This window comes from Trueperella bernardiae (assembly GCF_001469025.1).
Classification (GTDB): domain Bacteria; phylum Actinomycetota; class Actinomycetes; order Actinomycetales; family Actinomycetaceae; genus Trueperella; species Trueperella bernardiae.
In genome coordinates this window covers 227693-284878 of record NZ_LNIZ01000001.1, presented here as the reverse complement: position 1 = coordinate 284878, position 57186 = coordinate 227693, and the positions used below count along the sequence as shown (strand labels likewise).

The window sequence follows — 57186 nt, the reverse complement described above, 5'->3', positions numbered from 1 at the left end:
CTTGCCGTCCGAGACCAGCGAATCGTAGCGGCCACCCGAGCATACCGAGCCCAGGTCCTCGTGCCCCTCGAGCACCGATTCGTAGACCGAGCCCGTGTAGTAGTCCAGGCCGCGGGCGATCTTCAGGTCCGCGCTCACCGAGCCCGGGATCAGGTCATTCGCTCCCTCGAGCAAGGCCACCAGCTCTTCGAGACCCTCGTCCAGTAGCTCGGATCGGCAGCCGAGGGCGAGGACGCGATCGGCCACGCCGGCGTCGTCGCCACGAATGCCCGCGAGTTCGAGCGCCAGGCGCGCCTGGTCCTCGCTCGCGCCAATCTCGCCCAGCATCTCAGCCACGACCTTCGGCCCCACCTTGTCGAGTTTGTCAAGGATGCGCAGGGTCTCCTCCACGTCTTCCAGCCCGATCGCCTGGTAGAAGCCCTGGGCGACCTTGCGGTTCGAGGCGAGGATCTTCACCCGCGGGATCGGGAGCTTGGACAGGGCGTCTACCATGACGAGCGGCAGCTCGATTTCGTGGTGGAAGGCCAGCGTGTCCTGCCCAACCACGTCGACGTCGGCCTGTAAAAACTCGCGGAAACGCCCGTCCTGGGGGCGCTCGCCACGCCAGACCTTCTGGATCTGGTAGCGGCGGAAGGGGAAGTCAAGGTGCCCGGCGTTTTCCAGCACGTAGCGCGACAGCGGGACCGTGAGGTCAAAGTGCAACCCGAGCTCGGAGTCCGCGCCCTGATCCTGCAGGCGGCGCAGGAGGTAGATCTCCTTCGACGTCTCGCCCTTCGACAGCAGGCGCTCCACCGGCTCCACCGCGCGGGTCTCGATGCCGGAGAACCCGTGCAGCTCAAACGTGGAGCGCAGGACGTCGATCATGTGCTGTTCGACGATGCGACCGGAGGGGAGCCATTCGGGAAAACCAGACAGAGGTGCAATTTTAGCCATGGGCCTATTCTTCCATCTTTCGGCCCCGAACTAAGAATCAGCCGCGCCCCAACACCGAATCAGCGCTAATTTAGCTCATCGCCGCGTGCAGGTAGGGGTTGTGGCGCACCTCGTGGAACATCGTGGTGGACGGGCCGTGGCCGGGGAAGACGGCGGTCTCGGGCTTGATCACCTGGACCAGCAGGCGCAGGCTGGCGGCCATCTTCTGCTCGTCACCGCCCGGCAGGTCCGTGCGACCCACTCCCCCGTTGAACAGCACGTCACCGGCCAGCATGATCGGCTCGACCTGGCCGGTGGACATCATCGCGCCCTCGCGGTCCGGGGCGGGATTGCCTTCGAGGAGGAAGACCGTGGAGCCCTCGGAGTGGCCGGGCGCCGGCAGCGCGCGGATCGAGATTCCCGGCACGATCTCGAAGGGCCCCGAAAACGCCTCGGCCGGTAGCTCACGCAGGCCCTCGGGCTTGACCCAGGGCTGGGCGCCCATGCGCGAAAGGGCCAGGGCGCGGGACGGATCGACCGGCAGGTAGGCGGCCGGGTCGTCCATCCGGTACATGTCCGGGCCCGGGATGTAGACCGGAGCCGATCCCGCGACCGTCGCCACGTCCCACACGTGATCCGGGTGGCCGTGAGTGAGCAGAACGGCACCCAGGCTCAGCCCGCGCTTCTCGAGCGCGCCGGGCACCCAGGCGTGCGAGCCGGCGCCCGGGTCGACCACGAGCGCGGAGGACTGCGCGGCGAGGATGTAGGTGTTGGCCTGAAGGAACGTGTCACTGTTACGAAGGAAGTACATGTCTTCACGCTACCGTTAAGCCAACTTTGAGCGCATCTAAGATAACCAGAATGCGAAAAATGGACTATAAACCGCGTAGACTGTTCCACGACATACGCGAACGGTGTGGCACCGCCAACCCCGTCTACTGAGGAGAATCTCATGACCGAGTCCACGAACGAGTCCATGAACACAACCGAGGCACCGCAGGAAACGCCGATCCCGGCGCCCCGCCCGAAGCCGCAGGTGGCAGCCCCGGTTCCCGAGGTCGACGACGCGGCGGCAGCGGCGGCCGCCAAGTGGGGCCGCGTGGATGACGAAGGCAACGTGTGGCTGCGCTCCTCCGGTAACGACGCCGAACGCATCGTCGGCCAGTACACGATCGATGGCTCCGATAAGGACGCCCTCGGCCTGTACGTGCGCCGCTACCTCGACCTGGAAAACGAGGTAAGCCTGCTCGAGGCCCGCCTGGCCAACATTTCCCCCGAGGAAATTTCAGCTTCCATCAAGGCGCTGACCGAGCAGCTGCGCGAGCCCGCCGTCGTCGGCGACGTCGAAGCGCTGCGCAAGCGTGTGGAAAGCCTTGAGGGCGCCGCCGAAGAGCGCCGCGCCCAGGTCAAGGCCGAGCGCGAAGAGGCGAAGAAGGCCTCCGTTGCCGAGCGCACCGCGATCGTCGAGGCGGCCGAGGCGGTCGCCGCGCAGGACCCGGCGAACACGCACTGGAAGAATTCGCGCGCGGAGCTGACCAACCTGCTCGAGCAGTGGAAGTACGCCCAGCGCCACTCCCCGCGCATTGACCGCACCACGGAAGAAGAGCTGTGGAAGCGCTTCTCCTCGGCACGCACCACCTTTGACCGCCACCGCCGCCAGTTCTTCTCGCAACGCGATTCGGAGCGTAAGGAGATCACCGCGCGCAAGGAGGCCCTCATCGCACGCGCCGAGGCGATCGCGGACTCCACCGATTGGGGCCCTACCTCGGGCCAGTTCCGCGAGCTCATGAACGAGTGGAAGCGCGCAGGCCGCATGAACAAGCGTGAAGACGACGCGCTGTGGGAGCGCTTCAGCGCCGCCCAGAACCGCTTCTACGAGGCCCGCAACGCCTACAACGCCGAGATCGACGAGGAGTTCGCCGCCAACCGCGACCGCAAGCTCGAGCTACTGGCCGAGGCCGAGAAGCTCCTGCCGGTGACCGACATCGACTACGCCAAGGCGCAGATCCGCGCGATCGGCGAGCGCTGGGACGCCATCGGCCGCGTGCCGCGTGCTGACATGCAGCGCACTGAGGGCCGCATGCGTGACATCGAGACCCAGATCCGCGACGCCGAATCCGAGCAGTGGAAGAACTCCGACCCGGAGAAGGACGAGCGCTCCGCCGGCATGGCTGAACAGCTCCAGCACCTCATCGACGAGCTCGAGACCCAGATCGCCCAGGCCCGCGAGGCAGGGGATGAGAAGAAGGTCAAGGAGTACGAGGACGCCCTCGCCGCCCGCAAGGCATGGCTGAGCGCGGTCCAAGGCGACTAGGCCGAATGACGTGGAAGGCGCCGCCGGTTTTTCCGGCGGCGTTTTCTTTGTCCACAGGTGTGGGAAGACGCGCAGCGTCCCTCGCGCGACGTGATGGAATCACCCCATGACGCTCCACATCTATCAACCTCAGTCACTCGCCGAGCACCACGAGGCGCGCACCCTCGCCGGCGCCGGCCTCATGATCGACATCGGCGACATCGGCTACGTCGGGGTCGACCTGTGCAAGACGCCCGAATCACGCGCCCAGCTCCTTGCCATGCGCAAGCCGGGCAAGGCCTTCGTGCGCGAATCAGCCCTCTTCATCCACACCGGCTGGCACACGCCCCAGCTCCAAGAGCAGGTGGACGCCGTGCCGGCGTCGTCGATCCCGGGCACGGACCTGACCGAAGTGGGCGGCAAGTTCGTCACCACACTCGAGCGCACCGCGATCGACCTCATGGCCAACCGCGAAGACTCCGTCGAACTCCTGTGCCTGCTCGTGCGCGCCGGCACCAGTGTGGCGGCCATCGAACAGCGGGCCTACCAGCTCTCCACTCACGGCATCACGCGCGTGCGCGAGATCCTTACTCAGCTCCCCCGTGAGCTCGGACAGCCTCTCTCGCCGAGCCCGTAAGCCGGTAGGCGGCGTGCACGCCCTCGATCTTGCGTAGCTCGGTCAGCACCTGCTGCAGGTGGCGCGGGTCCGCCATCTCGAAGGTGAAGTTGAGCCGGGCCACTCGCTCGTTGGAGGTGTTCATCGAGCCGGTGAGCATGTTGATGTCGTGCTCTGATAGCGCACGCGTGACGTCCGCCAGCAGGCCCTTGCGGTCGAGCGCCTCGATCTGGACCTGGACGAGGAAGACGTTCGAGTCGGCGTCGTCGGCCCACGCGATGTCAATGAAACGCTCCGGCTCACGCTTGAGCGAACGCATGTTCGTGCAGTCCTTGCGATGCACCGAGATGCCACTGCCGCGCGTGATGAAGCCGACGATCTCGTCCGGCGGTACCGGCATACAACACTTGGCGAGCTTGACCAGCACCTCCGTGTCCTCGATATCTGAGACGATGACCGCCGACGACGCCGACCCAATCTGCTGGTGCTGGATGCGCGTGGGAGTGACCGCCTCGGCCATCGTCTCCTCCACGCCGGCGGTGCCACCCTGGGAAGAAATGAGGCGACGCACCACGGTCTCCGGAGAGATCGTGCCCTCCCCGATGCTGGCATACAGCTCGGTGACGTCTCGCTTGGACAGGTCCTGCGCCACGGCCTTGAGCGTCTCGTGTGACATGAGGCGCTGGACCGGCTCGTTCTTGCGGCGGATCGCGCGGGCCAGCTTGTCCTTGCCCTGCTCCACGGTCTCCTCGCGGCGCGACTTCGTAAACCACGCCTTGATCTTCGACCGCGCCCGCGGGGTGGCCACGAACTCCTGCCAGTCCTGGGACGGCCCGTAGTCCTCTGAGCGAGAGGTAATGATCTCTACCGTGTCGCCAGATTCGAGCCGGTGATCGAGGGTGACCAGCTTGTCATTAACCTTCGCCCCCACCGTGCGGTGACCGACCTCGGTGTGGACGGCGTAGGCAAAGTCTACCGGAGTCGAACCCGTGGGCAACTCCATGACCTCGCCCATCGGGGTGAAGACGTAGACCTGGCTGCCCGACATCTCGAAGCGCAGCGAGTCGAGGAACTCCTTCGGGTCCGCCGTCTCGCGCTGCCAATCCACCAGCTGGCGCAGCCACTCCAGCTGCGTGTCCGCCTGCGCGCTCGTATCCGCCTTCTCCGCGTTCGGGTTCTCCTTGTAACGCCAATGAGCGGCGACACCGAACTCGGCGCGCTTGTGCATCTCATACGTGCGGATCTGGATCTCCACCGTCTTGCCGCCCGGCCCGATCACGGTGGTGTGGATCGACTGGTAGAGGTTGAACTTCGGGGAAGCGATGTAGTCCTTGATGCGCCCCTGGACGGGGACGTAGAGCGAGTTGGCGATGCCGAGGGCCGTGTAGCAGTCCTGGATCTCCTCCACCAGCACGCGCACGCCGATGAGGTCGTAGATGTCCTCGAAATCGCGCCCGCGCAGGATCATCTTCTGATAGATCGAGTAGTAGTGCTTGGGCCGGCCCGAGATCGTGCAGCGGAGCTTGGCCTTGCCCAGCTCCCGCTCCAACTCGGCCTTCATTTGCGAGATGTAGCGTTCGCGCTCCGGCGCCCGGTCCTGGACCATTCGCTCGATCTCGGAGTAGACAGCCGGGTAGAGCTCCTTAAACGAGCGGTCCTCCAGCTCCCACTTGATCGAGTTCATACCCAGACGGTGGGCAAGCGGGGCGTAGATCTCCAAGGTCTCACGCGCCTTCTTCTGCGCCGAGCCCGGGCTCACATACTTCCACGTGCGCGCGTTGTGGAGCCGATCGCCCAGCTTGATAAGCAGCACGCGGATGTCCTTCGCCATCGCGATGACCATCTTGCGCACGGTCTCCGCCTGGGCGGCTTCGCCGTATTCGACCTTGTCGAGTTTCGTGACCCCGTCCACCAGCAACGCCACCGTGCAGCCGAAGTCGCGCGTGAGCTGCTTGAGCGAGTAGCTCGTGTCCTCCACCGTGTCATGCAGGAGCGCGGCCACCAGCGTGTCCTCATCCATCCCTAGCTCGGCCAAGATCGTGGACACTGCCACCGGGTGGGTGATGTAAGGTTCACCCGACTTTCGCATCTGGCCAGCGTGAGCGCGCTCGGCGGTTTCAAAGGCACGAATAATGCGCGCCTTATCCAGCTTGCGGTTGCCGATAGCGCGCATGAGTGGCTCGAGCAGGGTGGGCGTATCGCTCTTGCGCCCGAGCCAGGAAAGCCGCGAGCGTACCCGCGGTTCCTCTTCGTTGACCTTTGCATCCATGTGGGGATTATACGTCACCGTGATCAGCAATGACGAAGCCCCACATGGGCGCAGGCCTAGTAGCTGATGACCGACTCCACCGGGTAGTCGTAGCGCTCGGCCAGGTACTCACGCCCGCCGAGGTCAGCCAGCTCGAGCAGCACGCACAGGCCAGCAGGCTTGCCGCCCGCCTTCTCGATGAGGTGGAAGGCCGCGCCCGCCGTGCCACCGGTGGCGAGCACGTCGTCGATAACGAGCACGCGCATGCCGTCCTTCACCGTGAAGGGCTGCAGTTCCATGCGAGCCGACCCATACTCCAGGTCGTAATTCACGCCGACGACGGGGCCCGGCAGACGCCCGGCCTTACGCACGGTCAGCATGCCGATCCCGAGCTCGTGAGCGAGCGGGGCGCCGAGGATGAAGCCACGCGATTCGAGGCCCGCCACCGCGTCGCACTTGCCGCGGTAACGATCGGCCAGGATCTTGATGAGGGAGGCGAACGCTTCGCCGTCGGCAATCAGGGGCGTGATGTCACGGAAGAGGACACCACGCGCCGGGAAGTCCTCCACCTCGCGCACGTGGGACTTGACAAGTGCTACGGAGTCTTGAGGGAAGATAGCCTCAGTGCTCATCGCTTATTCCTTTTCTTTCGCTTCGGCTGGGACCGCTGGCCCTTATGGCCGCCGGAAACACGCTCGGTTACCACGGTACCCGCACTTTCCTTCTCATTGTCAGTTCTCTCGACGCCAATCTCCTCGCGCCGCGCAGTGACGCGGGCGGTGTGTGCCTTGATCTTCGGATCACGCTCAGCCAGCCACACCGCCAGCGGAGCCGCCAGGAACACCGAGGACAGGGCCGAGAGCACCATGCCCACGAACATGACCAGCGCCAGGTCGCGCAGCGTCTCCGCGCCCAGCCACCACACACCGACGATCAGCACCGAGATGACAGGCAGCCAGCCGGTGACCGAGGTGTTGAGCGAACGGATGAGGGTCTGGTTGATCGCCAGATTCGCTTCCTCCGCGTACGTCATCTGCGTCTGGTGCTCGAGCTCGGCCGTGTTCTCACGCACCTTGTCGAACACCACCACGGTATCGTAGAGCGAGTAGCCCATGATCGTCAGCAAGCCGATGATCGTGGCGGGCGCGATTTCGAAGCCTAAGATCCAGTAGATCCCGAGCGTGACTACGAAGTCGTGCAAGAGCGCGCCGATCGCGCCGACCGCGATGGTCCAAGACTTGAAGTAGATGATGAGGACCACCGAGATCAGCACCATGAAGATCACCATGGCTCGGATCGCCTGGGCCAGGATGTCCTGGCCCCACGAAGGGCCGATGTACGTAGACGTCACGTCCGCTTCCGGCACGTCGTAGGCTTCGGCCAGGCCGGCGCGCACCTCCTGGGTTTTCGTGTCGTCCAGCGACTCAGTCTGGACACGGATGGCCTCCTGGCCAACATCGGACACGCGCGGCACCGACGTCGACACCTTGCCGACGACGTCGTACGCCGGCTGGTGATCGAGGGTGGCCGTGCCCGAGACCGTGAACTGGGAGCCCCCGCGGAACTCGATACCGAGGTTCGGCTCGCGGATCGCAAACGACGCCAGCGAGAGAAGGACGGCGACGATAGCGATGCTAAACCACAGCTTGCGCTGCCCCACGATGTTGTAGGAACGCTTGCCCGTGTACAGGCCGTTACCAAAGGAGTACATCGACATTACTGGTCTCCTTCCTTCCGGCGCGCCTCTCGCCTCTGGCGAGCACGCTGCTGGGCAAGCGATTCGCCGGTGAAACGGGCGTCGGGCATCTCGTAGTCGTGGATGACGGCGCCGTCGGCGGCCACCATCGCATCCTTGGGCTTGTTCTGCTTGCGCTCGGGCACCGTGCGCCCACGGTAGCGCGGAGTTGACTCAAGCTTCTTCGTGTCCATGCCCGAGCCGCGCTTGCCTTTCCCGAAGAACGCGGTGCGCGAAATCAGGGTCATGATCGGGTAGGTGAACATCATGACCACCACGAGGTCAAGCACCGTGGTCACGCCGAGTGTGAAGGCGAAGCCGCGCACCGAACCAACCGTGAGAAGGAAGAGCACCACCGAAGCGGTGAGGTTGACCAGGTCAGAGATGATGATCGTACGCTGGGCACGGTTCCAGCCGTGCTGAACCGCGCTGGCCACGGATCGGCCGTCACGGATCTCGTCACGGATGCGCTCGAAATAGACGATGAACGAATCCGCCGTCACGCCGATCGAAATGATGATACCGAGCACTCCCGCCATCGACAGGCGATAACCCATCGTCCACGACAGCAGGCTGATGATGAGGTAGGACAGGCCCGTGGAGGTGAGGATCGAGCCAATCGCCACCACGCCCAGGGCATGGTACTGCCAGATCATGTAGATGACGATGAGGACCAGGCCCACCAGGCCGGCGATGAGGCCCGAGCTCAGCTGCTCGGCGCCAAGGGTCGCGGAGATCTGTTCCTCGGACTGGACGTTGAACTGCAACGGCAGCGAGCCGAACTTCAGCTGGTTCGCCAGCGCCCCGGCCTCGTCCGCCGTGAAGCGGCCGGTAATCTGCGCCTGGCCGCCCGTGATCGGGTAGGACACGCGGGCCGAGGAAATGACGCGGCCATCGAGTACGGACGCGAACGAATTGCGCGGCTCCTTGAGCTCAGACAGGCGCGTGGTGACATCGCCAAAGATCTTCCCGCCCTCGGAATTGAAGGACATGTTGACTGCCCAGCCGCCCGTGGGCTGGCCCTGCTGGTTCGTGGCCGGCGACGACGACGCGCTGTCAAGCTGCGTGCCGTCCAGCTCCGAGGGGCCAAGGATGTACTTGGTGGTCGTATCCGGCTCGCAGGCAACGATCGCGGTGTCCGGGCTATCCGTCTTTTCCGCCGGGCGCGAATCGGGAACCGTGCAATCGAGCGTGTACGCGTCGTACATCACCTGCTCGGTGATCCAGTTCGTATCCGAGGCGTTTTCCGGCGTCTGCGCCGGCTCGGCCGACAGCTCCCCATCGCCGTCGACGTCAGCGAGCTTTCGGATCGCCTCATCGACCGCGGCCGCGTCCATCGTGGCCGGGTCAAGATCGCCCGCATTCTCCCCCAGCGCGGCGACGACCGACTGGGCATCCATCGGCGCGGGGTTCAGGATCGACAGCACCGGGCGCATGCGCAGCACGGCCGACGTGCGCACCAGGTCGAGCGTCTCCTTCGACGGCGTGCCCGGCAGAGCGACGATGATGTTCGAACCGCCCTGGGCCGTGATCTCGGCTTCAGCCACGCCCGTGGCGTCCACACGCTGGCGGATGACGTTGATTGCCTCGCGGATATCGGAGGCAGTCACCTCCGAGCCGTCGGTTGTGACCGGGGTAAGGATAATCTGGGTACCGCCCTCGAGGTCGAGTGCGAGATCCGGGGTGAATCTGGTCTTGTCGCCACTCAGGCTCCCTGCGATGAGGGAGCCCACGAGTGCGAGAACAAGGATAAAGAGGACGGTCAAGCGGCGCCACGGCTTCGGCGTCGGATCCTCCAGGTGGCTTGACGACACGTTAGTTCCTTTGAGCCTCGTCTTTACTTATCGGTGTTGGAATCGTCGGAAAGGTCCGGGTCGGCCTCCTGGGAGTCGAGGAATGCCTCGACGTCCTCCGTCTCATCCTCTTCACTGTTGCCGAGTGGGATGTCCATCTGGGCCACGATCGCCGTGCGCAGCCACACCGTCTCATCTCCCGAGGGGGATTCGAGGGTTACAGCGTCACCATCAATGTCAACGATACGGCCGAAAAAGCCGGCCTGCGTCATGACGTTATTGCCCACCACGAGGGCTTCTTCGCGCTTGGCGAGTTGAGCCTTCTGCGCCTTCTTCGCGCCACGGTTCATCAGCCAGAAAAAACCGAGCATGACGACCGTGAGGATCACCAACTCAACGGGAATACCGGGCATCTTTTCTCCAATCGACCAAAGCGTTTGTTGCTTTGTGACAACCGTACAAGTCTACCCGCATTCACCCAGACGGTCGATGTTCTCCCGCCGTGGAGCGAGTCACGAAAACAGCGTCTCCTCCGGCGCCGCAAGGCCCAGGTGCTGGAAAGCGAGCGAGGTGGCCTGCCGCCCGCGCGGGGTGCGGATCATGAAACCCTGGCGCACCAGGTAGGGTTCGGCCACGGTCTCCACGGTCTCTGGCTCCTCGCCCACCGACACGGCGAGCGTGGACAGGCCCACGGGCTGGCCGCGGAAGCGAATGCACAGTACGTCGAGCACGGCGCGGTCCAGCCGGTCGAGTCCTTTCTTGTCCACCTCGAACACCTCGAGGGCGGCGCGCGCCGCGTCGAGATCCAGCACCCCGCTGCCGCGCACCTGCGCCCAATCCTGCACCCGGCGCAGCAGCCGATTGGCGATGCGGGGCGTGCCGCGCGAGCGCGAGGCGATCTCATGGGCCGCGTCCACAGTGAGCTCGACGGCGAGCTTGCGCGCGTTGCGCTCCACGATGAGGGCGAGCTCGGGCACCGAGTAAAAATCGAGGTGCGCGGTGAACCCGAAGCGGTCACGTAGCGGGGCCGGCAACAGGCCCGATCGGGTGGTGGCTCCGACCACCGTGAACGGCGGCAGCGGCAACGGGATCGACGTGGCGCCCGGCCCCTTGCCAATCATCACGTCTACACGGAAATCCTCCATCGCCAGGTACAGCATCTCCTCGGCCGTGCGGGCAAGGCGGTGGATTTCGTCAATAAAGAGCACGTCCCCCTCGTTGAGGGAGGACAGGACGGCGGCGAGGTCACCTGCGTGCTGGATTGCCGGCCCGGAGGTCAACCGCAACGCGCCGTTGACCTCCGCGGCAATGATCATCGCCAGCGTGGTCTTGCCCAGGCCCGGCGGCCCGGCGAGCAACACGTGGTCGGCCGACTTGTTGCGCTGCACGGCCGCCTCGAGCACGAGCGAGAGCTGGTCACGCACGACCTCCTGGCCCACGAACTCCTCGAGGACCTTCGGGCGTAGTGCCGCCTCTTGGGCACGTTCGATATCGGTGGCGTCCGGATCCGTGTACTCGTTCACCGCTACCTCCGCTGCCCGAGGACCTGCAGGGACGCGCGCAGCAGCTGGGCGAGCGTGCCCGTGGGCGTGACCTTCAGCGCCTCGGCCAGTGCCGCCGCCGCGTCGCGCTCCTTCCAGCCCATGCCCACGAGCGCCGCGATCACGTCTTCCTCATGCGACGATGCCGACTCCGCCGGCTCCGCCCCGACGGCCGGGCCAAGCTTTCCAGCCAGCTCCAGCACCATCCGCTGGGCTGACTTCTTCCCCACCCCCGGAATGCGCACGAGGCTCGCCTCGTCCTTGCTTTCGATCGCGCGGAGAAGCTCATCGGGCGGCAACGTGGCCAGGATCGTCAGCGCCGACCGGGGGCCGATCCCCGTGACGGACCGCAGCACGTCGAACGTGACCCGCGCGTCGTCGTCGTGAAAACCGAAAAGGGACGACTCCCCCTCGCGCGAGGTGACCATCGCGATATGGACGAAGGCCTCCTCTCCCACGCGTAGCTGGGCGAGCGTGTCGGGGGTGGCAGAAAAAACGTAACCGACGCCGCTTGCCTCGATGACAGCCTCCGTGGCCGACGCGCGCAGGACCGGACCGCGCAAGGAAACAATCATGTACCCTCCGATTCGAACATATGTTTGATTATAGCCGTTCGTGATTGGCCGTGTCGACAGGGGCGCCGTGGCAGGTCAGCTACTTGGGCTCGACGGCGCCGTGCCTACGCGATAGTCGTTCGGCGTTGGCCCACATCCGCTGAGCCGGGGTGAGGTCGTTGCCCTCGACGCGCGGCAACATGCCGGCGCCGCCGTGCTGGGAGCGGTCCGGGTGGGTGGCTCCTCCACGCCAGGCATGACAAATCGCCACGGCGAGCGCATCCGCGGCGTCCTTCGGGCGCGGCGGGGCATCGAGGCGCAGGATCCGCTGGACCATGAGCTGGACCTGGGCCTTCTCGGCCCGGCCGTTGCCCGTCACGGCGGCCTTAACCTCCGACGGGGTGTGCATTCCGAGCGGCAACGATGCCTTCGCCGCCGCTAGCATCGCGATCCCTGCCACCTGGGCCGTGCCGGTCACGGAGCGCACGTTCTCCTGGGCGAAGACCCGCTCGATCGCCACCACCTCCGGCCGGTAGAGCCGGATTGCCTCCTCGATAGCATTCGAGATCATGAGCAGGCGCTGGTGGGGCGCTATTTCGGGCTTGGTGTGGGCGACGTCGACAGCGACGATTGTCACCTGCCTCCCCCGCGCATCGACCACGCCGATCCCGCAGCGCGTCATGCCGGGATCAACGCCCAGGACACGCACTCTTAGTCCTCTTCCTCCAGCTGCGCCGCGATCTCGGGCGAGATGTCGACGTTGGAGTAGACGTTCTGGATGTCGTCGAGGTCATCGATCGCGTCAATGAGCTTCATGACCTTGCGCGCCGTGTCCAGGTCCACGCCCACCTTCATCGAGGGCACGAACTGCACTTCGGCCGAGTTGTAGTCCACGCCCGCGCCCTGCAGGGCCTTGCGCACCTCAACCACGTCGTTCGGTTCGGACAGGATCTCGAAGGTTTCCCCGTAGTTGGTGATTTCCTCGGCGCCCGCGTCGAGAACGGCCATGAGCAGCTCGTCCTCGTCGTTGCCCTCGGCCGGCACCTCAACAACACCCTTGCGGGAGAACATGTAGGCAACCGAGCCCGGGTCGGCCAGCGTGCCGCCGTTGCGGGTCAGCGCCACGCGCACGTCGGACGCCGCACGGTTGCGGTTATCTGTGAGGCACTCAAGCAGGATCGCCACACCGCCGGGGCCGTAGCCTTCGTACATGATCGACTCGTAGTTGACGGCGTCCCCGCCCTCGCCCGAGCCGCGCTTGACGGCGCGGTTGATGTTATCGGCCGGCACGGAGTTCTTCTTGGCCTTTTGAATGGCGTCGTACAGGGTGGGGTTACCATCGGGGTCGCCGCCGCCCGAGCGCGCCGCGACTTCGATGTTCTTCACGAGGCGTGCGAACAGCTTGCCGCGTTTAGCATCGATCGCGGCCTTCTTGTGCTTCGTGGTTGCCCACTTGGAATGTCCTGACACGTATTCTTCCTTTCGACTCACGTACGCAGGTCATTGTACAACGCCCGCGCGTCTATTCTTCAACGGCGTGGATGAGCTCGCCGTCCCAGCCCGAGCGCCACCGTCGGGCCATCTGGACGAGCCCGACGGGGAAAACAAGCTCCCCGAACTCCTCCGCCGCGGCGAGCTCATCGAGGTCCCACCAGCGCATGTCGTCCAATAGTTCCAACTCCTGCTCGGTCAGGCGCGCGCCGGCCCGAGAGTCGATCCGCGCCTCCTCGGCTTCGTTCACGTGCAGGAGGAAAAAGAGCTCGTCCTGTTTGCGCGTGACGTAGTAGAAGCGGAAGGTCGAACGACGGTCGAGCACGGGCCCTTCCAGCCGCCCCGGCTCCACGCTCAGCCCGGTTTCCTCCGTGAGCTCGCGCGCCGCGCCCTCAGCCGGCGACTCACCTTCCATCAGCCCACCCCCGGGCGTGAACCACCAGCGGTAGTCGGGCCGGTCGATGTCGTGGCCGAGGATCATGAGGATCTGGCCGCGCGTGTTGAACACGACGCAGCGGCCCGCGCTGCGGTGCGGGAAGCCGTCGGCGTCGAGTGGCCACTCGCTCACGGTCTCACTCACGGTCGAGCCGGTCGTCAAGGTTGACCATCTGCGGCTCGGGCGCCCGGCCGTGCAGGTGGAGCAGGCGCACGAAGGCGTTACGCCGCACCCGGCGCGCCTGGGCAACGTGGTTGTTGTGGAAGCGGCGCGTCATCTGCACCGCGATCCGGGCGCGCTCCAGGCCCTCCAGCTCCGGCGGGGCGGAATCCAACTGGTCCACCGAGTGGCGCAGTGCACGGCTGAGCTCCGATTCGAGGCTGAGGCGGTCCGGCGCCTCGCCCGCGCGCCCGGTGAGCGCGCGCCCCTCGTCGCCGATGTCGATGGCGTCCAGGCCGTCGTCGACAATCGGGTAGGCGGCGGCCTCGATCGCCTCGGTGGCGAGGTCGGCCAGTACGATCGAGCTTGCCACGTCGAGTACGCCCGAGCGCGCCACGCGAAGGGCGGCCTGGGCCCGGTCGGCCAACGCGCGCTCGAGGGCCACGCGCGACTTCATGACGTTCTTGTGGACGCGGTCGAGCGAGCGGGCATAGAGGGTCGCCGCGATGACGGAGAGGATAAGGAGGCCAAGGATCACGAGGAGGACGGTCTTCCAGATCACGGCTCCACCTCGATCCTTGCCGTGCGGATCGCTGTCTCGTAGACGGACAGAATGTGGGAGGCCACGGTCCCCCAGTCGTAGCGCCAGGCGGCCTCGGAGGCGAGCGTGGCCACCCGCTCGCGCATCGGCCGATCGGCGAGTGCCTCGTTGACCACGCGTGCCAGGTCGCCCGGATCCTCGTTGCGGAAGTGCACGCCAAACTCCCCATCCGATAACACCGCGCGGAAGGCCGGGATGTCGGAGGCGACGACGAATGCGCCCGCGCTCATCGCCTCCACTAGGATGATGCCGAACGACTCCCCGCCCGTGTTGGGCGCAAGATAGGCATCCGCGCTGCCGAGCAAGAGCGCCTTGTCCTCATCGGAGACCGGGCCCAAGAATTCCACGGCCTGCGCGTCGGCGCCGAACATGCGCCGGGCCTCATCCTCATCGCCCTTGCCCGCCACGAGCATCCGCACGCCGGGATGCGCCGCGCGGATCTGGTCAAAGGCCTCGGCGACCACGGGCAGGCCCTTGCGCGGCTCGTCCAGCCGGCCAAGGAAGGCCAGCGTGGGCGCCTCGGGCGTGCCGGTGAAGCGCGGGTCAGGACCGTCGATCTGCAGGTCGGAGACGAACACGCCGTTGGGGATCACCCAGGCGTCCCCGCCCAGATGCTGGACGGCCGTGCGCCGGGCCTCCTCTGACACCGCGATGCGCGCCTGGATCTTATCCAGGATTGGCACGAGGAACGGGGAAGCGAGCGTCAGCATGCGCGAGTGGTCCATCGCCGTGTGGAAGGTGGAGACCACCGGACACTCGGCGCTCATGAGCGCCAGCATCGATACCGACGGGGTGAAGGGCTCGTGCACGTGGAGCACGTCGAAGTCGCCCTGCTTGAGCCACTTACGCACCTCGCGGTTCACCCGCGGCCCGAAGCTGAGGCGGGCCACCGAGCCGTTGTAGCGGACCGGGATCGCCGCGCCGACGGGGCACACGAACTCCTCCGCAGGCGTGTTTTCCGCCGGTGCAATGACCGACACCTCGTGTCCGCGCACGATGAGCTCCTTGGCAAGATCGCGGATGTGATATTGCACGCCCCCGTGCACGTCCCACGAATACCCGCAGGCAATTCCTATCTTCATGTGGTTTCCTTCGCCCTGGCCAGCCGCTCGGGGTCCAGGTCCTCGACGAATACCTTTTGAAGCATATGCCAATCCGTCACGTGCGTGGCAAGCAACGGCCCCACCTGGTCCAGCCACTCCTGGTTCATCCGCAAGATGTCGGCCTCGCGCTCCTCCGCGCTCGCCTCCGGGCCGACGCCGGCGCTGATCGGCTCGCCGAAGATGATCTTGATACCGTAGCGGCTCCCGGAGCGGCGCACCCGTTCGGCGTCGTGGCCGAAATCGTCGGTGACGATGGTGATCGGCCACATGGGCTCTCCCGTGCGCTGGGCAAGCAGGGCCGAGCCGACCGCCACGCGCACCGGCTTGCCCGTCAGATTCACCTGAACACCGGAGGCCGACAGGTCGCGGTCGCACAGGAGCGTGACGATCACCGACTCCTCGCGCATCGAGCGCTCGAGGCTCGCAATCGCCCCGCCGCCGGTCTGGTAGATGGTCAACCCGATCGAGCGGCGGAAATCGAGGAACTGGTCCGCGAGTTCGGGCGGATTGAGCTTCTCTGCAATCGAGTGCACCGGCGCGAGGTGCTTCGTGGCCCAGGCCCCTGCCAGGTCCCAGTTGCCGATGTGCAACAGCGCCGCCGACGCGGACCTCCCCGCCGCCAGGTGCTCCCGGAACGCCTCGACGTTCTCACAGCTCACGCGTGCGTCGATCTGGTCGGGGGTGAGCGAGCTCAGCCGGAACATCTCATAGTAGTAGTCCATGTACGAGCGCATGGCCTTCGCGCTGCGCCGCCGCGCCCGCCACGAGCCGGCCGCGGGCACAATCCGTTCAAGGTTCGCCCGCAGCTGGACGGCCCCGCGCATGTTCGACGCGCCCGTGACCGTACCAACGGCCCGGAAGATCGCCCGGCCCACCGGCTCAGGCAGCGTCTTCACCAGCCACGAGGCGGCCGCAAATACGCGCAGGATATTCACGCGTCACCAGCCTGTGCCATCTGCTTGTAGACGTAGACGATCCGCTGCCCCACCGTGAACAGGGCAAGCACCGCGAGCACCCACAGACCGATCGCCATCACCCAGTGCGTGGCTCCAAACCCGGTGGCGAGCACGAGGATGAGGGCGAACACCAGGCGGTCGGCCCGCTCGGCCAGCCCCACCGACGCCGAATATTCCACGCCCTCGGCGCGCGCCCGGGCATACGGAACGATTCCGCCGACGACGGCGGCCGCGATCGCTCCCGACACCACCCAGGCCTTCGTCGGCTCGTCGGCTTGGAGGTAGCCCCACATGGCGAGCGCGGCGAAGATCGCCCCGTCCGCGAAGCGGTCCATGGTCGAATCGAGGAAGGCCCCGAACTTCGTACTCTTGCTCGTCATGCGCGCCATCTGACCATCGAGGTTGTCGAAGATGACGAGAATGGTCACCACAAGCGCACCCACCAGCAGGTAGCCGAGCGGGAAGAGGACCAGCGCGGCGGCCGAGGAGGCCACCCCGCCCACAATCGTGACGGCGTTGGGGGTGACCCCCATCCGGACCAGGGCCTTGGCGATAGGGCCGAACATGACCTTGGCCAGCGGCCGGCCGCTGCGAGACAGCATGGCTACTCCCTACTGGTTCTCATGGTTGTCGATGGCCGCGCAGATGCGCTCGATCGCCTCGTCCACGGCAATGCCGTTGTCCTGCGAGCCGTCGCGCATGCGGAAGGAGACCGCGCCGGCCGCCGCGTCGTCGCCACCAGCGATAAGCGTGAAGGGGATCTTGTCCTTCGAGGCGTTGCGGATCTTCTTGCCGAAGCGGTCATCGGAGGTGTCGACCTCCACGCGCACGCCCCGCGCCCGCAGCTTGTCCGCCACCTCGAACAGGTAGTTGTCGAAGGCCTCGGCCACCGGCACGCAGCGCACCTGCACCGGCGCGAGCCACGCCGGGAAGGCCCCCGCGTAGTGCTCAGTCAGCACGCCGAAGAAGCGCTCGATCGAGCCGAAGAGCGCGCGGTGGATCATCACCGGGCGCTGGCGCGAGCCGTCGGGTGCGGTGTATTCGAGCTCGAAGCGCTCGGGCAGGTTGAAGTCGAGCTGGATGGTGGACATCTGCCAGGTGCGCCCGAGTGCGTCCTTGGCCTGAACCGAGATCTTCGGCCCGTAGAAGGCGGCGCCCTCCGGATCCGGCACCAGCTCCAGGCCGGAGGCGGTGGCCACCTCCTCGAGCACGCGCGTGGATTCCTCCCACACCTCGTCATCACCTACGTACTTCTTCGGATCCTTGGTAGACAGCTCGAGGTAGAAGTCGTCCAGGCCGTAGTCCTTGAGTAGCGACAGCACGAAGTCGAGCAGCGCGGTCAGCTCCTCCTTCATCTGCTCCCGGGTGCAGTAGATGTGGGCATCGTCCTGGGTGAAGCCGCGAGCGCGGGTCAGGCCGTGGATGACGCCGGAGGCCTCGTTACGGTAGACCGTGCCGAACTCGAACAGGCGCAGCGGCAGCTCGCGGTAGGAGCGCCCGCGGGAGCGGAAGATCAAGTTGTGCATCGGGCAGTTCATCGGCTTGAGGTAGTAGTCCTGGCCTTCCTTGACCACATTGCCCTCGGCGTCGACCACCTCGTCCATGTGCATGGGCGGGTACATGCCGTCGCGGTAGAAATCCAGGTGGCCCGAGATCTGGAAGAGGTTGCCCTTGGTGATGTGCGGGGTGTTAACGAAGGAGTAGCCGGCCTCCAGGTGGCGCTTGCGGGAGTATTCCTCCATCACCATGCGGATGATGCCGCCCTTGGGGTGGAAGACTGCCAGGCCGGAGCCGATCTCGTCAGGGAAAGAGAAGAGGTCGAGCTCGTTGCCGAGCTTGCGGTGGTCGCGTTTTTGCGCCTCCTCGATCCGTGTCTTGTAGGCGAGCAGCTCGTCCTTGCTCGGCCACGCGGTACCGTAGATGCGCTGGAGGGAGTCTTTGGCCTGGTCCCCGCGCCAGTAGGCGGCCGAGGAGCGGGTGAGGGAAAACCCGTTGCCGATGAGCTTCGTGTTCGGCAGGTGCGGGCCGCGGCACAGGTCGGTCCAGACGGTCTCCCCACGGCGGTTGACGTTGTCGTACATCGTCAGCTCTCCCCCGCCGACCTCCACCGAGGCCCCCTCGGCCGCCTGGTCGTTATCGGCGTCGGAGCCGCCCTTGAGGGAGATGAGCTCGAGCTTGTAGGGCTGGTCGGCGAGCTCGGCCGCGGCGGCGTCGTCGGAAATCGGGCGACGCACGAAACGCTGGCCCTCCTTCACGATCCGCGCCATGTCCTTCTCCAGCTCTTTGAGGAGCTCGGGGGTGACGGCGGGGATGTTGCCAAAGTCGTAGTAGAAGCCGTCGGTGATGAACGGGCCGATGCCGAGGTTGACGGACGGGAACTTGTTCTGGACCGCCTGGGCGAGCACGTGGGTGGCCGAGTGGCGCAGGATGTTCAGGCCGTCCTGCTCGTGGATCGTGACTCCTTCGACAGTGGCGCCGTCGGGCAACGTGGCCAGGTCCGTGGCCAGGTCCTTCAGCTCGCCGTCCACGCGAAGCGCGACGATCTCCTTGCTGTCCTTGAAGTGGTCAATGCCGCTCACGGACTCGCTGATCTGCAGCGAGTCGCCGTCAATTACTAGGTTGGGCACCCTGGCTCCTCTCATCCGGTACGCACAGACAAGGTACGCACGTCGCCATCATACCCCGCCACGTGAGCGGCCCTTTTCTCACCTTCATGTGAAGCCCTGCATACCGTTACTATCGTCCCATGAGCTTAAGCGTGTTTGACCTGTTCAAGATCGGGATCGGCCCGTCGTCCTCGCATACGTCGGGGCCGATGACGGCCGCCCACATGTTTGCCGGCCACCTGCCCGGCACGGTTCACCGCGTGCGGGTGCGGCTCTACGGCTCGCTGGGCGCCACCGGGATCGGGCATGGCACCGACAAGGCTGTCATCCTCGGCCTCATGGGCTTTGAACCGGCGCGCGTGCAGCCTGAGCGGGTCGGCGACGCCGTGGGGAAGGTCCGCACCGATCGTCGCCTTCCGCTCGCCACGGCGGACGGGCAGGTCACCATCGACTTTGACCCGGCCACCGACATCGAGCTCATCGGCCGTACCGAGCTTCCCGGGCACCCCAACGCTATGACGATGAGCGCATGGAGCGGCGAGGAGCTCGTGTTTGAGCGCACCTATTATTCCGTGGGCGGCGGCTTCGTGGTGTGCGAGGAGGACGCCGACATGGCCATCATCCCCACCGCCGACCTCCCCCACCCCTTCCGCACGGCCGACGAGCTGCTCCTCATCTGCGATCGCACCGGCATGTCGATCGCCGAAGTTGCGCGCACCAACGAACTCGCTTTGCACACCACGGCGGAGATTGCGAGCGGGCTGGCCGCCATCTGGGAGGTCATGCAGGGGTGCGTTGCCACCGGGCTCGGTCACGAAGGCGTGCTCCCCGGTGGCCTCCAGGTGTTGCGCCGCGCCCCGAAGCTCCACACCGCCCTCCTCGCCGAATCTGACGCCCTCGACCCGCTTCGGGCCATGGATTGGATCGGGCTCTACGCGCTGGCAGTCAACGAGGAGAACGCCGGGGGCGGCCGCGTGGTCACCGCGCCCACGAACGGCGCCGCCGGGATCATCCCGGCCGTCATGCACTACTGCCGTGACTTCATCGGGCTCGACGCCGATGCGGTGGAGACCTTCCTCCTCACCGCCGGCGCGATCGGCATGATCTTCAAGACCACCGCCTCCATCTCGGGCGCCGAAGTCGGCTGCCAGGGTGAGGTCGGATCGGCGTGCTCGATGGCCGCCGCGGGCCTCGCCGCCGTGCTCGGTGGCAGTCCCCGCCAGGTGGAAAACGCCGCCGAGATCGCGATGGAACACAACCTCGGTCTCACCTGCGACCCGGTGGGTGGCCTGGTGCAAATCCCCTGCATCGAGCGCAACGCCATCGCGGCAATCAAGGCCGTGGCCGCCGCCCGCACCGCCCTGCGCGGAGACGGCTCGCACCTCGTCTCCCTCGACTCCGTCATCGCCACCATGCGCGAGACGGGCAAGGACATGCAGGCCAAATATAAGGAGACGGCACTCGGCGGGCTCGCGGTGCACGTGGGCGTCAACGTCATCGAGTGCTGACGGGCGACTAGATACCCCGGGCCGCCGCCCAGCGCGAGAGTTCCTTGCGGTTGGAAAGCTGAAGCTTGCGCAGGCAGGCCGACACGTGGGTCTCCACAGTCTTGACCGAGATGAACAGCTCGGAGGCGGTCTCCTTGTAGGTGTAGCCGCGGGCGATGAGCCGCATGACGTCCTGCTCGCGCGCCGAGAGCCGGTCGAGCTCCTCGTCACGCTCGGCCACGGCGCTGCGCGACGTGCCGAAGGCGTCAAGGACGAAGCCCGCAAGCTTGGGTGAGAAGGCGGCGTCGCCGGCTACCACCCGTTCGAGCGCTTCGATGAGCTCGTCCCTGTTGATGGACTTGGTGACGTAGCCGCGCGCACCCGAGCGCACGACGGACACAACGTCTTCAGCCGCGTCCGACACCGATAGGGCAAGGAAGCGCGGGCCGCCTTCGCCGGCGAAGGCCCGGATGACTTCCGCGCCGCCTCCGCCCGCGCCGCCGGGCAGGTGGACGTCGAGCAGGACGACGTCACAGTCCACGGCCCGGATCACATCGATCGCCTCGTCCACGCTCGCCGCCTGGCCTACCACCTGAACGCCCTGCCCGTCGATCTGGGCGATGATGCCCGCGCGGACCAGGGCGTGATCGTCGACCACGATGACTTTCATTGTTCCTCCTCCACGCTCATGTGGACCTCGGTGCCGCCCGTCGGTAGCGGGGAGCGGATGTTCGCGCGCCCGCCCGCGCGTTCCATGCGCCCGTAGATCGAGTGGCGCACCCCGCGCCGGTCCTCACCAATGCTACCCACGTCGAAGCCCTCACCGCGGTCGCGCACCCACACATCCCCGCCGTCCCCCAGCTCGGCGTACATCGAGATGGGGCTACCTCCGTGCTTGCACGCGTTCGTCAGGGCCTCCCCGGCGGCGTCGATGAGGGCCTGCGTCCGCGCCGTCACCTCCATATCCCCCGTAATCACGACGTCGACCTGCGCGCCGTACGTCGCCTCCACCTCCCGCGCACGCCGGGTGAGGACAGTGGCTACCGACGTGTCATCACGCCGGTCTGAATAGAGGTAGTCGCGCAACTCAGCCTCCTGCTGGCGAGCGAGGACACGGACGGCGTCGGCGTCGTCGGCACGCGAGCGGATGAGGGCGAGGGTCTGGAGGACGGAGTCGTGCAGGTGGGCAGCGATGTCGGCGCGGGTTTCCTCCCGGACGAGCTGGGCGTCTTGCTCGCGGGCGTGCATGCGCGAGCGCATCTGGGAGGGGTAGAGGACGAAGGCGCCCACGGCGAGCGCGGCGAAGCCCGTAAGGAATGCGGTGGTGGCGTCGGCGCTGTCGACCACGTTCTCCACGACGACGACCGCGCCCATCGTTGCAACCAGCAGGCCGACTCCGAGCGCGAGGCTGGCCCAACGGCCCTGGACGGACCAGGCGATCGCGCCGCCGGCGAGGATGAGTGCGAGCGGAAGCACGGCGAGCGCGCCCGGGAAGTATCCGACGATCACGAGCAGGATGATGACGCCCATCGCGCCGAGTGCCACGGCGGTGGTGGGCCGGGAGTCCTCGCCGGACGCGAGCGGCTTGACGAGCCGGCGCGTGGAGACGTCGGCCCCCTCGCGCGACAGCGTGAGCGCGAGCACCGCGTAGACAACCACGGGCACCACGGTCCAGCACAGCAGAAGGAAGGCCAACCGCCACATGCGCACCGACCCGCCAAGGTGCTGGGCGAGTCCCTGGCACACGCCGGCCAGGATCTTGGGCTCCCGCCGCTCAAGGACCGGGCGCGCGGTGGCCCACGGCGCCAAGAGATCTGCATAGTCTTCCATGCCTCGATCGTCTCACCCCGCGGCCCCGAACCCAACCACGAACGGCCGAAATCAGGGGTTATCGGGGAAGGATCAGGGTTCTTTCAGGGGTGTTCAGGGCCGATTCGGGCCCGTCGATAGCGAAGAATGAAGACATGAAACTTTACGACTCCCTTCGCTCCCGGCCCCTGCGCCGCACGCCTGACGCACTCGCTGGCGGCGTCTGTGCCGGCCTCGCCCACCGCTGGGGCATCTCCGCCGTGCTGGTCCGCCTGGCCTTCGTTGCGCTCGCCATCGTCGGCGGAATCGGCTTCCTCCTCTATGGGCTCGGCTGGCTCCTCATTCCCTCCTACGCCACGGAGGAGATCGTGGCCGAAGGCGCTCTGCGCAATCCTGACTCCGCGTTTGCGGCCTCCATCATCCTCATCCTGGTGGGCGCGGTGGTCTTCGTGCCATTCGTCGCCGTCTGGGCCGACTTCGCGCTCAACCGGGCCCCCGGCCTGGCGTTGATGGGCGTACTGGTGATCCTCGTCTCTGTGCTCTTCGTGCTCTGGCGCAACGGGCGGCGAAGCACGCCGCGTGGCGTGTACGATGCCGCCCAGTTCGGGGCCGCGCCGTACGGGCCGGGCTCAGAATTCCCCGCGCCCGCTCACCCGGTGCGGCCGCTCAAGGAGCCCAAGCCCAAAAAGCCGGCACTTGGCGGACAGGCCATCTCGGTCGTCGTCGCCATCGCCTTTATCGGCAGCGCGATCGCGCTGCTCGCCGTGCCGGGCAAGGTCGCCGCGATCCTCATGGCGCTCAGCGTGGGCCTTGGTATCGTCGCCATCGGCGTCATGTACGCCGGAGTGCGCGGCCTGCGAGCCACCTGGCTCACCGCGCTCGCCTGGTTCCTGGCCCTGCCGGCGTCGGCCGCGCTCGCGATCGCCCTCATCATGCCCACATCCATGGTGACCGCGCCGAACCTCGAGCTCGTCTCCTTCGGCTCGAGCGAGCGGCCCTCACTGCTGTCCGTGTCCCGCTCCGGGGTCAACAGCGATCCCGGCCAGCTGCGCGACTACAACGTCGACGCCTTCATCCTCGCCGACGCCCCCTACCTCTTCAGAGAATCAGACCCAATCATTATCGAAGTCACCCGCAACGAAGACGTCTACGGCGTGGCCGACGTCGCCCTCAACGGTTGGGAACCCTGGCGGGTCGACGTCGCCGGCGAAACCTGGACCGAACCCGTCTACGACACGGGCGACAACCCGGACGAGAGATGGTGGAGCAACGTCCACCTCGGGGCCGGAGAGAGCGTGCGCATCTACTCCCCCGCCGCCATCACCAACCCCGATGCCGTCACTACGGCCACCATCAACTTCTCCTACGGATCCCTCTATCTCAGCTCACTCCCGAAAGGAAATTAAATGCGTATCAGCACCGCCATCTTCGGCTCACTTTCCCTCATCCTCGCCTCGACCGGCATCGCGCGCGCCGCGGGCGCGGTGGTTGACGTCCGGATCGTCGTCGTCATCATGCTCTTCACGGTCTCCGCGCTGCTTGCTATGAGCGCCTTCCGGCGAGTGGAGCCCGCCGAAGACTAGCACCCACACGCACCGCGGCGGGCGCACCCGCGCCCCGCCCTGCCCGCCGGGCGCACCTGCGCCCTGCCCTCCTCCGCGCAGATGCTATACAAAACCGCAAGATGCGGCACTAATTCACGGTAAATTAGTGCCGCATCTTGCGGTTTAGTGTCGCGTTTGCGAGCGGCCCCGCGACGACGGCCGGGCTTCCTCACGACGACGGCCGGGCCAGCCACAACGCCGTGGGAAAGCCAGGTGCTCCTCGCCGCCAACGTGCAGCGGGCATGAAAAAATCCCCAGCGTGCTGGGGACGTGGTGGGCGATACTGGATTCGAACCAGTGACCTCTTCCGTGTCGAGGAAGCGCGCTAACCAACTGCGCCAATCGCCCTGATTGAGAGGTGGGTACGGGATTCGAACCCGTGTATACGGCTTTGCAGGCCGCTGCCTCGCCTCTCGGCCAACCCACCAAGTGGTTAAGTAATCCTACATTACTTGGCCTTCGAGCGGATGACGGGATTCGAACCCGCGACCCCCACCTTGGCAAGGTGGTGCTCTACCAGCTGAGCTACATCCGCATATCAGCTTGATCGCGTCTCGCTGACTGCCTGATTAATATAGCCATAATCTTCGACCGGTGTCTAATCCGGATAACGTGACGTGCGCTACGCCGATTGCGTTTGCTTCTACCCTCGATTGTCAGCTACTGTCTTTGAGCAGAGATCACCTGATCCTAGGGCGATTAGCGCAGCGGTAGCGCACTTCCTTCACACGGAAGGGGTCACTGGTTCGATCCCAGTATCGCCCACCATCTATCCTCAGCGGCCATACGTGCCGCACCTTCCCTGTATAAAACCCCATGGCGTCAAGCCGTGCGCACCTGCACCATCGCGCGAACGACTTGCGCTTTTTCGCCTCTGGCCTCATCTTTACCCAAAGCAGTGCCAGACGTGAGAGTCTATAGTTATGGAAATTTGGCCTGGAAAACCCTATCCGCTCGGCGCCACTTTCGATGGCACCGGAACGAACTTCGCGATCTTCTCCTCCGTGGCAGACAAGATCGAGCTGTGCCTCATCGACGATTCGGGGGGCGAATCGCGCGTGGAGCTACGCGAGGTCGACGCCCACGTCTGGCACTGCTACCTGCCCGGCATCCGGCCCGGCCAGCGCTACGGGTTCCGGGTCCACGGCCCCTTCGAGCCGGAAAACGGCCACCGTTGCGATCCGTCGAAGATCCTCCTCGACCCGTACGCGAAGGCGATCGAGGGCCAAGTGGATAACCACCAGGCAAACTTCTCCTACGACTTCAATGATCCAGATAAGCGTGCCGAGGTGGACTCCCTCGGGCACACGATGCTGTCGGTGGTGGTCAACCCCTTCTTCGACTGGGGCCATGACCGCCCGCCTAAGCACGAGTACCACAACACGGTGATTTACGAGGCCCACCTCAAGGGCATGACGGCGATCCACCCGGATATCCCCGAAGAGCTGCGCGGCACGTACATGGGTATGGCTCACCCGGCGATGGTCCAGTACCTCAAGGAGCTGGGGGTGACCGCGGTTGAGCTCATGCCGGTCCACCAGTTCGTCAATGACACCTCGTTGCAGGACAAGGGCCTGTCCAACTACTGGGGATACAACACGATCGGCTTCTTCGCCCCACAAAACACCTACTCCTCCTCGGGCGAGGTGGGCTCGCAGGTGGAGGAGTTTAAGGCGATGGTCAAGGCCTACCATGACGCCGACATCGAGGTGATCCTCGACGTGGTCTACAACCACACGGCCGAGGGCAACCACATGGGCCCCACCCTGTCCTTCCGCGGCATTGACAACCGCGCCTACTACCGGTTGGTCGACGGCGACCTGGCCCACTACTTCGACACCACGGGCACGGGCAATTCACTCAACATGTCCTCCCCGCACTCGTTGCAGCTCATCATGGATTCGCTGCGCTACTGGGTGGTGGACATGCATGTGGACGGCTTCCGTTTCGACTTGGCCTCCACGCTTGCCCGTGAGTTGCACGCGGTGGACAAACTGTCGGCCTTCTTTGACATTATCCAGCAAGACCCGATCATCTCCCAGGTCAAGCTCATTGCCGAGCCGTGGGACGTGGGCGAGGGCGGGTACAACGTGGGCGAGTTCCCGCCGCTGTGGACCGAGTGGAATGGCGATTATCGTGACACGATGCGCGATTTTTGGCGCGGGGAGCCCTCCGTGCTGTCCGAGTTCGCCTCGCGCCTGACGGGTTCGTCGGACCTGTACGAACATTCGGGGCGCCGCCCGTTCGCCTCGATCAACTTCATCACGGCCCACGACGGCTTCACGCTTGCCGACCTCGTCTCCTATAACGAGAAGCACAATGAGGCAAACGGCGAGGGCGGGGCGGACGGCTCGTCAAACAATAAGTCGTGGAACATGGGAGCCGAGGGCCCCACGGACGACCCGGAGGTCCTCAAGCTGCGCACACGGCAGATGAAGAACTTCTTCACCACCCTGCTCACCTCCCAGGGCGTGCCGATGATCTCCCACGGCGATGAGCTGTGCCGCACGCAGGAGGGCAACAACAACACGTACTGCCAGGACAACGAGCTGGCGTGGGTGAACTGGGACCTGGACGAGGCCCAACTCGACATGCACGCCTTTGTACAACAGGTCATCAGGTTGCGCCACGACCACCCGGTGTTCAGGCGGCGTCGTTTCTTTATGGGCGACGCCGGCCGCGGCGGCGAGTCGGAGCGCGGGGACATCATGTGGTTCGCGAACAATGGCGAGCTCATGGAGGACGAGGACTGGGACACGTGGTTTGCGCGCTCGGTCATGGTGTACCTGAACGGCGAGCGTATCGCGGAGCCGAACGCGCGCGGCGAGCGCGTGATCGACGACGATTTCCTGCTGGCCTACAACGCCTCCGAAGAAGATCTGGACTTCACGATCCCCGGCACCGACACGGACACCACGTGGACGGTGATTTTGTCTACCGACGACGACGCCACGCTCGGCGCCGTCTTGGGTGGCGGGGATGTCTTCCCTGTGACAGCGAGGTCGATCACGATCCTCGTGCGCCACAATGCCACCGAGCGCGGGCTCATGGATAGCGACCTACGCACCTCCCTCAACGCCGCCAGCTCGGAGGCCGGCCCGGCGGTGGGAACCGTGTCCGATACCGCCGTGCGTGAGCACGTGTTGGCACCGCATAAGTGATGCGAGCCCCCGCCGGCTGTCAGCGGCGCTGCGGGGGGCTTGCCCAATATTTCGCCACCAAGGAGTTTTATGCCTGTTGAAGATGTCGTCGTCCGCCACCATTCTCATGTCCCGTCCAAGGGCCGCCACCAGCCGGTGACGAGCTACCGCATCCAGGTCAGCCCCGACTTCGATTTCGCCGCGGTTGAGGCCATCGTGCCCTACCTTGCCAGCCTCGGGATCACGGACGTGTTCTTCTCCCCCATCCTTCAGGCGGCGCCGGGTTCGATGCACGGCTACGACGTCGTCGACCACGAGCGCATCTCCGCCGACCTCGGCGGCATCGAGGCGTTCCGGAGCGTGTCGAGGGCGATTCACGACACCGGCATGCACCTCATCGTCGACATCGTGCCGAACCACATGGCGGTGCCCACGCCCCTGTATCGCAACCGGGCGCTGTGGTCGGCCCTGCGGGATGGGGAGGATTCGCCCTACCGCACGTGGTTTGACATTTCGCTGTCCGATTCGGGGGACGGGCTACTCATGCCGGTGCTGGGTGACAGGATCGGCAAGGTGCTCGCCACCGGCGAGATCACGATCGAGAAGATGGTGGTACCCGGCTTCGAGGAGGATGGGCCCACCCAGGTGGTGTGCTACTACGACCACGTGTTCCCCGTGCGCCGGGGCACGGAGGCATTGCCGCTCGCGGAGTTGCTCGACGCCCAGTACTACCGGCTGGCTCACTGGCGGGTGGCGAACGAAGAGATCAACTACCGGCGCTTCTTCGACGTGGACACACTCGCGGCGATCCGCGTGGAGGACGAGGGAGTTTTCCGCCAGTCCCACGCGCTGCTCATCGAGTTGTTCGAGGAGGGCTTGATCGATGCCTTCCGCATCGACCACCCCGACGGGCTGGCGGACCCCCGCGGCTATTTCCGCAACTTGCACGAGGCCTCGGGCGGTGCCTGGTCGGTGGCGGAGAAGATCTTGGAGGGCGAGGAGACCCTGCCCACCGATTGGCCGGCGGCCGGCACCACGGGCTACGACACGCTACAGCGCCTGCAAGGCCTTTTCACCGCCCCGGAGGGCCTTCCGGCCCTCACCCAGCTGTACGGCGAGATGTCGGGCTCCACAGACTCGGTGGCCACCGTGGAGGTCAAGGCCAAGCGGCAGATCGTGGCCACCTCGCTCTTTGCCGAAGTGGACCGGCTGGCCAGCCTGCTGGCGGCGATCTGCCATTCCGACGTCCGGCTGCGCGACCACACGTTCCGCTCTCTGCGCGACGTCGTGGTCGAGCTCGTGGTCCACATGGACCGCTACCGCGCCTACGTGGTGCCGGGCGAGCGCCCCGACCCGGAAGACGAGCGCGTGCTGCGCGCGGCCGCCGAGCGCGCCGCCCGCAACCTCGACGCGGATCGGCAGGAGAGCCTGGACGTCGTCATCGATATCCTGCTCGGCAACGAGATTGGATCGGCCGGGCGCACGCACGAATCACGGCGCAACGAGGTGATCGTGCGCTTCCAGCAGGTGTGCGGCGCCGTCATGGCCAAGGGAGTCGAGGACACCACGTTCTACCGGTACACCGCGCTGACCAGCGCGAACGAGGTGGGCGGGGGCCCGAGCCACTTCACCACCACCCCGGACCAGTTCCACGACTTCCAGACCCGCACGCACCTGACCTGGCCGGTAACGATGTCCACGCTCTCCACCCACGACACGAAGAGGTGCGAGGACGTGCGCGCACGGATCGCGCCTATCTCCCAGTATGCGCAGGAGTGGATCGCGACGCTCACCCAGGCGCGCGACCTCGTGGCCGACGAGCGCCCCGCCGACCTCGACGGGCAGATGGAAAACCTCCTGTGGCAGACGCTGATCGGCACGTGGGACGGCGGCCCGATCGAGCAACGTCGGCTCGAGGACTACCTGCTCAAGGCCGCCCGCGAGCAAAAGTCGTGGACCACGTGGACCGAGCAGAACGAGGCCGGTGAGCAGGGCATGCTCGATTACGCGAGCGCGATCCTGTCCGACGACGACGCCCTGGCCCTTCTCGCCGACTTCCACGAGCTGACCCGGGCCGCGACCCGCACGATGATCCTCAGCCAGAAAGCGATTCAAATGACGGCGATTGGCGTGCCGGACACCTACAACGGCGAGGAGGTCACCCAGACCTCGCTGGTGGATCCGGACAACCGCCGCCCAGTGGACTTCACAGGGCTTGCCAAGATGCTTGCCAAGCTCGACCGCGATGGCCTTCCCTCCTCCCCCAGCCTGGATCAGGAGAAGCTGTGGTTTACTTCGCGGCTTGCGCGCCTGCGCCGGGAGCTGCCCGAGCTCGCGTCGGCCGAGTGCGGCTACCAGGCACTGCCCGTGTCCACCGGCTACGCGCTCGCCTTCGCCCGCACCCGCGCCGATCAGGCGATCCTGGCCACGGTGGCGATGCGCCACGTGCCCGAGTTTGCCGGCGAGTACACCGTGGTCCTGCCCGAGGGATCCTGGCTCAACGTACTGACGGGCGCCGAGCTCGAGGGTGGCACCCGCGACCTCGCCGAGGTCCTCGGCCGATTCCCCGCCGCCGTTTTGGAGAAGATTGATGCCTAAGATTTCTGTGTGGGCGCCCAGCGCCGGGTCCGTTACCGCGATCATCGAGGGCCGCGAGCTCGCCTTGCAGCCCACGGCCGATGGCCACTTTGCCCTGTCCGACGAGCTGCCCACCGGCACGCGCTACCAGCTGCGAGTCGACGGCGGGATGGCCCTGCCGGATCCGCGCTCGATGTGCCAGCCCGAGGGGCCGCACGGTCCGAGCGAACTGGTGGACCTGGCGTCGTTCACCTGGACGGACACCGACTGGCACGGCGAGGAGCTCGCCGGCAAGGTCTTCTACGAGTTGCACGTGGGCACGTTCACCGAGGAGGGCACGTTCCTTGCAGCGATCGAGAAGCTGGACTACTTGCGCGAGCTGGGGGTCAACGTCGTCGAGCTCATGCCGATCGCGCCCATGCCGGGAACGCGCGGCTGGGGGTACGACGGTGTGTCGATCTACGCCATCCATCGCCCCTACGGCCGCCCTGAGGACCTGGCGGCGCTCGTGGACGCGATCCACGCCCGTGGGATGTCGGCGTGCCTGGACGTGGTCTACAACCACTTTGGGCCCGACGGGAACTACCTGGCCCAGTTCGGCCCGTACTTCACCAGCCGCCACCACACGCCGTGGGGCGAGGCGCTCAACCTCGATTCCGAGGGGGCGGAGCACGTGCGCCGCTACCTCATCGACAACGCCCTCCAGTGGCTGCGCGACTACCACTTCGATGCTCTCCGCCTCGACGCCGTCCCCCACCTGCGCGACGATTCGGACTACCACTTCCTCGCCCAGCTCTCGGACGAGGTGGCGCAGCTCGGGCGCGCGCTCGGCCGGCGCCTGACCCTCACGGCGGAGTCGGACCTCAACGACCCGGCGATGGTGGCTCCCACCTGCGAGGGCGGGTTCGGGATGGACATGCAGTGGGCTGACGACGTCCACCACGCCTTGCACGTGTGGCTGACCGGCGAGGCGAACGCCTACTACGCCGACTACACGCACCCGGCCGCGATGCGCCAAGCCTTCCGCCACGGCTTCGTCAGGGTGGGCCAGGAACTGCGGTTCGAGCCGGCCCCGCGCGGTAAGCCGATCCCCGAAGGCGTGAGCGGCCACCACTTCATCGTCTTCGACGAGAACCACGACCAAGTGGGCAACCGCCTCATCTCCGACCGACCCGCCCGCTCGCTCTCCCCCGGCGCGCTCGCCGTGTCGCGCGCGCTCATCCTGCTCTCCCACTACACCCCCATGCTGTTCATGGGCGAGGAGTGGGGCACGGACCGCCCGTTTAACTACTTCACGGACCACGGCCCCGAGCTCGGCCCGCTCATCAAGGCCGGGCGCGAAGCGGAATTTTCCTCGTGGGACATGACCTCCGTCTACGGAGATGAGGAGGTGGCAATGCCGGACCCGCAGTCCGAGCAGGCCTTCCTGGAGTCCAAGCTCGACTGGTCTGAGGCGGAGGACGCGGGTCACCGCCGCCTACTCGAGTTCACCCGCGCCCTCATCGCGCTGCGCCAGGATCCGGACATCGCCTCGGGCGACCGCTTGCGCACCGAGTTCGACCTGGACGGCGAGGCGGGCTGGATGCGGCGGGGCGGGACCACCGTGGTCTTCTCCATCGCGGACGGACCGCGGAGCCTAGCAGCCCCGGGCGGGGAGCTCGTGCTCGCGTGGGACGCCACGGCGATTGAGGAGGGGCAGGTGCGCTTCGAGGGGCCCGGAGTGGCGGTCTTTCGCTAAGATGGGCGGGCTCCAACGGCGCGCCGCGGCCACAGCGCGCCCGCGCGCCGCTACAGTCTTAATGTGACCAATCAACAGCCGCCTTCGGAGTTTGTGACTGCTCTCGAGTCCCTTAAGGGCCAGCAGTTTCGTCCCGAGATCCACGTTGCCCAGATTCCGGGCCCCACGCGGATCGCGCCGTGGGCGGTGGCCTTGCAGGCCGAGGTGAACGATTCGCCGAATCTCGATCCGGATTTCCTGCGCGGCTCGGCCAAGTTCGTGGTGTTGCACGACCCGGCGGGCCAGCCGGCTTGGAACGGCACGTTCCGGGTGGTCATGCACGCCCAGGCGCCGATGGACGCCACGATGGGTGACGATCCGCTGCTAGGCGAGGTGGCGTGGTCGTGGCTGGTCGACGCGCTCGATGGCGCCGGCGCCTCCTACCACAGTCTCAACGGCACGGTCACCCGCGTGTTCAACGAAACGTTTGGCGGGCTCTACATCAATTCCTCGCGCGTGGAACTGGAGCTTCGCGCCTCGTGGACCCCGCAGACCGTCTACCTCACGGAGCACCTGCACGCGTGGGCCGATTTCGCGGCCTCGATGGCGGGCCTCGGCCCGAGTGAGGCAGTGCGAAGCATCCGTAAGGTGGATAAGATTTGACCCTGCCCGAACCCGCCCGCCTGCTCGATAAGCCGCGTGAGGGTCTGCCGCCCGTCACGCACGATGACATCGACGACGCCGTCGCCCGCCTTGCCGCCGGAACTGGGCCTTTCGGCGTGGACACAGAGCGCGCCAACGAGATGCACTATTCCTCGCGCGCCTACCTCATCCAGATCCGCCGCGAAGGTGCGGGCACGGTGCTCATCGACCCGGTGGGCATCGAGGACCGCCTGGACGGGCTGAAGAAGATCATGAACGAGGCGTGGATCCTCCACGCCGCTCACCAGGACCTCGTGTGCATGGCCGAGCTCGGGTTGCGCCCCACGTCAGTGTTCGACACGGAGGTCGCGGCGCTCCTTCTCGGATACGAGAAGATCTCCCTGCAGGCCGTGTGTGAGCGGGCGCTCGGCTGGACGCTGGCGAAGGAGTATTCGCGCTCGGATTGGGCCCAGCGCCCCCTTCCCCTGCCGATGCTCACCTACGCCGCGCTCGACGTGGAGCTACTGGGCGAGCTACGGGAGGTCATGACAGCCGAGCTCAAGGAGCTGGGCCGCTTCGAGTGGTTTGCGCAGGAGTGCGAAGAGGTGCGCTTGCGCAAGCCCGCCCCGCCGCATCAGCAACCGTGGCGCCGCTCGTCGCGCCAGGCCGGGATCCGCGACCAGCGCGCCCTCGCCATGTTGCGCGAGCTGTGGAACGCCCGCGACGATCTGGCCAAGCGCCGCGACCTCGCGCCCCACAAGGTGCTGCCCAATGCCGTGCTGGCCGAGCTCGCCAAGCGCAAACCGCGCTCGCGCGCCGACGTCGCCACGTCTTCCCTTCTTCGCAAGGGCGCCCGCAAGCAGGATGCTGACACGTGGTGGCACGCCATCGACATCGCCTGGCACCTCGACGAGCGCATGCTGCCCGAACGCAGGTTCAGCGAGCAGCGCGACCCGTTTCCGCCCACGAACGAGTGGGTGCGCAAGCGCCCCGAGGCAGCGGAGAGGTGGGCACGCCTGCGCCCCACGGTCCTCGAGATCGCCGAAGAGCTGGGCATCCGCCAGGAAGTGGTGCTCAAGCCGCGCACGCAGAAACTCGTGGCATGGAACGGGTGGGACTCCCTCACCGAACTTGAAGCGCACCTGGCCGAGGACGGCGCGCGCCCCTGGCAGATCGAGCTCACGGCGCGCCGCATCGACGACGCCGTGCGAGGCTAGCGCAGGCTGGCGGCGGCCGCGATGACAGCGGCTGCGTCCATGCCCTCCCGGTGAAGGATCGTCGAGCGCGAGGCGTGAGTGAGGAATGCCTTGTGGACGCCGAGGTTGCGCACGGGCACGTCCGATCCGGCGCGGGCCAGCGCGGAGCGTAACTCGTCTCCCACTCCCCCGTCGATGAGCCCATCTTCGAGCACCACCGCTCCCGCCGAGCTTGCCACGAGTTCGACGAGGTCGGGGTTCGTGGGGAGCACCCAGCGCGGGTCGACCACGATGAGGGACTCGTCCATTTGCTCCGCGGCCTCGACCATGGTGTGGGCCAGGGGGCCGATCCCTACGAAGACCAGCGGTTTGCCATTGGCCTCGCGCTCGAACAGCACATCGAGGCTACCCTGCTTGCGAGTGATCGGCAGCTCGGGCGGCACCGACCCCTTCGGGTAGCGCACGATCGTGGGCGCCTCGGTGGCGGTGGCCTCGTGGAGGAGCTCGCGCATGCGCGGCTCGTCGCGTGGGGTGGCCACCGCCAGGTTCGGGATCATCGCCGCCATCGACAGGTCCCACATGCCGTTGTGGGAGGCGCCGTCGTCGCCGGTCACGCCCGCACGGTCGAGGCAGATGGTGACGGGCGCACCATGGAGGGCAACGTCCATGAGCAGCTGGTCGAAGCCGCGGTTCAAGAACGTGGCGTAGAGCGCCACGACGGGATGGAAGCCGGCCTTCGCCAGACCCGCCGCCATGGTCACGGCGTGCTGCTCGGCAATGCCGACGTCGATGACGCGGCGCGGGAACTCCTCCTTCATGAGCGACAGGCCCACGGGCTGGAGCATTGCGGCGGTGACGCCCACGATCGCGGCGTCCTTACGCGCGATCTGAAGGATTTCCTCGGCGAAGATCGAGGTCCAGCCGAAGCGGGAGGGTTCCATCGGCAGGCCGGTTTCGGGGTGGATCTTGCCCACGGCGTGGAAGCGGTCGGCCTTGTTCTCCTCCGCAGGCTTGTAACCGCGGCCCTTCTCGGTCATCGCGTGGACCACCACTGGCCCACCGAAGTCGCGCGCCATCCGTAGCGCCTCTTCCAGGCTGACGATGTCGTGGCCGTCGACAGGGCCGATGTACTTGAGCCCCAAGGAGTCGAAAATGCCGGCGTCGAAGAAGATCTCCTTCATGCCCTTCTTGATCCCGCGCAGCGTGTCGTACGTGAGCTTGCCCGGCAGGCCGCCGTCCTGGAGCGTGCGCTTGCCCCAGTCGAGGAAGTTTTCATAATCGCGGTTGACTCGCACGGCGTCCAGCTTGCGCACCGGGTCAAAGCGGCGGACGATCCCGCCCACGGTGGGCGCGTACGAACGCCCGTTGTCGTTGAGCACGATAACGACGGGGCGCTCCGGGTCCTCCGCGATATTATTGAGAGCCTCCCAGGCCATGCCGCCCGTCATCGCGCCATCACCGATGATCGCCACCACGTGGTGATCCTTGCCCGACATCTGCATGCCGCGCGAGATCCCGTCCGCCCACGACAGGGCGGTGGAGGCGTGGGAGTTTTCGACGACGTCGTGCTCGGACTCCGCTCTGCTCGGATAGCCCGAGAGCCCGCCCTCGTGGCGCAGGCGATCGAAGTCCTTGCGCCCGGTTAAGATCTTGTGCACGTAGGCCTGGTGGCCGGTATCCCACACGAGCACGTCGCGCGGGGAATCGAAGACCCGGTGGAGGGCGATCGTGAGCTCAACAACCCCGAGGTTGGGGCCGAGGTGCCCGCCGGTCTTCGCCACGTTGACCACGAGGAAGCGGCGGATCTCCGCCGCGAGCTTGTCCAGCTCCTTCTTCTTCAGCGAGGCGAGGTCCGCGGGGCATGTAATCGAATCAAGAATCACCGGGTCTCCTTTGAACTACCCATAGAGATTACCACTGCACCTGCCCATCGTCTCCTTCGCGCAAGAGCCACACACCTCTACGAATCTGTACGCCGGGGACGCGAGCGGGGCGGTGGCCAGGCCCGGCCACCGCCCCGCTCACATGCCCTTACGCCGAACGCGCGAGGTTGCGCAGCACGTACTGCAGGATGCCGCCGTTGCGGAAGTAGTCCGCCTCACCGGGGGTGTCGATGCGCACCACGGCGTCGAACTCGGTCACCGAGCCGTCCTTCTCGGTGCGGACCTTCACAGTCTTCGGGGTGCGACCCTCGTTGAGCTCCTCGATCCCCGCGATCGTGAAGACCTCGGTGCCCGCAAGCCCCAACGAATCGGCGTTCTCACCGGCCGGGAACTGAAGCGGGAGCACGCCCATGCCGATGAGGTTCGAGCGGTGGATGCGCTCGAAGGACTCGGCGATGACCGCCTTGACGCCGAGGAGCGCGGTGCCCTTCGCGGCCCAGTCGCGCGAGGAGCCCGAACCGTACTCCTTGCCCGCGAGCACCACGAGCGGCACGCCCGCCTCGCGGTAGGCCTGCGCGGCATCGAAGATCGTCTCCTGCTCGCCGGAAAGGAAGTTGCGGGTGTAGCCGCCCTCCACGCCGTCGAGTAGCTGGTTGCGCAGGCGGATGTTGGCAAACGTGCCGCGGATCATCACCTCGTGGTTGCCGCGGCGCGAGCCGTAGGAGTTGAAGTCACGCCGCTCCACGCCGCGCCCGGCCAGGTACAGGCCCGCCGGCGAATCCCACTTGATCGCGCCTGCCGGCGAGATGTGGTCGGTGGTCACCGAGTCGCCCAGCTTGGCCAGCACGCGGGCGCCCTCGATGCCCTCCACCGGGGTTAACTCCATCGTCATCCCCTCGAAGTACGGGGGTTTGCGCACGTAAGTCGACTCCCCGTCCCACGCGAACGTGGAGCCCTCCGGGGTGTCGAGCGAGCGCCAGCGCTCGTCTCCAGCGAACACGTCGGAGTAGGAGGAGGTAAACATCTCGCGGTTGACCGAGGCGTCGATCGTGGCCTGCACCTCGTCGGCGTCGGGCCAGATGTCGGCGAGGAACACGTCGTTGCCGTCCCTATCCTGGCCGAGCGGCTCGGTGCCGAAGTCGAAGTCCATCGTGCCGGCCAGCGCGTAGGCGATGACCAGCGGCGGAGAGGCCAAGTAGTTCATCTTCACGTCCGGGTTGATGCGGCCCTCGAAGTTGCGGTTGCCGGAGAGCACGGAAACCACCGCAAGGTCGGCGTCATTGACCACCTTCGAGACCTCCTCCGGCAGCGGGCCGGAGTTGCCGATACAGGTGGCACAGCCGTAGCCGACCAGGTTGAAGCCGAGCGCGTTGAGGTCGTCCCACAGGCCGGCGGCCTCATAGTAGTCGGTCACCACCTGTGAGCCGGGCGCCATCGAGGTCTTCACCCACGGCTTGGGACGCAACCCCAAGCGGTTCGCGTTGCGAGCGAGCATCGCGGCCGCCATCATGACCGACGGGTTGGAAGTGTTGGTGCACGACGTGATCGACGCGATCGCCACCGCGCCGTGGTCTAGCTCGGTTAGCGTGCCGTCGGCCAGCGTCACCGGGGTGACGCGGTGAGGACGGCCCGCGCCGGGCTCTTCGACGGGGGCTGGGTGCTCGTCGTCCGCACCCGGCGCCACCGGGTCGGAAGCCGGGAAGGTCGCCTCGAGCGCGGAGTCGATCTCCATCTCGATCTCCTCCTTAACGTACGTGGGCAGCACGTCGCGGAAGGCGGACTTGGCCTCCGACAGCACGATGCGGTCCTGCGGGCGCTTCGGGCCGGCGATCGAGGGAACCACGGTGGACAGGTCCAGCTCGAGGTATTCGGAGTACTCCACCTCCACCGACGGGTCATGCCACATACCCTGCTCCTTGGCGTAGGCCTCCACGAGGGCGATCTGCTCCTCGTCGCGGCCGGTGAGGCGCAGGTAGTCGAGCGTGACGTCGTCGATGGGGAAGATCGCGGCGGTCGAGCCGAATTCCGGGGACATGTTGCCGATCGTGGCGCGGTTGGCCAGCGGCACGGCGCCCACGCCCTCGCCGTAGAACTCCACGAACTTGCCCACCACGCCATGCTCGCGCAACATCTGGGTGATGGTGAGCACGACGTCGGTGGCGGTGGCGCCCGCGGGGATCTGGCCCGAGAGCTTGAAACCCACCACACGCGGGATGAGCATGGACACGGGCTGGCCGAGCATGGCCGCCTCGGCCTCGATGCCGCCCACGCCCCAGCCGAGCACGCCCAGGCCGTTGACCATCGTGGTGTGCGAATCGGTACCCACGCACGTGTCGGGGTAGGCCTGCAGCACGCCGTCGTTGACCTGGGCCATGGTGACGCGCGCGAGGTATTCAATGTTGACCTGGTGGACGATGCCGGTGCCCGGCGGGACCACCTTGAAGTTCTGGAAGGCGCTCTGGCCCCAGCGCAGGAACTGGTAGCGCTCCTGGTTGCGCTCGTATTCGATCTCCATGTTGCGCTGGAGGGCGTTGGCGGTGCCGAAGACGTCGATCTGCACCGAGTGGTCGATCACCATTTCGGCCGGGTTGAGCGGGTTGATCTGATCGGGGTTGCCGCCCAGCTCGGTCACGGCCTCGCGCATCGTGGCAAGGTCAACCACGCAGGGCACGCCGGTGAAGTCCTGCATGACCACGCGCGCGGGGGTGAACTGGATTTCGTGGCTGGGTTCGGCCGAGGCGTCCCAGTTGGCCAGCGACCTGATCTGATCGGCGGTCACGTTTGCGCCGTCTTCGGTGCGCAGGAGGTTCTCGGCGAGGACCTTAAGCGAGTAGGGAAGCTTCTCGGTGCCCGGCACGGCGTCGAGCCGGTAGATTTCGTATTCCTTCTCCCCCACGAGCAGCGTGGACTTGGCCTTAAAGGTATCAATGCTCATAGCTCTCCTTATGAACGTCCCGGATCACATTATCTCGATATCAAACTATCAGCCTCCGGGGAGCCTGTCTATCGATTTCGCTCTATCGCAGCGCGGTGACCACCTCGACGTGATGCGTGTGCGGGAAGATGTCGAAGGCCGCCATGGACTCCACCGTCTTTCCGCCTGCCACCAATTCTGCCACGTCCCGGGCCATCGCGGCCGGGTCACAGGAGACGAGCACGATTCGCGCCTCGGCCTTCGCCAGCGCCGACGCGGTCTTCTTGCCCAGGCCCGCGCGCGGCGGGTCTGCCACGACGGCGTCCGCGCTCACCTTGGCTGCGGTCCGCTCGTCGATCCTGGCCGCGCTCGCGCTCGCCCATGGCATGCCCGCGAGGTTTGCGGTCGCATCCGTCACGGCGCGCTGCGAACCCTCGATCGCCCGCACCCGGCCAGCATCGCCCACGGCCTTGGCAAGCGGCACGGTGAAGAGTCCCGCGCCGGAGAACAGCTCGAGCACCGACTCGCCCGGGCTCACGGCGGCCGCCCCCATGACGGCGCGTAGTAACGTGCTGGGCGCGCGGGTGTGAACCTGCCAAAAGCCGGCGGCCGACACGCGGTAGTCGTACACGTCGGCCTCCGTGGCGGCGCGCTCCCAGATGTGGCCAGCAGCCTCGCGGCCTGGGGCGGCATAGACGCGGTCTGCCACCACCACGTCCTCCCCCGACGCCGGGCCCACCACGTGCAGGCGCGTGCCCGGCGCGATCACTCGGTCCCACGCCGGGTCGAAGATGAGGCGCTCCAGCTCCGGTAGCGCCAGTGGCATGGAGGTGATGGCCGCGAGCTCGTTCGTGCCCTCGCGGTACATTCCCACCCCGCGCTTCAGCTTCACGACGTCGAAGCGCGTGCGACTCCCCCAGCCGTCCGTGTCGTCCACCGCGGCCACAGAAAAGCCGAGCCCGAGCGCCGTTTCGTACAGCTCCTGCCCGCCGATCCGACGCAGATTGCCAAGGACGACGCGCTCCTTGAGGGCGCGCTGGCCTTCCAGGGTGATGTGGCCGAAGTCGGCAGCGCCGGTAACTCCGGCCGCGCCGTCGGGCCAGGGGTGGGCCACCCGCTCGGGGCTGGCCTCGATGACCTCGCACACCACGGCCGTGAGGTAACGCGAGCGGCTGGCGGTGAGCTCGGCCTCCACGCGCTCGCCCGGGATCGCCCCGCGCACGAAGACCACCTGGCCCTCGTGCCGGGCGATCCCCACGCCGCCGTGGCCGATGTCCGTGATTTCGAGCAGCACTAGACCCCCTCGCCCAGGCGGTAGGGTGCCTCAGTGATCATCACCCGCGGCTCGAAGCGTAGGTCCGAGATTACGCGCGGGGTGGAGTGGCGCAGGAAAAAGCGCTCCCAGGCGCTCGAGTAGATCACGCGCGGGATGATGACGTTGACGATATCGTGCGGGCTTTGGGCCAATTGGGAGCGGATGTAGTCGACCACCGGGCCGCGCCACGCGCCCTTCGGTTCTCCGAGGATCGTGAGGTCCACCGGCACAAGTGAGGCCTCCCATGCCTCCCGGATCCGGCGAGTCTGACGCGGATCGATGTCCACGCAGACCGCGGTGAGGGAGGACAAGCGCATGGCGCGCGCCCAGGTGACGGCCGAGATCGTGGCGGCGTCGACCCGGTCAATGATGACCACACCGTGCACGCGCGTGGGCAGGTGGCGCCCCTCGCTCACGTCCCCCAGCTTCAGCTGCTCGCGCACCTTCGACTGCCCGCGCGAATAGGCCACGAGGAAGAGGACTGGCACCGACAGGGCGACGACGCCGGCCAGCGCCCACATCGGCTGGGCGTAGACCACCAGGCCCGCAACCCCGAGAGCCGCCAGCCCGTAGAACGCAAACACCCACGCTAGGCCGCGGGCCACCCGGCGTTCCTCGCCTACTGTGGAGTCGGTGAGGATCGTGCGCGAGCGCGAGACCATCGCGGCGCTAACGAAAGCAATGATGATGTAGACGATGAAGACGAAGACGGCTGCGATCGAACGCGCCGAATCGAGCGCGAGCGTCACGGTGGCGGCGAGCGCGGCGATCAGTGCCACGATGGCGCGCCGCGGGGCGACGGCGTCGGCGGCGGCGAGCTTGCGCGGCAGGAGACCGTCGAGCGCGAGTTCACGCAGGAGGCGCGGCAGCTGGGCGTAGGCCGTGATCGCCACCGCCAGGCCAAGCAGCGCGAACAGCACCACGTAGACGACCTGGCCGACGGGCCCGAAGAAGGAATAGGACATCGTGAGCGTGGGCAGGGCCTCGCGGTGGCCGGGCATATGCAGCGCCACGATGAAGTAGAACACGATCGCGATGATGAGGAAGGCGGCCAGCATGAAGGCGCCAAGCCTGCGCCTGCTCACCCGGCGCTCGGCGGAATCTTTGAGGATCCGCTCGGAAATGAGCGAGGAGATCGCGCCCACCATCGCGCCTGCCAGGACCGACTCCACGTAGTAATTCAGTTGGCCGACCACCCGGTCGGAGGTGAAGGAGTTTTCCTGGGCGAGGCGGATGTTTTCGAAGTCGATCGAGCCGGTGGCCTCGAGGATTAGGCCGTATCCGAGCAGGACCACCATGCCCAGCACCGCGCCCGCGGCGAAGAATACGCCCCAGCGCTCGATGCGGCGCATCCGCCCCGCCAGCGCCGGGACGGCGACAAGCAAGATGAGCACCGATTCGAGCGCCCAGTCCCACGAGATATCGAGCAGTGCCTCAGCAGAATTAACCGCGAGACCCACGCCAAGGATCAGGATCAGCGCGTAGGCCAATATCCGGGCGGCGGAAAGGAGTAGGCCCGCCCAGTGCCCCACGTACCATTCGGCCAGCTGGTGGGAGGCCTTCTGCGGAACGTGGCGGTGCAACAGGCCCGCGATAAACAGGGAGCCCACCAGCGTGAGAAACGCGCTGACCAGAGCGATGAAAATCGCCGTGACCTTCTCCGAGTACGACGCCGACCGCAGCACCACCTGCGGCACGAGGACCATGCCCAGCGCGATGATGGACACCGACGTCGACCTGGTGATCGAGCGGACGATGTCCTTACCGTGCTGGGAGACTTCGAGGTTCACATGGTTAGGTTACGCTGTAAACGCATTTGGGGTAACGTCTAAGTCGTGCATTTCGTCATTATGGGCTGCGGCCGGGTTGGCGCCAGCCTCGCCGTCAACATCGCAGATCGTGGGCACTCGGTGGCCATCATCGATCAAAACTCGCACGCCTTCCAGCGCCTTCCCGATTCCTTTCAGGGCCAGCAGGTCACCGGCGTCGGCTTCGACCGCGACGCGTTGCGCCAAGCCGGCATCGAAGAGGCGGCCGGCTTTGCCGCCGTGTCCTCCGGGGACAACTCGAACATCATCGCCGCCCGCGTGGTGCGCGAAACGTTCGGCGTGGACAACGTGGTGGCCCGCATCTACGATTCCTCGCGTGCCGGGGTCTACAACAAGCTCGGTATCGACGTGGTGGCCCCCGTTTCCTGGACGGCGGACCAGGTGATGCGCAACCTCATCCCGCTCGGGCCATACGTGGAGCACATCGACTCAGCCACCGGCACCGCGCTCTTCTTCGTTGACCTCGATCCCTCCTGGTATGGGCGCACGGTAGCCGACATTGAGGCCGAAACTGGGGCGCGCCTGGCCTATATCACCCGCAACCTCCAACTCGTCATGCCCACGGCCTCCACCGTGATCCAGGACGGGGATGAGTTGCGCTTCGTCGCGGCGCTCGCCGACGCCCAGGCGATCCAGCGCGTGACCAACCACCCCGCGAAGGTACGGTGACATGAAGATTCTGGTAGCCGGAGCCGGTTCAGTTGGCCGCTCGCTCGCCCGCGAAATGAGCGAAGCCGGGCACGAACTGACCCTCATCGACATCAAGCCCGAGGCGATGCGCGTGGCCTCCGTGCCAGAGGCGGACTGGGTCCTCGGCGACGCGTGCGAACTGTCCGTCCTCGAGGCCGCCGGGTTGAACGACACCGACGCCGTTGTCGCCGCCACCGGAGATGACAAGGCCAACCTCGTCCTCTCCCTCCTGGCAAAGACCGAGTTCGGCGTGCCGCGCGTCATCGCCCGCGTCTCTAACCCGTCCAACGCCTGGCTTTTCGACGAATCCTGGGGCGTCGACGTCGCAGTCTCCACCCCGCAGATCATGGCCGGGATCATCTCCGAGGCCGTCTCCACCGGCAAGCTCGTGCGCCGCATGGAGTTCCAGTCCGGCGCCACGATGTATCTGGCCACCGTCTCCGAGGGCTCGCTCTTCACCGCCCACGCGCTCGGTCAGATCGCCCTCCCGCCCGACATTCTGGTCACGGGCGTGGTGCGCGACGGCGTTCCACTTTTCCCCAGCACCGACATGTCGATCGACGCCGGCGATCAGCTCCTCGTCCTCGTGGGCGCCAATGCCTCCGAGGGTTTGGCCGACATCGAGGAGATCCTCTAGCGCTCCTCGGTCACGACGCCGGTCGCGTCGGTCTCGTCCATAACCGCGGGCACGTCGGGCAAGTCCTTGACCAGCAACCACGTGAACCAGCCGACCAACGCGAAGAACGGCACGCCCATAAAGAGACGGGCGATCCCGAGCGCCTCGGTGGCGTGGGCGAGGTAGAGCGGGCCCTGGACGGCAAGCCGGACGAGGAATAAGCCCAGCCACATCCACGTGATGAGCACGTAGCGGCGGCGGGTGACCCGCTGGGTGGGGTCGGTGCGCCAGCCTGTGGCGTCCCCACGGAAGAACCCGATGAGCAACCCGAGCGCCGGCCAACGCACGAGGATTGAGATGAGTAGGGCCGCGGCGTAGCCCGCGTTCGTCAGGAGCCCCCACACGAAGAAGTTCGACGCCTCCCCACTGCGCCACGTGACGAAGGCGGACAGGGCGATGGCGAACAGGCCGCCGAGCGCGGGGGTGACGGGGATACGCTGGATCGCCCGGATCAGGATAAAGGCCAGGGAGGAGGCCAGCGAGATGCCGACAGCCAGGTTGAGGTTGTGCATCACGGTGTAGAGAACGAGGAAAAGGACGGTGGGGATCGTGGCCTCCACCACCCCGCGCACGCCACCCACGGCCGCCACGACGTCGAAGTCGTCCTCAACCAGGGCGCGCATTCCGGTGGTGTTCGTGGACTCAGTCATCGTCGTTCGTCACTTCCAAGCTGGGGTTGAACATGGTGGGCACGCCGCGGTGGCGCGTGAGGGCGCCCGCTACGCGGATCTTCGTGCCGATATCTACGCATTCGAGGGTGGTCCTCGACATGAAATGCAAGGTGAGCGGGCCGTCGTCGGTGTCGAGCCGGACCAGTACCCGGTGCACCAACCCCGCACCGGGGTAGGTGATGGAGCGGACCGTGCCAACCAGCTCGCGCCGCCGCGTCATTCTTGCGCCGTCACCTGCTCCGGGATCTCGAGCGGGAGCAGCTCGCGCGGCGGGTGCGGGGCCTGACCGCGGTTGACCACCACGTCGCGGACGATCTCGATCATCTCGTTCGCCGCCGCCTCATCCGAACCGGCCTTGCCATACAGCGTGGCGCGCAACAGCCAGCGCGGCCCATCCACGCCGAGGAAGCGGTGCGGGGCCATCGCCTTGGAATTGGGAACGGGCATCTGCGCGTGCAGCTCGGGGCCGAGCGGGCCCTCCACCTCCTGCGAGAAACCGCCCTGGTTGGCGATCGAGGTGCGCATATCGCGCCGCACGTCGTCCCACAGCTTCGCCGAGCGCGGAGCGGCAAACACCTGTAGCTGCAGGGCCGAAGAGTTCTTCGAGTACACGATGCCGAGTACCTGCTCGCGCCGGCGGTCAAGGGTGAACTGGAGAGTCGTGTCGGGGATAACGGGGATCCACAGCGAGCCGGCGTCCAGGCGCTTGCCGATCGCCACATCGCCGGCGTCGAACGGACCGACCGTGGGCGCCTCTACCGCTGCCTCGACCTCCGCCTCATCAACGACGGCGTCCGCGCCTACTACCTGCTTCTTCTTCCCGAAGGGCCACACCATCGGTCCTCCTAGGAAGCGCACTCGGCGCAGACGGGCAGGCCGTCCTCCTCGTATGCCAGCTGGGAGCGGTGATGGACGAGGAAACAGTGGGAGCAGGTGAACTCATCATCCTGGGCGGGAACAACTGCAACGGAGAGCTCAACGTTCGACAGGTCCGCACCCGGAAGCTCGAAGCCCTCGGCGGCCTCCACCTCGTCTTCATCAACAGAGTTGGACTGGTGATTGTTGTTTCGCGCGTTGAGCTGGGTGAGGGAATCCTCCTTTAGTTCCTCATCCTGCTTTCGCGGCGCATCGTAATCTGTGGCCATGATCTCCCCTTGAATAGCTCGATGTTCACGCACTTTCTACCAAAGCTTGCCGCGTTTGACAACATTGGTTCTGAATTAGTGAATACGTGAGACAATTTGGCTCACATTGGCCAACACACCGCCGCCCGTGGCCCCATTGAATGCCGCCAGGTGGCACGCTTGTTGCAGGAATGTAGGAGGCAAACATGATCGAGCTCGAATTGTTGGGGCTTCAGGATGGGCAAAAGCTGAGCCTGAATGATTCAGATGGCAATCGATACGTACTTCCAATCACCGACGAACTGCGGGCGGCTCTGCGCACAGACGTGAGCGCCGCGGGCGAGGATGCACCCAAGCCGATCACGCCGCGCGAGATCCAGGCGTACTTCCGCGCCGGGCGCACGGTGGCCGAGGTCTCCGAGATCTCCTCGCTCCCGCCCTCGCAGCTGACCAACTTGGCCTACCCAATTTTTGCCGAGCGCGAGTACGTGGCCCAGAACGCCCGCTTGTACCGCCAGGGCCACGAGGACGGCGGCATGAGCCTGGAGGAGCTGGTGGCCTCACGCCTGCTGACCCGCGGGGTGGAGGCCGGGGAGGTCACGTGGGACGCCCGCCGCGAGCAAGGCGAACCGTGGATTCTCTCCGCCACGTACACCAGCGGCGGGGTGGTCAACGTCGCCCGCTGGTCGGTTAACACGAAGGCCCAGACTCTCCAGGCGCGCAACGACGAGGCGACCTGGCTCACCGAAAACCAGATCCCGGCCCCCGCGAGCCCCTGGCGTAAGCCAAACACGCCGGCGGCCGAGCCGGAGCAGAAGGCCTCGGTGATCGACGCCCAGCCGGCCTCTGCGGGCAGCCCCGTGGACATCGATTCGATGCTCGCCTCCCTCAACTCCAAGCGCGGCCAGGTCCAGCCGATGCCCGAGTTCGACGGCGCCCACCCGGCTGACTCCGAGCCGGAGGCGGCCCAGGACGCCACGGTTCTTTCCCTGCCCACGCCCGCGGCAAAGGAAGATGGGGACGCCTCGAAGGATGAGGCCCAGCAGGCCCTGCCCGGCGTCGCACCGGAGGCCCCCAAGGTTGAAAAGGTGGACAAGCCGAAGAAACGGCGCAACCGCCCGGCGATGCCCACGTGGGACGAGATCGTCTTCGGATACTCGAAGGACGACTAGGACCACACCATAGTTCTAGGCGTGGTCGATGACGAGCGGGACCATCATCTCCTGCTCGGTGAGCGAGCCGTGCACGCCGACGAGCCCAATTGCGCCTTCGCTCTGGTAGCGCGAGTCGACGATCGCCAGGTTGCCCTTCGCGAAGACGAGGACATTTCCCAAGACCTCGCGCGCGAAGCTCCCCATCGGCCCAAACAACCCGGCCTTTTCGGCCTCGCCCTGAGTGAAGATCCAGGCCCGCTCCCCCAGCACGTCCCGCCAGCGCGCAGCCACTGCCTGCGGTTCCGCCGTGTACAGGTGTAGCGCGCGCGATTCTCCGGCCACGACCTCCACCCCGCGGGTGAGCTCCTCCACGTCCGCGATGTCATAGCGCTCGTTGACGTCGATCATGCCGTGGTCGGCCGTGAGCACGAGCAGCGTGTCGCGCGGCAGGAGGCGTCGTAGCCGGCCGAGCTCGGCATCCAAGTGCTCGAGTTCGTAGATCCAGGCCTCCGATTCCCAGCCGTTGTGGTGGCCGGTGGAGTCGAGGTCGCCCCAGTACAGGTAGACGAGGTCGGCACCAGCCTTGAGTTCGGCGATCGCGGCGTCAACGCGCGCTTCGAGCTTTTCGGCGACGGCGGTGCGGCCGCCGCGGAGCGCGGCAAGCGTGAGCCCGGAGTCGACGAAGCGGCGTGGGTGGATCTTCACTGTGTCGAGGTCCGTGCTTTCGAAGACGGTGGGCACGGTCTGCCACTCCACCGGATCCACGTGCGGGGAGTTCCACGCGATGAGGTTGAAGACGTCCGTGCTACCCGGCACGCGCAGGGCATATCCGCCCATGGCCGTCCTGCCCGGCAGAGCGCCGGTGCCGAGCGCGCAGATGCCGGCCGCCGTCGTCGACGGCACCACCGTGGTGATGGCGCGCATGTCAAGAGAGCGCAGGGTCGGCGTGTGCCCGCGGCGCTGGTCGAGGTTGCGGTAGCCCAGGCCGTCCACCATAACCACGCACGCGCGGCGAGCGGAGGGGAACTCGAGCGCGGACTCGCCGCCCGCCCCGAGGGCGCGCAGCACGCCCGGCAGGACGCCGGCAATGTTCTCCTGGCCCGGCCGGATCATGAAAGCCGCCCGAGGATCCGCTCCACGTCGTCGATGAAGGCCACCCCCTGGGCGAAATGGGTGGAATCGACGTGGCGGTCGAGGAAGAGCTGGAGGTCCTCGTTCGTCGCCACACCCACGTATCCGTGGTCGTTCGTGCAGTTCGGGTCGTCGCATGCGCCAGGCTGGAGGTCCTGACTGTAGGCGGCACCCCAGCGCAGGCGCAGTAGGATGGAGTTGAGCTCGCCCACGCGCTCCCCGCGAAACTCACGCCGGCGCACCACGTGGTGCTCCTTGATCTCCGACAGGCACACCGACTGCGCCGTGGTGACGTACTCGCCGCGAGTGTCCATCTCGTAGTTCGTGTCCGAATAGACGAGTACGAGCCGTGTGACGGTAACGATGAAGGCGACGATCCTGTCATAGACCGAGTCCGCGTCGAAGACCGTCTCGGGCCGGACGTAGAAGGCGCGCACGACGTCGTCGCCAAGGGCCTGGCGGATGTCAGCAAGAACGGGCGACTCCTGCGCCACCAGGGTCAACAGCGCATCGTCGAGGTCGGATCGCATATCAATCATTGCCCCATTGTCCCAAAACCACGCCCGGCAAGCGACGTCGGGTCACGAACATCACGGCAACACGGGGTGCCGGCTCGCCGGTAGCAGCTCGCGTGGGCCAGATAATGGAACAATGGCCACCACTGAGCAAATCGTTGACATCGACGTGTCACAGGAGATGCGCACGTCCTTCCTCGAGTACTCCTATTCCGTCATCTACGCGCGCGCCCTGCCCGACGCCCGCGACGGCCTCAAACCCGTCCAGCGCCGCATCCTGTTCCAGATGGACCGCATGGGCCTGCGCCCCGACCGGGGGCACGTCAAGTCCTCGCGCGTGATCGGAGAGGTCATGGGCCGCCTCCACCCGCACGGCGACTCGGCCATCTACGACGCCATGGTCCGCCTCTCCCAGCCCTTCACCATGCGACTGCCCATGGTGGACGGGCACGGCAACTTCGGCTCGCTCGACGACGGGCCCGCGGCCGCCCGCTACACCGAGGTGCGCATGGCGCCCGCCGCCCTGGCGATGACGGCGGACCTGGATGAGGACGTCGTGGACATGGTGCCCAACTACGACAACACCTACATGCAGCCCGAGGTGCTGCCGGCCGCAATCCCGAACCTGCTGGTCAACGGCTCGTCGGGCATCGCGGTGGGCATGGCCACGAACATGGCCCCCCACAACCTCGGCGAGGTGATCGCCGGCGCGCGCTTCCTGCTGGATCACCCCGCGGCGACGCTCGACGAGCTCATGCGCTACATTCCCGGCCCCGACCTGCCGGAGGGCGGCAAGATCGTGGGGCTGAACGGGATCCGCCAGGCATACGAGACAGGCCGCGGCGTCTTCCGCACCCGCGCCACCGCCCACATCGAAAACATCACCGCCCGCAAGAAGGGCATCATTTTCACCGAGCTGCCCTACCTGGTGGGCCCGGAAAAGGTGATCGACAAGATCAAGGACGGGGTGCAGTCCAAGAAACTGCAGGGCATCACGGGGGTGCAGAACCTCACCGACCGTAAGCACGGCACGCGCCTCGTCATCGAGGTGAAGAACTCCTTCAACCCCGAGGCCGTGCTGGCCGACCTGTACAAGCACACCCCGCTCGAAGATTCCTTCGGCATCAACAATGTGGCGCTCGTGGACGGCCAGCCGCGCACGCTCGGCCTCAAGGCCCTGCTCGAGGTCTTCCTCGACCACCGCCTCACCGTCACCCGGCGCCGCACCGCTTTCCGACTCCAGAAGGCCAAGGACCGCCTGCACCTGGTGGAGGGCCTGCTCATCGCGATCCTCGACATCGACGAGGTCATCGCCGTCATCCGCTCCTCCGACGACTCGGCGATCGCCAGGGACCGCCTGATGAAGGTCTTCGACCTCACCGAGGTCCAGGCCGACTACATCCTCGAGCTACGCCTGCGCCGGCTGACCAAGTTCTCCCAGATCGAGCTGGAGCAGGAAAAGAGCGAGCTGGAAAGCCAGATCGAACAGCTGAGCGAGATCCTCGCCTCCGAGGCCAAGCTGCGCTCACTCGTCTCTGCTGAGCTGGCCCAGACCGCCCGCGAGTTCGCCACTGCGCGCCGCACGGTTCTACTCGAATCCGAGGCCGCCACGGCCGCCTCCGCGCTCAAGGTCGAGGACGATCCGTGCTGGGTGCTCCTGTCCGGCGACGGCCTCATCGCCCGCGTCGTCACCCCCACCGAGCCCTCGCGCTCCGGTCCGCGCCAGCGCCACGACGCCGTGGTTACCAAGGTCGCAACCACCAACCTGTCCGCGATCGGGGTCATCACCTCCGACGGCTCGGTCACGCGCCTGAACGTGGTCGACATCCCCGCGATCCCCGAAACCGAGCAGGCCCCGGGCCTGTCCGGCGGCGCGCCCGTGCGCGAGCTCCTGCTGGCGGGCAAGGATTCGCACGTGGTCGGCCTGGTCAACCTCGATGAGCCGCCCGTCCTCGCGCTCGCCACCGCCCAAGGTAAGATCAAACGCGTCAACCCTGACTACCCCGACCGCGGCGCGATCGACCTCATCAAGCTCGCCGACGGGGACGAGGTGATCGGCGCGGCCCCCGCCTCCGATAACGACGAGATTGTCCTCGTCACCTCCGGCGCCCAGCTCCTGCGCTTCCCAGCGGCCGGCGTGCGCCCGCAAGGCCGGGCAGGCCAGGGTATTGCCGGCATCCGCCTCGGCGAGGCGCGGGTGATCGCGCTCGGAGTAGTGCCCGCGGGCGACCTCGCGGCCCACTGTGTGGTCACCATCGCCGGCTCGTCCGGATCGCTTCCCGGCACCGTGCCCGGCTCAGCCAAGGTGACCCCGCTCGACCGCTACCCCGCCAAGGGCCGCGGCACCGGCGGCGTGCGCACACAGCGCTTCCTTCGCGGCGAGGACCAGCTGCAGATGGCGTGGGTGGGTGAGCTGCCCCCGCGCGCGAGCGACGCCCATGGCAAGCCGGTGGCGCTCCCCGACGTTGACGAGCGGCGCGACGGTTCCGGAACTCAGCTCAGCTCGGTGGTCATGGCGATCGGCTAAGGCCGGGCCGGCTAGACGCGCGTGGTCATGATATAAGTCTCGGCCACACGCGTGAAGTCGAAGTGCTCGAAGACCGTGACGAGGTCCGAGTCCGCGCCGTCGGCCGTGACGTCCAGCCCGATGTAGCTCAGACCCGCCGCGCGGAAGCGCTCCACGGCGGTGGCTAGGAGGTTAGAGGCCACGTGCTTGCCGCGCCATTCGGGCAGCACCACGATCTCCTCGATGTAGCCCTCGTCCGGCACCGTGTTGTCGACTCCGTGGCCGTCGAGGCCCGACGCGAAGCGGGAGGCCAGCACGTAGCCGGCGAGCCGGGGCCGATCCCCGAAGAGATCGATCGCCACCAGGCACAGGTCCTCGTCCATCTGCTCCAGGCGCTTGGCCCACGCATTGCCGCTCATCGCGGACATCTCGTTTTCGGCCATCACGCGGTTATGGGCCTTGCGCGAATCCTTCACCCAGTCCGTGCCCATCTTGACGATCTGAATGTAGGAGGAGACCTCAGTGACCGTGGCGGGTACGTCCAGGCTCCGCCGCATCTGCACGTAGCGCGAATTGGCGCGGAAGCCGAAACGGGTGGCCATCTCAAACAGGGCGCCCTGCGAGGCATCCACGTACATTTGGACCAGCGCGTCGTCCAGACCAAGCTCGGTGGCAAGATCGTGGGCCGTGCGGAGCTGGCGCTCGAGCAGGTTGTGGCCCACCCCGTGCGAGCGCCACGACGGCGCCACCCCACCAGAGATCGTGATCGGGTGCTCGCCGGCGTTCTTTGCCGGGGTCCGGGCCAGGCCAAAGGCCACGAGCTCCTCCCCCTCCCACACGCCCTGGGCGCGCCAGGCGTGGGAGTCGGCAAAATATCCCTCCACCTCGTGCCGGGTGGTTCGGTTCGCTGCGGAGTCGGCCTCCTCAATCGCCGCGATGATCGCGTACACGTGAGGGCCGTCCTCCGCGCTCAGCGCACTCCACGTCCAGTCAGCCATCAGATATCAATCGAGTAGAGGATCTGGGAGGAGCCTTCGAAAAAGCCATAAGACGTAAGGAAGTCGGTGGCTGGCGTCGCCTCGGAGATCACCGGCACGCGCATGTGCGCGATCCCCCGTTCCAACGCGGTGCCCATCTGGGCCACCACCAGGTCGGTGCCAATGCCCTGGTGGCGAAAACCGCGCTCCACCCCGTAGAACTTCACGCACATCGTGGACCCGTCGGCGGAGTTGAGCGAGTAGCCCACCAGGTTCGACCCGTCAGTGAGTAGCACCGACGTCGCCCGATCCTCCGGCGTCATCCAGTCCACCCACTCGGCCTGCGACATGGGCTGGCGCCGATCCATCACCATCGAGATCCGGTTGTGCAGGCGCAGCACCTCATCCGAATGCTTGTCGTCAAAGGCGATGAGCTCCATGCCGCGCTCCTCGAGGCGCGCCCTTGCCCCGCGCGCGTGCTCGGCGTGCTCGGCGCCCAAGTCCACGTCCATGTACGTCCAGCGCGTGTGCGGGGAGAACCCGCCAGCGGCGAGCAGGCGGCGTCGTTCCATGTTCGATAGCCGTGCCCTGGAACGGATAGAGGCCGGCAGGTCGTAGCCGGCGTCGAGCATGAGCTGACGCGCCCGCCCGTCCTGCCACTCGAGAAGCGCCCGGCCGATGCCACGGCCGCGCCAGTGCGGACGGATCACGCCGTAGATGTTGGCCTGGGCCTCGGTGAGCGGGTGGGGATTGTTGAAGACAAGCCCGATCGCCTGGAGCTGACCGCTGGCGTCGCGTCCCACGATCGCGTCCAGGTTCTTCCGCTCCTCCTCGCTGGCCTCTACCCATGGCGTGACCTGCTGGAGGATGCGGAGCTCGTCGCAGATTTCCGGGTCGGCCGATTCGGCCAGGAGCTCGGACAGTTCGTCGAGGTCCCCTGCAGCGAGCCGGGCCCAGGTCAACCCCAGGTGGGGGCTTGGCCCCGCCAGCTCGCTCGGCGCAGCCAAACGCTGTGCGAGTGAACGTCCCGTGATCTCTCCCGTCTGCATATGCCTCAGTCTACCAATGGTGCCGTGCAACGCCTACGCGTCGATCTGCTCGCGCGAAATATCGTCCGCGCCCTCGACGATGAAATCGCGCCGCGGCGCCACTTCCGATCCCATGAGCAGCTCGAAGGTGTCCTCGGCGAAACGCAACGCCTCCTCGTCGGCGAGCGACACTCGACGCAGCATCCGGTGGGATGGATCCATGGTGGTCTCCGCCAGCTGGTTGGCGTCCATCTCGCCCAGGCCCTTGTAGCGCTGGATCGGTTGCTTGTACGTGCGCCCACTCTTCTCCAGACGGGCGAGGATGCGGTGCAGCTCGGCGTCGGAGTAGCTGTAGATATACTCCCCCTTCTTTCCGCCGCGGCCTGCCACCTCCACCCGGTGCAGCGGCGGGACCGCCGCATACACGCGCCCGGCCTCCACAAGGGGGCGCATGTAGCGGAAGAACAGCGTGAGCAGCAGGGTGCGGATGTGGGCGCCGTCCACATCCGCGTCGGTCATGAAGATCACCTTGCCGTAGCGCGCCGCGTCCAGGTCAAAGGTGCGCCCCGAGCCGGCCCCTACCACCTGGATGATCGAAGAGACCTCCTGGTTGTTCAAGATGTCGGTGTGCGAGGCCTTTTGCACGTTGAGGATCTTGCCGCGGATCGGCAGCAGGGCCTGGAACTCGGAGTCGCGGGCGAGCTTGGCGGTGCCGAGCGCCGAATCTCCCTCCACGATGAACAGCTCGGTGCGCTCGATGTCGTCCGATCGGCAGTCGGCCAGCTTCGCCGGCAACGACGACGTCTCCAACGCGTTCTTCCGCCGCGAGATTTCCTTCTGGGTGCGGGCGGCCACGCGGGCGCGCATTTCCGCCACCACCTTCTCCAAAACGCGCTGGTTCTCGCCCTTCGCATCCCGCTTGGTGGAAGCGAACTCGCGCGTTAGCCCCTCCTCGACCACCTTCGCCACGATCGCGCGGATAGGTGCCGTGCCCAGCACCTCCTTGGTCTGCCCCTCAAACTGCGGCTCGGGGAAGCGCACGGCGACGACGGCCGTGAGGCCCGCCAGGATGTCGTCCTTTTCGATGCGCGGATCGCGCGCCGTGACCTTGAGCTGGCGCGACTTGGCCTCGATCTGGGCGCGGACCACCTTGACTAGCCCCTGCTCGAAGCCCACCAGGTGCGTGCCGCCCTTCGGGGTGGCGATGATGTTGACGAAGGTCTCCTCGCGCGTGTCGTAACCGTTGCCCCAGCGCAGCGCGATGTCGACGTCGCACACACGCTCCACCTCTCGCGCCCGCAGATGGCCCGACTTCTTGTCGAGCACCTGGACGGTCTCGTCGAACGTGCCCTGGCCGGTCAGGTGCATGGTGCGAGACACGGCCGGGTCGGTGGCCAGATGGTCGACGAAGTCCACCACGCCGCCGTCGTACTTGAAGACCTCCTCCACCGGCGCGTCGGCGCGCTCGGGCAGGCCGCGCTCGTCGCGCACGACGACTTCGAGGCCCGGCACGAGGAAGGCCTTCTCGCGCACGCGCTCGATCAAGTGCGCGTAGGAAAACTCGGTATCCTTCGGGAAGATCTCCGGGTCAGCCCAATACCGCACCCGCGTGCCCGTCACCTTCTTCGCCACCTTCCCGGTCACGCGCAGCTCGGAGCTGATGGTGAACGGGGTGAAGGGGGCGTCGGGGGCCGGGGCGCCGGCGTCGTCGAACACGCCGGGCTCGCCGCGCTGGAAGGACATCTCCCACACCTTGCCCTCGCGCTTGACGGCCACGTCGAGGCGCTGGGAGAGCGCGTTGACCACCGAGGCGCCCACACCGTGCAGGCCGCCGGCCGAACCGTAGTTGGCCGAGTCGAACTTGCCGCCCGCGTGCAGCTTGGTATACACCACCTCGACGCCGGAGGCGCCCGTGCCCGGCACCTCGTCCACCGGGATGCCGCGCCCGTTGTCCTCCACCTCAACCGAGCCGTCCGAGAACAGCGTCACGCGGATCGAGGACGCATAGCCCTCGGTCGCCTCGTCGATCGAATTGTCAATGATCTCCCATAGGCAGTGCATGAGCCCGCGCGAATCGGTGGAGCCGATGTACATGCCCGGGCGTTTGCGCACGGCTTCCAGGCCCTCGAGGACCGACAGGTGGCGGGCGTTATATTCCTGCTTTTCAGTACTTGACACGCTTGGCATGATAGCCGCTCGCCGCCACCCTGTGAGGGACGCACGCGGAGTAGAACGCGCCACGAAGCGCATTCGGGCAAAGAAAAAGGCCGGCTCGCGCCGGCCCCGGCGAACGAGTGTTATACCCGGTTCGTTTCGTCAATGACAGTAATGGCCACCTTCTCCAAGGCTGGCATGTGCCTGCGCCAGTGATGGGCACAGAACTGAAGCTGACCCGACGGCAACTCCACACGGACGTAGGCCTGTGCGTTGCAGGCATCGCAGCGGTCAGCGGCGGTTAGCACGGGAGTATCAAGTATTGCGTTCACACTACGATCAAAGCACGTCGCGCCCGCATTATTCCTCTTATCTCACCCACGTTCGCCTGCGGCCTAAAGGCGGTGTGGAACAATGGTGGCCATGACTTCCTTCGCCGTTGTCGACGTCGAGACCACCGGGCTCGACCGCCGCGCCGACCGCATCGTCGAAATCGCGGTCATCCTCCTTGACCGCAACCTAGTCGAGGAAGGGCGGTGGCAGAGTCTCGTCAACCCCGGCCGCGCCACCTCCGCGGTGGAGATCCACGGCCTGACCGACGCCGCGCTCGCAGGCGCTCCGCGCTTCGCGGAGATCTCCGGGCGGGTGCTCGAGCTGCTGGCCGGGCGGGTGCTCGTGGCCCACCACGCCGCCTTCGAACGCGCCTTCCTCAGCCGCGAGCTTGCGCGGGCCGGGTACGACCTTGGCCTCGACGAGGGGGCGTGCGTGTGCACGATGGACCAGTCACGCATATACCTGCCCCCGGGATCGCATTCGCTGCGCGGGGTGGCCAAACGGCTCGGACTGCCGCCCGCACCGCGCCACCGCGCCATGCACGACGCCGAAACCTGCGCCAGCCTCCTACGCTACTACGTGGAGTTCGAACAGCGCGGCCAGCGCTACACCGACACGGCCACGAACCGCGACGGCGCCCCCGTCTACCCCGCCCAATGGGAACGCGCCCGGTGCTGGGCGCCCATCAGCTAGGCGTCCTACTCCAGGCGCGTGATGCTTGGCGGCCCGGGCGGACCCGGCCGTTACTCCAGGTAGTCGCGCAACACCTGCGACCGCGACGGGTGGCGCAGCTTAGACATCGTCTTCGACTCGATCTGGCGGATACGCTCGCGCGTGACCCCGTAGACCTTGCCGATCTCGTCCAAAGTCTTCGGCTGGCCGTCGGTGAGGCCGAAGCGCATCGAGACCACGCCGGCCTCGCGCTCCGAGAGAGTGTCAAGTACCTGGTGGAGCTGCTCCTGCAGGAGCGTGAAGCCCACCGCGTCGGCCGGGACCACGGCCTCGGAGTCCTCGATGAGGTCGCCGAACTCCGAATCGCCGTCCTCACCCAGCGGCGTGTGCAACGAGATCGGCTCGCGGCCATACTTTTGCACCTCGATGACCTTCTCCTCGGTCATGTCGAGCTCGCGTGCCAGCTCCTCGGTAGTGGGTTCGCGCCCGAGGTCTTGCAACATCTGGCGCTGGACGCGCGCGAGCTTGTTGATGACCTCAACCATGTGCACCGGGATGCGGATCGTGCGGGCCTGATCGGCCATCGCGCGCGTGATCGCCTGGCGGATCCACCAGGTTGCGTACGTGGAGAACTTAAAGCCCTTGGCGTAGTCGAACTTCTCCACCGCGCGCACGAGGCCCAGGTTGCCTTCTTGGATGAGGTCCAGGAAGAGCATGCCGCGTCCGGTGTAGCGCTTGGCGAGCGAGACTACGAGTCGCAGGTTCGCCTCGAGCAGGTGATTCTTGGCGTTGCGCCCGTCGCGGGCGATGATCTCGAGCTCGCGGTGGTACTTGCGGTCCTCAATCTCCGTGGTGTCGAGGATGTGTTGGGCGAACAGGCCCGCCTCAATGCGCTGGGCGAGCTCGACCTCCTCGGCCGCGTTCAACAGGGGCACCTTACCGATCTGCTTGAGGTAATCCTTGACCGGATCGGCGGTAGCACCCGCCACGAGTACGCGTTGGGCCGGCTCGTCGGTATCGTCCGAATCCTTGACGACGAACGCGCCCTTGGACGTCTTGGCCGCCTCGGCGGTAATGACCACCGACTGGTCGGCCGACTCGTCTTCTCGCTCCTCGTCTTCGCCCTCCTCGTCCTCGCCGGAGTCCTCGTCCAGGTCGTCATCGAGCTCAAGCTCGTCGAGGTCCTCATCATCCAGGTCCTCATCGAGTTCCTCGTCCGTCTCCGGCTCATCCGGGGAGGCTGGGCTCTCCTCGGGCTCGTCCTCGTCCTCCACCTTCGGCTCGACCGCGGCCTTGGCCGGGGCGGCGGCGAGAATAGCCTCAACCAGCTCGGCCTTGCGCAGCTTCGAGGGGCTCTCCACGCCCAGCTCGGTGGCCTTCTCACGCAGCTCGCCCACCTTGAGTTTGGACAGCTCGGCGGGTGCGGGCTGGGTGGCCTGCTCGTCAGCGGCAGTCGCCTTGGCGGACGCTTCCTTCTTGGCGGCCTGCTTGGCAGCAGGTGCCTTCTTGGCGGGAGTCTCCGCCTTCGCGGGGCCGTCCGTGCCGGCAACCTTTCCGGGCGCCGCGGCGGTAATCGCCTCAACCAGCTCCGCCTTGACCGCACGCGAGTTCAACTGAAGCCCGAGCTCCTTTGCGAGCGCGCGTAGCTCGGCGACCTTCATCCCCGGCAACGCAGCGACATCGACTGACACCTCTCTGGTAGAAGAGGGGGTAACAGCTTGAGACTTTGATGCGGCCACATGCAACCTTTCGTAGTACAACTCGCCCATTATAGCGGTAATCGTGACGAATCATGATTCCGCGCTTAAGGTCAACGCACGCGTGGCCTAATTATTCCCCTCAGCGCCCTGCTCGCGGACCACGAGCACAGAGCACGGGCACTCGAGGAGGAGCTTTTGGATTTGCGAGCCGAGCCTGAGCTTTCCGCCGGCGGGCTTGTGTGCGAGCGAGACGACGACGAACGAGGACTCCTCGCGCGCCAGCTCCGAGATCTGCGTGGCCAGGTCGGTCTCATCGACCCGCACGTCGATCCTGAAGCCGATGTCGGCTCCATCGAGCCGGTCGGTCAGCTCATCGATCTCCGAATCGATCTCTTCCTGCTCGAATTCGCCGATTGGGCGGCGCAGGAGGGCGATGAGCGGTTGATCTTCGCGCCTGCACAGCCTGATGGCACTACTCAGCGCGTCGTCGCGTCCGCCGTGACTGACAGGAACAATAACCGCCATATCGCCCCTCCTTATGTCGGATTTATTCTCAAATGTACACGTTTATTCAACCCCGTTCCAAGACGGCTCACGCTCTCTCACGAGCTTAAGCGGGTAGTCCTTGGGCGAGGGCAGATTGACGTGGAGCGCGTGCATAACGAGCTTGGCCAGCGGGTACGTGTAGTCCGATCCGA

51 protein-coding genes and 4 tRNA genes (2 of these 55 only partly in view) are annotated in these 57186 nt (G+C 66.4%); 16 read left to right on the top strand and 39 right to left on the bottom strand.

Annotation, left to right across the window (positions count from 1 at the left end):
- Positions 1-933: the 5' portion of a histidine--tRNA ligase gene (gene hisS, locus AQZ59_RS01305; protein WP_062612405.1), read on the bottom strand. Its footprint begins 387 nt before the window's first position; 933 of the gene's 1320 nt are visible here — the first part of the coding sequence; the start codon lies at positions 931-933; its stop codon lies off the left edge, out of view.
- A 70-nt stretch (positions 934-1003) separates the two neighbouring features.
- Complete coding sequence (locus tag AQZ59_RS01300) at positions 1004-1723, bottom strand: MBL fold metallo-hydrolase (RefSeq protein ID WP_062612403.1); 720 nt, start codon at positions 1721-1723, stop codon at positions 1004-1006.
- A 141-nt stretch (positions 1724-1864) separates the two neighbouring features.
- Here AQZ59_RS01300 and AQZ59_RS01295 point away from each other — a divergent pair, with 141 nt between their 5' ends.
- Together AQZ59_RS01295 and AQZ59_RS01290 are read left to right on the top strand one after the other, a co-directional pair.
- Entirely contained in the window at positions 1865-3226 is a 1362-nt protein-coding gene (locus AQZ59_RS01295; protein ID WP_236698631.1) for a DUF349 domain-containing protein, read from the top strand.
- Positions 3227-3332: 106 nt separating this feature from the next.
- Positions 3333-3842 (top strand): hypothetical protein, encoded by a 510-nt coding sequence (locus AQZ59_RS01290; RefSeq protein ID WP_062612401.1) that lies wholly within the window; start codon positions 3333-3335, stop codon positions 3840-3842.
- On the opposite strand, the gene AQZ59_RS01285 is transcribed toward AQZ59_RS01290, so the two are convergent.
- The 15 genes from AQZ59_RS01285 to thrS all read right to left on the bottom strand — a co-directional run bounded on the left by AQZ59_RS01285 (position 3793) and on the right by thrS (position 19065).
- Complete coding sequence (locus AQZ59_RS01285; RefSeq protein ID WP_062612399.1) at positions 3793-6090, bottom strand: RelA/SpoT family protein; 2298 nt, start codon at positions 6088-6090, stop codon at positions 3793-3795. The two genes, AQZ59_RS01290 and AQZ59_RS01285, sit on opposite strands and share 50 nt — an antisense overlap.
- Positions 6091-6146: 56 nt before the next feature.
- A complete protein-coding gene (locus AQZ59_RS01280; RefSeq protein ID WP_062612397.1) occupies positions 6147-6701 on the bottom strand; it encodes an adenine phosphoribosyltransferase in 555 nt (184 codons plus the stop codon).
- Complete coding sequence (gene secF, locus AQZ59_RS01275) at positions 6698-7786, bottom strand: protein translocase subunit SecF (protein ID WP_062612394.1); 1089 nt, start codon at positions 7784-7786, stop codon at positions 6698-6700. Before secF ends, AQZ59_RS01280 begins: the two co-directional genes overlap by 4 nt.
- The gene (gene secD / locus AQZ59_RS01270) at positions 7786-9618 is read right to left on the bottom strand and encodes a protein translocase subunit SecD (RefSeq protein ID WP_068538328.1); all 1833 of its coding nucleotides are present in this window, start codon (positions 9616-9618) and stop codon (positions 7786-7788) included. Before secD ends, secF begins: the two co-directional genes overlap by 1 nt.
- 23 nt (positions 9619-9641) lie before the next feature.
- Positions 9642-10010, bottom strand: a complete 369-nt coding sequence (gene yajC / locus AQZ59_RS01265) for a preprotein translocase subunit YajC (protein ID WP_062612392.1) — start codon at positions 10008-10010, stop codon at positions 9642-9644.
- 99 nt (positions 10011-10109) lie between these two features.
- A complete protein-coding gene (gene ruvB, locus AQZ59_RS01260; protein WP_062612390.1) occupies positions 10110-11120 on the bottom strand; it encodes a Holliday junction branch migration DNA helicase RuvB in 1011 nt (336 codons plus the stop codon).
- Between the two features lie 2 nt (positions 11121-11122).
- Positions 11123-11713, bottom strand: coding sequence for a Holliday junction branch migration protein RuvA (ruvA, locus tag AQZ59_RS01255; protein WP_062612387.1), 591 nt, complete (start codon positions 11711-11713; stop codon positions 11123-11125).
- A 79-nt stretch (positions 11714-11792) separates the two neighbouring features.
- Positions 11793-12401, bottom strand: coding sequence for a crossover junction endodeoxyribonuclease RuvC (gene ruvC, locus AQZ59_RS01250; RefSeq protein ID WP_062612383.1), 609 nt, complete (start codon positions 12399-12401; stop codon positions 11793-11795).
- 2 nt (positions 12402-12403) lie between these two features.
- A complete protein-coding gene (locus tag AQZ59_RS01245; RefSeq protein WP_062612380.1) occupies positions 12404-13162 on the bottom strand; it encodes a YebC/PmpR family DNA-binding transcriptional regulator in 759 nt (252 codons plus the stop codon).
- A gap of 52 nt (positions 13163-13214) precedes the next feature.
- Positions 13215-13751: an NUDIX hydrolase gene (locus tag AQZ59_RS01240; protein ID WP_236698630.1), complete on the bottom strand. Its 537-nt coding sequence runs from the start codon at positions 13749-13751 to the stop codon at positions 13215-13217.
- A 4-nt stretch (positions 13752-13755) separates the two neighbouring features.
- Complete coding sequence (locus AQZ59_RS01235; protein WP_062612376.1) at positions 13756-14340, bottom strand: hypothetical protein; 585 nt, start codon at positions 14338-14340, stop codon at positions 13756-13758.
- Positions 14337-15461, bottom strand: coding sequence for a glycosyltransferase family 4 protein (locus AQZ59_RS01230; RefSeq protein WP_062612374.1), 1125 nt, complete (start codon positions 15459-15461; stop codon positions 14337-14339). The genes AQZ59_RS01235 and AQZ59_RS01230 overlap by 4 nt, the downstream gene beginning before the upstream one ends.
- Complete coding sequence (locus AQZ59_RS01225) at positions 15458-16417, bottom strand: phosphatidylinositol mannoside acyltransferase (RefSeq protein ID WP_062612372.1); 960 nt, start codon at positions 16415-16417, stop codon at positions 15458-15460. The genes AQZ59_RS01230 and AQZ59_RS01225 overlap by 4 nt, the downstream gene beginning before the upstream one ends.
- Positions 16414-17040: a phosphatidylinositol phosphate synthase gene (gene pgsA / locus AQZ59_RS01220; protein WP_062612371.1), complete on the bottom strand. Its 627-nt coding sequence runs from the start codon at positions 17038-17040 to the stop codon at positions 16414-16416. The genes AQZ59_RS01225 and pgsA overlap by 4 nt, the downstream gene beginning before the upstream one ends.
- A gap of 9 nt (positions 17041-17049) precedes the next feature.
- Positions 17050-19065, bottom strand: coding sequence for a threonine--tRNA ligase (thrS, locus tag AQZ59_RS01215; RefSeq protein WP_371258049.1), 2016 nt, complete (start codon positions 19063-19065; stop codon positions 17050-17052).
- A gap of 119 nt (positions 19066-19184) precedes the next feature.
- On the opposite strand from thrS, the gene AQZ59_RS01210 reads away from it, so the two are divergent.
- Complete coding sequence (locus AQZ59_RS01210) at positions 19185-20552, top strand: L-serine ammonia-lyase (RefSeq protein ID WP_062612366.1); 1368 nt, start codon at positions 19185-19187, stop codon at positions 20550-20552.
- 7 nt (positions 20553-20559) lie between these two features.
- Here the strand turns inward: AQZ59_RS01210 and AQZ59_RS01205 are convergent, their stop codons facing one another.
- A complete protein-coding gene (locus tag AQZ59_RS01205) occupies positions 20560-21201 on the bottom strand; it encodes a response regulator (RefSeq protein WP_062612365.1) in 642 nt (213 codons plus the stop codon).
- Positions 21198-22361, bottom strand: coding sequence for an ATP-binding protein (locus tag AQZ59_RS01200; RefSeq protein WP_062612364.1), 1164 nt, complete (start codon positions 22359-22361; stop codon positions 21198-21200). Before AQZ59_RS01200 ends, AQZ59_RS01205 begins: the two co-directional genes overlap by 4 nt.
- Positions 22362-22495: 134 nt before the next feature.
- Between AQZ59_RS01200 and AQZ59_RS01195 the strand changes: the two genes are divergently transcribed.
- Both AQZ59_RS01195 and AQZ59_RS09530 read left to right on the top strand, forming a co-directional pair.
- A complete protein-coding gene (locus AQZ59_RS01195) occupies positions 22496-23746 on the top strand; it encodes a PspC domain-containing protein (protein WP_062612363.1) in 1251 nt (416 codons plus the stop codon).
- Positions 23747-23923, top strand: a complete 177-nt coding sequence (locus AQZ59_RS09530; RefSeq protein ID WP_160326856.1) for a hypothetical protein — start codon at positions 23747-23749, stop codon at positions 23921-23923.
- 292 nt (positions 23924-24215) lie between these two features.
- Here the strand turns inward: AQZ59_RS09530 and AQZ59_RS01190 are convergent.
- The 3 genes from AQZ59_RS01190 to AQZ59_RS01180 all read right to left on the bottom strand — a co-directional run bounded on the left by AQZ59_RS01190 (position 24216) and on the right by AQZ59_RS01180 (position 24479).
- Positions 24216-24292: transfer RNA gene (locus AQZ59_RS01190), tRNA-Val, on the bottom strand.
- 8 nt (positions 24293-24300) lie between these two features.
- A tRNA-Cys gene (locus AQZ59_RS01185) sits at positions 24301-24371 on the bottom strand.
- A gap of 35 nt (positions 24372-24406) precedes the next feature.
- Positions 24407-24479: transfer RNA gene (locus tag AQZ59_RS01180), tRNA-Gly, on the bottom strand.
- A 158-nt stretch (positions 24480-24637) separates the two neighbouring features.
- Here AQZ59_RS01180 and AQZ59_RS01175 point away from each other — a divergent pair.
- The 6 genes from AQZ59_RS01175 to AQZ59_RS01150 all read left to right on the top strand — a co-directional run bounded on the left by AQZ59_RS01175 (position 24638) and on the right by AQZ59_RS01150 (position 33237).
- Positions 24638-24712: transfer RNA gene (locus AQZ59_RS01175), tRNA-Val, on the top strand.
- Positions 24713-24867: 155 nt separating this feature from the next.
- Positions 24868-27105: a glycogen debranching protein GlgX gene (glgX, locus tag AQZ59_RS01170; RefSeq protein ID WP_082661068.1), complete on the top strand. Its 2238-nt coding sequence runs from the start codon at positions 24868-24870 to the stop codon at positions 27103-27105.
- Positions 27106-27174: 69 nt separating this feature from the next.
- A complete protein-coding gene (gene treY, locus AQZ59_RS01165) occupies positions 27175-29682 on the top strand; it encodes a malto-oligosyltrehalose synthase (protein ID WP_062612361.1) in 2508 nt (835 codons plus the stop codon).
- Positions 29675-31399: a malto-oligosyltrehalose trehalohydrolase gene (gene treZ, locus AQZ59_RS01160; RefSeq protein WP_070808029.1), complete on the top strand. Its 1725-nt coding sequence runs from the start codon at positions 29675-29677 to the stop codon at positions 31397-31399. The genes treY and treZ overlap by 8 nt, the downstream gene beginning before the upstream one ends.
- Positions 31400-31462: 63 nt before the next feature.
- Complete coding sequence (locus AQZ59_RS01155) at positions 31463-32041, top strand: DUF3000 domain-containing protein (protein WP_062612357.1); 579 nt, start codon at positions 31463-31465, stop codon at positions 32039-32041.
- Positions 32038-33237 carry an HRDC domain-containing protein gene (locus AQZ59_RS01150; RefSeq protein WP_062612355.1) on the top strand — a complete coding sequence of 400 codons (1200 nt, stop codon included), beginning with the start codon at positions 32038-32040 and terminating at the stop codon, positions 33235-33237. Before AQZ59_RS01155 ends, AQZ59_RS01150 begins: the two co-directional genes overlap by 4 nt.
- Here AQZ59_RS01150 and dxs read toward each other — a convergent pair.
- The 4 genes from dxs to AQZ59_RS01130 all read right to left on the bottom strand — a co-directional run bounded on the left by dxs (position 33234) and on the right by AQZ59_RS01130 (position 41118).
- Positions 33234-35099: a 1-deoxy-D-xylulose-5-phosphate synthase gene (gene dxs / locus AQZ59_RS01145; RefSeq protein WP_062612354.1), complete on the bottom strand. Its 1866-nt coding sequence runs from the start codon at positions 35097-35099 to the stop codon at positions 33234-33236. The two genes, AQZ59_RS01150 and dxs, sit on opposite strands and share 4 nt — an antisense overlap.
- Before the next feature lie 148 nt (positions 35100-35247).
- Positions 35248-38034 carry an aconitate hydratase AcnA gene (gene acnA / locus AQZ59_RS01140; protein WP_062612352.1) on the bottom strand — a complete coding sequence of 929 codons (2787 nt, stop codon included), beginning with the start codon at positions 38032-38034 and terminating at the stop codon, positions 35248-35250.
- A gap of 82 nt (positions 38035-38116) precedes the next feature.
- Positions 38117-39307, bottom strand: coding sequence for a class I SAM-dependent RNA methyltransferase (locus AQZ59_RS01135; protein ID WP_062612351.1), 1191 nt, complete (start codon positions 39305-39307; stop codon positions 38117-38119).
- Positions 39307-41118, bottom strand: coding sequence for an APC family permease (locus AQZ59_RS01130; protein WP_062612349.1), 1812 nt, complete (start codon positions 41116-41118; stop codon positions 39307-39309). Before AQZ59_RS01130 ends, AQZ59_RS01135 begins: the two co-directional genes overlap by 1 nt.
- A gap of 45 nt (positions 41119-41163) precedes the next feature.
- On the opposite strand from AQZ59_RS01130, the gene AQZ59_RS01125 reads away from it, so the two are divergent.
- Together AQZ59_RS01125 and AQZ59_RS01120 are read left to right on the top strand one after the other, a co-directional pair.
- Entirely contained in the window at positions 41164-41826 is a 663-nt protein-coding gene (locus tag AQZ59_RS01125) for a potassium channel family protein (RefSeq protein WP_236698629.1), read from the top strand.
- A 1-nt stretch (position 41827) separates the two neighbouring features.
- Complete coding sequence (locus AQZ59_RS01120; protein WP_062612348.1) at positions 41828-42484, top strand: potassium channel family protein; 657 nt, start codon at positions 41828-41830, stop codon at positions 42482-42484.
- Here the strand turns inward: AQZ59_RS01120 and AQZ59_RS01115 are convergent.
- The 4 genes from AQZ59_RS01115 to AQZ59_RS01100 are packed head-to-tail and all read right to left on the bottom strand — an operon-like array spanning position 42481 to position 44339.
- A complete protein-coding gene (locus tag AQZ59_RS01115; protein ID WP_062612346.1) occupies positions 42481-43173 on the bottom strand; it encodes a DUF3159 domain-containing protein in 693 nt (230 codons plus the stop codon). The two genes, AQZ59_RS01120 and AQZ59_RS01115, sit on opposite strands and share 4 nt — an antisense overlap.
- A complete protein-coding gene (locus tag AQZ59_RS01110; RefSeq protein WP_062612344.1) occupies positions 43166-43414 on the bottom strand; it encodes a single stranded DNA-binding domain-containing protein in 249 nt (82 codons plus the stop codon). The genes AQZ59_RS01115 and AQZ59_RS01110 overlap by 8 nt, the downstream gene beginning before the upstream one ends.
- Positions 43411-44031, bottom strand: coding sequence for a DUF3710 domain-containing protein (locus AQZ59_RS01105; protein WP_062612342.1), 621 nt, complete (start codon positions 44029-44031; stop codon positions 43411-43413). The genes AQZ59_RS01110 and AQZ59_RS01105 overlap by 4 nt, the downstream gene beginning before the upstream one ends.
- Positions 44032-44039: 8 nt before the next feature.
- Complete coding sequence (locus tag AQZ59_RS01100) at positions 44040-44339, bottom strand: DUF4193 domain-containing protein (protein ID WP_062612340.1); 300 nt, start codon at positions 44337-44339, stop codon at positions 44040-44042.
- A gap of 185 nt (positions 44340-44524) precedes the next feature.
- Between AQZ59_RS01100 and sepH the strand changes: the two genes are divergently transcribed.
- Positions 44525-45490 (top strand): septation protein SepH, encoded by a 966-nt coding sequence (sepH, locus tag AQZ59_RS01095; protein ID WP_062612338.1) that lies wholly within the window; start codon positions 44525-44527, stop codon positions 45488-45490.
- A gap of 15 nt (positions 45491-45505) precedes the next feature.
- Here the strand turns inward: sepH and AQZ59_RS01090 are convergent, their stop codons facing one another.
- Together AQZ59_RS01090 and AQZ59_RS01085 are read right to left on the bottom strand one after the other, a co-directional pair.
- Positions 45506-46585 carry an alkaline phosphatase family protein gene (locus AQZ59_RS01090; RefSeq protein WP_062612336.1) on the bottom strand — a complete coding sequence of 360 codons (1080 nt, stop codon included), beginning with the start codon at positions 46583-46585 and terminating at the stop codon, positions 45506-45508.
- Complete coding sequence (locus tag AQZ59_RS01085; RefSeq protein WP_062612335.1) at positions 46582-47142, bottom strand: DUF5998 family protein; 561 nt, start codon at positions 47140-47142, stop codon at positions 46582-46584. Before AQZ59_RS01085 ends, AQZ59_RS01090 begins: the two co-directional genes overlap by 4 nt.
- A 112-nt stretch (positions 47143-47254) precedes the next feature.
- Between AQZ59_RS01085 and AQZ59_RS01080 the strand changes: the two genes are divergently transcribed.
- Complete coding sequence (locus AQZ59_RS01080) at positions 47255-49645, top strand: DNA gyrase/topoisomerase IV subunit A (protein ID WP_062612333.1); 2391 nt, start codon at positions 47255-47257, stop codon at positions 49643-49645.
- Between the two features lie 11 nt (positions 49646-49656).
- Here the strand turns inward: AQZ59_RS01080 and AQZ59_RS01075 are convergent, their stop codons facing one another.
- From AQZ59_RS01075 to AQZ59_RS09940, 4 genes are all read right to left on the bottom strand, one after another.
- Entirely contained in the window at positions 49657-50622 is a 966-nt protein-coding gene (locus AQZ59_RS01075) for a GNAT family N-acetyltransferase (RefSeq protein ID WP_062612331.1), read from the bottom strand.
- On the bottom strand, positions 50622-51650 hold the full coding sequence (locus tag AQZ59_RS01070; RefSeq protein ID WP_062612329.1) for a GNAT family N-acetyltransferase: 1029 nt from the start codon (positions 51648-51650) through the stop codon (positions 50622-50624). The genes AQZ59_RS01075 and AQZ59_RS01070 overlap by 1 nt, the downstream gene beginning before the upstream one ends.
- A gap of 33 nt (positions 51651-51683) precedes the next feature.
- A complete protein-coding gene (locus AQZ59_RS01065; RefSeq protein ID WP_062612327.1) occupies positions 51684-53816 on the bottom strand; it encodes a DNA gyrase/topoisomerase IV subunit B in 2133 nt (710 codons plus the stop codon).
- A gap of 110 nt (positions 53817-53926) precedes the next feature.
- Positions 53927-54037 carry a DUF7455 domain-containing protein gene (locus AQZ59_RS09940; RefSeq protein WP_423838576.1) on the bottom strand — a complete coding sequence of 37 codons (111 nt, stop codon included), beginning with the start codon at positions 54035-54037 and terminating at the stop codon, positions 53927-53929.
- 169 nt (positions 54038-54206) lie between these two features.
- On the opposite strand from AQZ59_RS09940, the gene AQZ59_RS01060 reads away from it, so the two are divergent.
- Positions 54207-54809 (top strand): 3'-5' exonuclease, encoded by a 603-nt coding sequence (locus AQZ59_RS01060; protein WP_062612693.1) that lies wholly within the window; start codon positions 54207-54209, stop codon positions 54807-54809.
- Positions 54810-54859: 50 nt separating this feature from the next.
- Here the strand turns inward: AQZ59_RS01060 and AQZ59_RS01055 are convergent, their stop codons facing one another.
- From AQZ59_RS01055 to AQZ59_RS01045, 3 genes are all read right to left on the bottom strand, one after another.
- Positions 54860-56479, bottom strand: coding sequence for an RNA polymerase sigma factor (locus tag AQZ59_RS01055; protein WP_413788357.1), 1620 nt, complete (start codon positions 56477-56479; stop codon positions 54860-54862).
- 135 nt (positions 56480-56614) lie between these two features.
- Positions 56615-57013 carry a universal stress protein gene (locus AQZ59_RS01050; protein WP_062612325.1) on the bottom strand — a complete coding sequence of 133 codons (399 nt, stop codon included), beginning with the start codon at positions 57011-57013 and terminating at the stop codon, positions 56615-56617.
- 42 nt (positions 57014-57055) lie between these two features.
- On the bottom strand, positions 57056-57186 hold the final stretch of the coding sequence (locus AQZ59_RS01045) for a DUF4192 family protein (protein ID WP_082661066.1). 973 nt of this gene lie beyond the right edge of the window; the window shows 131 of its 1104 coding nt (coding positions 974-1104); its start codon lies off the right edge, out of view — the gene reads right to left on this strand; the stop codon is at positions 57056-57058.

Excerpts from the sequence above, each read along its gene's own strand:
- AQZ59_RS01060 (WP_062612693.1), top strand. The coding sequence starts at position 54,207 with ATGACTTCCTTCGCCGTTGTCGACGTCGAGACCACCGGGCTCGACCGC.
- AQZ59_RS01295 (WP_236698631.1), top strand. The coding sequence starts at position 1,865 with ATGACCGAGTCCACGAACGAGTCCATGAACACAACCGAGGCACCGCAG.
- AQZ59_RS01230 (WP_062612374.1), bottom strand. The coding sequence starts at position 15,461 with ATGAAGATAGGAATTGCCTGCGGGTATTCGTGGGACGTGCACGGGGGC.
- AQZ59_RS01100 (WP_062612340.1), bottom strand. The coding sequence starts at position 44,339 with ATGGCCACAGATTACGATGCGCCGCGAAAGCAGGATGAGGAACTAAAG.
- AQZ59_RS01290 (WP_062612401.1), top strand. The coding sequence starts at position 3,333 with ATGACGCTCCACATCTATCAACCTCAGTCACTCGCCGAGCACCACGAG.
- AQZ59_RS01105 (WP_062612342.1), bottom strand. The coding sequence starts at position 44,031 with ATGGTGTGGCCCTTCGGGAAGAAGAAGCAGGTAGTAGGCGCGGACGCC.
- ruvA (WP_062612387.1), bottom strand. The coding sequence starts at position 11,713 with ATGATTGTTTCCTTGCGCGGTCCGGTCCTGCGCGCGTCGGCCACGGAG.
- AQZ59_RS01280 (WP_062612397.1), bottom strand. The coding sequence starts at position 6,701 with ATGAGCACTGAGGCTATCTTCCCTCAAGACTCCGTAGCACTTGTCAAG.
- AQZ59_RS01065 (WP_062612327.1), bottom strand. The coding sequence starts at position 53,816 with ATGCCAAGCGTGTCAAGTACTGAAAAGCAGGAATATAACGCCCGCCAC.
- secF (WP_062612394.1), bottom strand. The coding sequence starts at position 7,786 with ATGTCGATGTACTCCTTTGGTAACGGCCTGTACACGGGCAAGCGTTCC.
- acnA (WP_062612352.1), bottom strand. The coding sequence starts at position 38,034 with ATGAGCATTGATACCTTTAAGGCCAAGTCCACGCTGCTCGTGGGGGAG.
- AQZ59_RS01090 (WP_062612336.1), bottom strand. The coding sequence starts at position 46,585 with ATGATCCGGCCGGGCCAGGAGAACATTGCCGGCGTCCTGCCGGGCGTG.
- AQZ59_RS01075 (WP_062612331.1), bottom strand. The coding sequence starts at position 50,622 with ATGGCTGACTGGACGTGGAGTGCGCTGAGCGCGGAGGACGGCCCTCAC.
- AQZ59_RS01195 (WP_062612363.1), top strand. The coding sequence starts at position 22,496 with ATGAAACTTTACGACTCCCTTCGCTCCCGGCCCCTGCGCCGCACGCCT.
- AQZ59_RS01080 (WP_062612333.1), top strand. The coding sequence starts at position 47,255 with ATGGCCACCACTGAGCAAATCGTTGACATCGACGTGTCACAGGAGATG.
- AQZ59_RS01115 (WP_062612346.1), bottom strand. The coding sequence starts at position 43,173 with ATGACTGAGTCCACGAACACCACCGGAATGCGCGCCCTGGTTGAGGAC.
- AQZ59_RS01050 (WP_062612325.1), bottom strand. The coding sequence starts at position 57,013 with ATGGCGGTTATTGTTCCTGTCAGTCACGGCGGACGCGACGACGCGCTG.
- AQZ59_RS01120 (WP_062612348.1), top strand. The coding sequence starts at position 41,828 with ATGAAGATTCTGGTAGCCGGAGCCGGTTCAGTTGGCCGCTCGCTCGCC.
- AQZ59_RS01300 (WP_062612403.1), bottom strand. The coding sequence starts at position 1,723 with ATGTACTTCCTTCGTAACAGTGACACGTTCCTTCAGGCCAACACCTAC.
- pgsA (WP_062612371.1), bottom strand. The coding sequence starts at position 17,040 with ATGCTGTCTCGCAGCGGCCGGCCGCTGGCCAAGGTCATGTTCGGCCCT.
- AQZ59_RS09530 (WP_160326856.1), top strand. The coding sequence starts at position 23,747 with ATGCGTATCAGCACCGCCATCTTCGGCTCACTTTCCCTCATCCTCGCC.
- AQZ59_RS01285 (WP_062612399.1), bottom strand. The coding sequence starts at position 6,090 with ATGGATGCAAAGGTCAACGAAGAGGAACCGCGGGTACGCTCGCGGCTT.
- sepH (WP_062612338.1), top strand. The coding sequence starts at position 44,525 with ATGATCGAGCTCGAATTGTTGGGGCTTCAGGATGGGCAAAAGCTGAGC.
- glgX (WP_082661068.1), top strand. The coding sequence starts at position 24,868 with ATGGAAATTTGGCCTGGAAAACCCTATCCGCTCGGCGCCACTTTCGAT.
- AQZ59_RS01210 (WP_062612366.1), top strand. The coding sequence starts at position 19,185 with ATGAGCTTAAGCGTGTTTGACCTGTTCAAGATCGGGATCGGCCCGTCG.
- AQZ59_RS01200 (WP_062612364.1), bottom strand. The coding sequence starts at position 22,361 with ATGGAAGACTATGCAGATCTCTTGGCGCCGTGGGCCACCGCGCGCCCG.
- AQZ59_RS01110 (WP_062612344.1), bottom strand. The coding sequence starts at position 43,414 with ATGACGCGGCGGCGCGAGCTGGTTGGCACGGTCCGCTCCATCACCTAC.
- AQZ59_RS01205 (WP_062612365.1), bottom strand. The coding sequence starts at position 21,201 with ATGAAAGTCATCGTGGTCGACGATCACGCCCTGGTCCGCGCGGGCATC.
- AQZ59_RS01085 (WP_062612335.1), bottom strand. The coding sequence starts at position 47,142 with ATGATTGATATGCGATCCGACCTCGACGATGCGCTGTTGACCCTGGTG.
- yajC (WP_062612392.1), bottom strand. The coding sequence starts at position 10,010 with ATGCCCGGTATTCCCGTTGAGTTGGTGATCCTCACGGTCGTCATGCTC.
- AQZ59_RS01070 (WP_062612329.1), bottom strand. The coding sequence starts at position 51,650 with ATGCAGACGGGAGAGATCACGGGACGTTCACTCGCACAGCGTTTGGCT.
- treY (WP_062612361.1), top strand. The coding sequence starts at position 27,175 with ATGCCTGTTGAAGATGTCGTCGTCCGCCACCATTCTCATGTCCCGTCC.
- treZ (WP_070808029.1), top strand. The coding sequence starts at position 29,675 with ATGCCTAAGATTTCTGTGTGGGCGCCCAGCGCCGGGTCCGTTACCGCG.